This is a genomic window from Williamsia muralis NBRC 105860 (assembly GCF_001598915.1).
Taxonomy (GTDB): domain Bacteria; phylum Actinomycetota; class Actinomycetes; order Mycobacteriales; family Mycobacteriaceae; genus Williamsia; species Williamsia muralis.
Window position 1 is genome coordinate 55209 of the sequence record NZ_BDAP01000004.1, and the last position, 57671, is coordinate 112879.

At 65.7% G+C, this 57671-nt stretch carries 53 protein-coding genes and 1 tRNA gene (2 of these 54 cut by a window edge); 21 read left to right on the plus strand and 33 right to left on the minus strand.

From position 1 onward, the window contains the following. From WIMU1_RS15910 to WIMU1_RS15925, 4 genes are all read right to left on the minus strand, one after another. On the minus strand, positions 1-195 hold the beginning of the coding sequence (locus tag WIMU1_RS15910) for a hypothetical protein (protein ID WP_062798757.1). Its footprint begins 1626 nt before the window's first position; the window shows 195 of its 1821 coding nt (coding positions 1-195); it begins with the start codon at positions 193-195; its stop codon lies beyond the left edge, outside the window. 3 nt (positions 196-198) lie between these two features. Beyond that, positions 199-825, minus strand: coding sequence for a signal peptidase I (locus tag WIMU1_RS15915; protein WP_084248314.1), 627 nt, complete (start codon positions 823-825; stop codon positions 199-201). A gap of 110 nt (positions 826-935) precedes the next feature. Next, positions 936-1541 carry a SipW-dependent-type signal peptide-containing protein gene (locus WIMU1_RS15920; RefSeq protein ID WP_030164413.1) on the minus strand — a complete coding sequence of 202 codons (606 nt, stop codon included), beginning with the start codon at positions 1539-1541 and terminating at the stop codon, positions 936-938. Between the two features lie 467 nt (positions 1542-2008). Further along, positions 2009-3241 carry an ammonium transporter gene (locus tag WIMU1_RS15925; RefSeq protein ID WP_062798759.1) on the minus strand — a complete coding sequence of 411 codons (1233 nt, stop codon included), beginning with the start codon at positions 3239-3241 and terminating at the stop codon, positions 2009-2011. 210 nt (positions 3242-3451) lie between these two features. On the opposite strand from WIMU1_RS15925, the gene WIMU1_RS15930 reads away from it, so the two are divergent. The 4 genes from WIMU1_RS15930 (at position 3452) to WIMU1_RS15945 (ending at position 5703) form a co-directional block, all read left to right on the plus strand. Beyond that, entirely contained in the window at positions 3452-4612 is a 1161-nt protein-coding gene (locus WIMU1_RS15930) for a TerD family protein (RefSeq protein WP_211339019.1), read from the plus strand. A gap of 133 nt (positions 4613-4745) precedes the next feature. Further along, a complete protein-coding gene (locus WIMU1_RS15935; RefSeq protein ID WP_062798761.1) occupies positions 4746-5141 on the plus strand; it encodes a phage holin family protein in 396 nt (131 codons plus the stop codon). Then, positions 5141-5437 carry a DUF3618 domain-containing protein gene (locus WIMU1_RS15940; RefSeq protein ID WP_062798762.1) on the plus strand — a complete coding sequence of 99 codons (297 nt, stop codon included), beginning with the start codon at positions 5141-5143 and terminating at the stop codon, positions 5435-5437. Before WIMU1_RS15935 ends, WIMU1_RS15940 begins: the two co-directional genes overlap by 1 nt. Next, positions 5434-5703 (plus strand): DUF4235 domain-containing protein, encoded by a 270-nt coding sequence (locus tag WIMU1_RS15945; protein ID WP_023955720.1) that lies wholly within the window; start codon positions 5434-5436, stop codon positions 5701-5703. The genes WIMU1_RS15940 and WIMU1_RS15945 overlap by 4 nt, the downstream gene beginning before the upstream one ends. Positions 5704-5794: 91 nt before the next feature. Here the strand turns inward: WIMU1_RS15945 and WIMU1_RS15950 are convergent. Beyond that, positions 5795-5868 (minus strand) — tRNA-Met (locus WIMU1_RS15950). Positions 5869-5955: 87 nt separating this feature from the next. After that, entirely contained in the window at positions 5956-8937 is a 2982-nt protein-coding gene (locus WIMU1_RS15955; protein ID WP_062798764.1) for a UPF0182 family protein, read from the minus strand. 310 nt (positions 8938-9247) lie between these two features. Here WIMU1_RS15955 and WIMU1_RS15960 point away from each other — a divergent pair, with 310 nt between their 5' ends. Beyond that, positions 9248-9853: a PPA1309 family protein gene (locus WIMU1_RS15960; protein ID WP_030164432.1), complete on the plus strand. Its 606-nt coding sequence runs from the start codon at positions 9248-9250 to the stop codon at positions 9851-9853. Between the two features lie 37 nt (positions 9854-9890). Here WIMU1_RS15960 and WIMU1_RS15965 read toward each other — a convergent pair whose 3' ends face one another. Then, a complete protein-coding gene (locus WIMU1_RS15965) occupies positions 9891-10958 on the minus strand; it encodes a YlbL family protein (protein WP_062798765.1) in 1068 nt (355 codons plus the stop codon). A 91-nt stretch (positions 10959-11049) separates the two neighbouring features. Between WIMU1_RS15965 and WIMU1_RS15970 the strand changes: the two genes are divergently transcribed. The 3 genes from WIMU1_RS15970 (at position 11050) to WIMU1_RS15980 (ending at position 14781) form a co-directional block, all read left to right on the plus strand. After that, positions 11050-12420, plus strand: coding sequence for a zinc-dependent metalloprotease (locus WIMU1_RS15970; RefSeq protein WP_033335711.1), 1371 nt, complete (start codon positions 11050-11052; stop codon positions 12418-12420). Between the two features lie 103 nt (positions 12421-12523). Then, a complete protein-coding gene (locus tag WIMU1_RS15975) occupies positions 12524-13429 on the plus strand; it encodes a hypothetical protein (RefSeq protein WP_084248317.1) in 906 nt (301 codons plus the stop codon). Between the two features lie 35 nt (positions 13430-13464). Continuing rightward, positions 13465-14781 carry an ABC1 kinase family protein gene (locus WIMU1_RS15980; RefSeq protein ID WP_062798767.1) on the plus strand — a complete coding sequence of 439 codons (1317 nt, stop codon included), beginning with the start codon at positions 13465-13467 and terminating at the stop codon, positions 14779-14781. An 83-nt stretch (positions 14782-14864) separates the two neighbouring features. Here WIMU1_RS15980 and WIMU1_RS15985 read toward each other — a convergent pair whose 3' ends face one another. Both WIMU1_RS15985 and WIMU1_RS15995 read right to left on the minus strand, forming a co-directional pair. Beyond that, positions 14865-15158 carry a WhiB family transcriptional regulator gene (locus tag WIMU1_RS15985; protein WP_051406386.1) on the minus strand — a complete coding sequence of 98 codons (294 nt, stop codon included), beginning with the start codon at positions 15156-15158 and terminating at the stop codon, positions 14865-14867. 525 nt (positions 15159-15683) lie between these two features. Continuing rightward, positions 15684-17756 carry an ATP-dependent DNA helicase UvrD2 gene (locus tag WIMU1_RS15995; RefSeq protein WP_030164449.1) on the minus strand — a complete coding sequence of 691 codons (2073 nt, stop codon included), beginning with the start codon at positions 17754-17756 and terminating at the stop codon, positions 15684-15686. Between the two features lie 117 nt (positions 17757-17873). Between WIMU1_RS15995 and WIMU1_RS16000 the strand changes: the two genes are divergently transcribed. Next, complete coding sequence (locus WIMU1_RS16000; protein ID WP_038252428.1) at positions 17874-18098, plus strand: mycoredoxin; 225 nt, start codon at positions 17874-17876, stop codon at positions 18096-18098. On the opposite strand, the gene nudC is transcribed toward WIMU1_RS16000, so the two are convergent. Together nudC and WIMU1_RS16010 are read right to left on the minus strand one after the other, a co-directional pair. Continuing rightward, complete coding sequence (gene nudC, locus WIMU1_RS16005; protein WP_120802673.1) at positions 18095-19117, minus strand: NAD(+) diphosphatase; 1023 nt, start codon at positions 19115-19117, stop codon at positions 18095-18097. The two genes, WIMU1_RS16000 and nudC, sit on opposite strands and share 4 nt — an antisense overlap. Positions 19118-19168: 51 nt before the next feature. Next, positions 19169-20236 (minus strand): potassium channel family protein, encoded by a 1068-nt coding sequence (locus tag WIMU1_RS16010; RefSeq protein WP_030164459.1) that lies wholly within the window; start codon positions 20234-20236, stop codon positions 19169-19171. A 128-nt stretch (positions 20237-20364) separates the two neighbouring features. On the opposite strand from WIMU1_RS16010, the gene WIMU1_RS16015 reads away from it, so the two are divergent. Beyond that, positions 20365-20778: a DoxX family protein gene (locus WIMU1_RS16015; RefSeq protein WP_030164462.1), complete on the plus strand. Its 414-nt coding sequence runs from the start codon at positions 20365-20367 to the stop codon at positions 20776-20778. A 5-nt stretch (positions 20779-20783) separates the two neighbouring features. Here the strand turns inward: WIMU1_RS16015 and WIMU1_RS16020 are convergent, their stop codons facing one another. Together WIMU1_RS16020 and WIMU1_RS16025 are read right to left on the minus strand one after the other, a co-directional pair. Beyond that, a complete protein-coding gene (locus tag WIMU1_RS16020; protein WP_062798771.1) occupies positions 20784-24155 on the minus strand; it encodes an ATP-dependent helicase in 3372 nt (1123 codons plus the stop codon). After that, on the minus strand, positions 24148-27459 hold the full coding sequence (locus tag WIMU1_RS16025) for an ATP-dependent helicase (protein WP_174548748.1): 3312 nt from the start codon (positions 27457-27459) through the stop codon (positions 24148-24150). Before WIMU1_RS16025 ends, WIMU1_RS16020 begins: the two co-directional genes overlap by 8 nt. A gap of 137 nt (positions 27460-27596) precedes the next feature. Here WIMU1_RS16025 and WIMU1_RS16030 point away from each other — a divergent pair, with 137 nt between their 5' ends. Next, complete coding sequence (locus WIMU1_RS16030; protein WP_062798773.1) at positions 27597-28388, plus strand: alpha/beta fold hydrolase; 792 nt, start codon at positions 27597-27599, stop codon at positions 28386-28388. Beyond that, positions 28388-28687: an MGMT family protein gene (locus tag WIMU1_RS16035; RefSeq protein ID WP_023958878.1), complete on the plus strand. Its 300-nt coding sequence runs from the start codon at positions 28388-28390 to the stop codon at positions 28685-28687. Before WIMU1_RS16030 ends, WIMU1_RS16035 begins: the two co-directional genes overlap by 1 nt. Before the next feature lie 104 nt (positions 28688-28791). On the opposite strand, the gene WIMU1_RS16040 is transcribed toward WIMU1_RS16035, so the two are convergent. The 10 genes from WIMU1_RS16040 to WIMU1_RS16085 all read right to left on the minus strand — a co-directional run bounded on the left by WIMU1_RS16040 (position 28792) and on the right by WIMU1_RS16085 (position 42451). Next, complete coding sequence (locus tag WIMU1_RS16040) at positions 28792-29496, minus strand: sirohydrochlorin chelatase (RefSeq protein ID WP_062798775.1); 705 nt, start codon at positions 29494-29496, stop codon at positions 28792-28794. Then, entirely contained in the window at positions 29493-30662 is a 1170-nt protein-coding gene (locus tag WIMU1_RS16045) for a uroporphyrinogen-III synthase (protein ID WP_023958874.1), read from the minus strand. The genes WIMU1_RS16040 and WIMU1_RS16045 overlap by 4 nt, the downstream gene beginning before the upstream one ends. A 14-nt stretch (positions 30663-30676) precedes the next feature. Continuing rightward, positions 30677-31063, minus strand: a complete 387-nt coding sequence (gene nirD, locus WIMU1_RS16050) for a nitrite reductase small subunit NirD (RefSeq protein WP_023958872.1) — start codon at positions 31061-31063, stop codon at positions 30677-30679. Between the two features lie 2 nt (positions 31064-31065). After that, positions 31066-33636: a nitrite reductase large subunit NirB gene (nirB, locus tag WIMU1_RS16055; RefSeq protein ID WP_084248318.1), complete on the minus strand. Its 2571-nt coding sequence runs from the start codon at positions 33634-33636 to the stop codon at positions 31066-31068. Further along, positions 33629-35080, minus strand: coding sequence for an FAD-dependent oxidoreductase (locus tag WIMU1_RS16060; protein WP_062798778.1), 1452 nt, complete (start codon positions 35078-35080; stop codon positions 33629-33631). Before WIMU1_RS16060 ends, nirB begins: the two co-directional genes overlap by 8 nt. Next, positions 35077-37383 (minus strand): molybdopterin oxidoreductase family protein, encoded by a 2307-nt coding sequence (locus WIMU1_RS16065; protein ID WP_084248319.1) that lies wholly within the window; start codon positions 37381-37383, stop codon positions 35077-35079. The genes WIMU1_RS16060 and WIMU1_RS16065 overlap by 4 nt, the downstream gene beginning before the upstream one ends. A 2-nt stretch (positions 37384-37385) precedes the next feature. Beyond that, positions 37386-38807 carry a nitrate/nitrite transporter gene (locus tag WIMU1_RS16070; RefSeq protein ID WP_062798779.1) on the minus strand — a complete coding sequence of 474 codons (1422 nt, stop codon included), beginning with the start codon at positions 38805-38807 and terminating at the stop codon, positions 37386-37388. A gap of 202 nt (positions 38808-39009) precedes the next feature. After that, positions 39010-39864, minus strand: coding sequence for a TIGR02569 family protein (locus WIMU1_RS16075; RefSeq protein WP_030164497.1), 855 nt, complete (start codon positions 39862-39864; stop codon positions 39010-39012). A gap of 106 nt (positions 39865-39970) precedes the next feature. Further along, positions 39971-41146, minus strand: coding sequence for an adenylyltransferase/sulfurtransferase MoeZ (gene moeZ / locus WIMU1_RS16080; protein WP_062798781.1), 1176 nt, complete (start codon positions 41144-41146; stop codon positions 39971-39973). Between the two features lie 120 nt (positions 41147-41266). Further along, a complete protein-coding gene (locus tag WIMU1_RS16085) occupies positions 41267-42451 on the minus strand; it encodes a DUF3152 domain-containing protein (protein ID WP_062798783.1) in 1185 nt (394 codons plus the stop codon). 84 nt (positions 42452-42535) lie between these two features. Between WIMU1_RS16085 and fasR the strand changes: the two genes are divergently transcribed. Beyond that, positions 42536-43207, plus strand: coding sequence for an HTH-type transcriptional activator FasR (gene fasR / locus WIMU1_RS16090; RefSeq protein WP_030164506.1), 672 nt, complete (start codon positions 42536-42538; stop codon positions 43205-43207). Between the two features lie 20 nt (positions 43208-43227). Here the strand turns inward: fasR and WIMU1_RS16095 are convergent, their stop codons facing one another. Next, the gene (locus WIMU1_RS16095; protein WP_062799186.1) at positions 43228-43461 is read right to left on the minus strand and encodes a DUF3107 domain-containing protein; all 234 of its coding nucleotides are present in this window, start codon (positions 43459-43461) and stop codon (positions 43228-43230) included. Positions 43462-43584: 123 nt separating this feature from the next. Beyond that, the gene (locus WIMU1_RS16100; RefSeq protein ID WP_062798784.1) at positions 43585-44280 is read right to left on the minus strand and encodes a ferritin-like fold-containing protein; all 696 of its coding nucleotides are present in this window, start codon (positions 44278-44280) and stop codon (positions 43585-43587) included. Between the two features lie 363 nt (positions 44281-44643). Between WIMU1_RS16100 and WIMU1_RS16105 the strand changes: the two genes are divergently transcribed. Both WIMU1_RS16105 and WIMU1_RS16110 read left to right on the plus strand, forming a co-directional pair. After that, the gene (locus tag WIMU1_RS16105; RefSeq protein ID WP_062799188.1) at positions 44644-46326 is read left to right on the plus strand and encodes a DEAD/DEAH box helicase; all 1683 of its coding nucleotides are present in this window, start codon (positions 44644-44646) and stop codon (positions 46324-46326) included. A 6-nt stretch (positions 46327-46332) separates the two neighbouring features. Then, the gene (locus WIMU1_RS16110) at positions 46333-47562 is read left to right on the plus strand and encodes an Rv3212 family protein (RefSeq protein WP_307715070.1); all 1230 of its coding nucleotides are present in this window, start codon (positions 46333-46335) and stop codon (positions 47560-47562) included. Positions 47563-47574: 12 nt separating this feature from the next. Here WIMU1_RS16110 and WIMU1_RS16115 read toward each other — a convergent pair whose 3' ends face one another. Beyond that, positions 47575-48366 (minus strand): ParA family protein, encoded by a 792-nt coding sequence (locus tag WIMU1_RS16115; protein ID WP_062798788.1) that lies wholly within the window; start codon positions 48364-48366, stop codon positions 47575-47577. A gap of 151 nt (positions 48367-48517) precedes the next feature. Between WIMU1_RS16115 and WIMU1_RS16120 the strand changes: the two genes are divergently transcribed. Then, complete coding sequence (locus tag WIMU1_RS16120; RefSeq protein WP_062798790.1) at positions 48518-49198, plus strand: acid phosphatase; 681 nt, start codon at positions 48518-48520, stop codon at positions 49196-49198. A gap of 69 nt (positions 49199-49267) precedes the next feature. Here the strand turns inward: WIMU1_RS16120 and WIMU1_RS16125 are convergent, their stop codons facing one another. After that, positions 49268-49753 (minus strand): hypothetical protein, encoded by a 486-nt coding sequence (locus WIMU1_RS16125; protein ID WP_062798792.1) that lies wholly within the window; start codon positions 49751-49753, stop codon positions 49268-49270. A gap of 95 nt (positions 49754-49848) precedes the next feature. Here WIMU1_RS16125 and WIMU1_RS16130 point away from each other — a divergent pair, with 95 nt between their 5' ends. Both WIMU1_RS16130 and WIMU1_RS25795 read left to right on the plus strand, forming a co-directional pair. After that, positions 49849-50817 carry a diacylglycerol/lipid kinase family protein gene (locus tag WIMU1_RS16130; RefSeq protein ID WP_174548752.1) on the plus strand — a complete coding sequence of 323 codons (969 nt, stop codon included), beginning with the start codon at positions 49849-49851 and terminating at the stop codon, positions 50815-50817. 291 nt (positions 50818-51108) lie between these two features. Next, positions 51109-51363, plus strand: coding sequence for a WhiB family transcriptional regulator (locus tag WIMU1_RS25795; RefSeq protein ID WP_023955875.1), 255 nt, complete (start codon positions 51109-51111; stop codon positions 51361-51363). 118 nt (positions 51364-51481) lie between these two features. On the opposite strand, the gene WIMU1_RS16135 is transcribed toward WIMU1_RS25795, so the two are convergent. Together WIMU1_RS16135 and WIMU1_RS16140 are read right to left on the minus strand one after the other, a co-directional pair. Beyond that, entirely contained in the window at positions 51482-52987 is a 1506-nt protein-coding gene (locus WIMU1_RS16135) for a sensor histidine kinase (RefSeq protein ID WP_062798793.1), read from the minus strand. A gap of 79 nt (positions 52988-53066) precedes the next feature. Further along, positions 53067-53285 carry a biotin/lipoyl-binding carrier protein gene (locus WIMU1_RS16140; RefSeq protein ID WP_023955877.1) on the minus strand — a complete coding sequence of 73 codons (219 nt, stop codon included), beginning with the start codon at positions 53283-53285 and terminating at the stop codon, positions 53067-53069. A gap of 115 nt (positions 53286-53400) precedes the next feature. On the opposite strand from WIMU1_RS16140, the gene WIMU1_RS26900 reads away from it, so the two are divergent. Next, positions 53401-53475 (plus strand): 50S ribosomal protein bL37, encoded by a 75-nt coding sequence (locus WIMU1_RS26900; RefSeq protein ID WP_369758845.1) that lies wholly within the window; start codon positions 53401-53403, stop codon positions 53473-53475. 128 nt (positions 53476-53603) lie between these two features. Here WIMU1_RS26900 and rsrA read toward each other — a convergent pair whose 3' ends face one another. Both rsrA and WIMU1_RS16150 read right to left on the minus strand, forming a co-directional pair. Further along, positions 53604-53927, minus strand: coding sequence for a mycothiol system anti-sigma-R factor (gene rsrA, locus WIMU1_RS16145; protein WP_023955878.1), 324 nt, complete (start codon positions 53925-53927; stop codon positions 53604-53606). Next, positions 53924-54583 (minus strand): sigma-70 family RNA polymerase sigma factor, encoded by a 660-nt coding sequence (locus tag WIMU1_RS16150; protein WP_165842425.1) that lies wholly within the window; start codon positions 54581-54583, stop codon positions 53924-53926. The genes rsrA and WIMU1_RS16150 overlap by 4 nt, the downstream gene beginning before the upstream one ends. A gap of 239 nt (positions 54584-54822) precedes the next feature. Between WIMU1_RS16150 and WIMU1_RS16155 the strand changes: the two genes are divergently transcribed. Then, positions 54823-55305 carry a YbaK/EbsC family protein gene (locus WIMU1_RS16155; RefSeq protein WP_062798795.1) on the plus strand — a complete coding sequence of 161 codons (483 nt, stop codon included), beginning with the start codon at positions 54823-54825 and terminating at the stop codon, positions 55303-55305. Positions 55306-55352: 47 nt separating this feature from the next. Here WIMU1_RS16155 and WIMU1_RS16160 read toward each other — a convergent pair whose 3' ends face one another. Together WIMU1_RS16160 and WIMU1_RS16165 are read right to left on the minus strand one after the other, a co-directional pair. After that, entirely contained in the window at positions 55353-56120 is a 768-nt protein-coding gene (locus WIMU1_RS16160) for an SOS response-associated peptidase (RefSeq protein ID WP_062799191.1), read from the minus strand. Positions 56121-56238: 118 nt separating this feature from the next. Continuing rightward, complete coding sequence (locus WIMU1_RS16165) at positions 56239-56988, minus strand: hypothetical protein (protein ID WP_116915011.1); 750 nt, start codon at positions 56986-56988, stop codon at positions 56239-56241. Between the two features lie 133 nt (positions 56989-57121). On the opposite strand from WIMU1_RS16165, the gene aroA reads away from it, so the two are divergent. Next, on the plus strand, positions 57122-57671 hold the start of the coding sequence (gene aroA / locus WIMU1_RS16170; protein WP_062798796.1) for a 3-phosphoshikimate 1-carboxyvinyltransferase. 713 nt of this gene lie beyond the right edge of the window; only the first 550 of its 1263 coding nucleotides appear in the window; its start codon is at positions 57122-57124; its stop codon lies beyond the right edge, outside the window.

Sequence of the window (57671 nt, forward strand, 5' to 3'; positions counted from 1 at the left end):
CGGGTCGACACCGAATGTGCTTGCCCCCCAGACCTTGTCTCCCCAGGCGGCCAGTGTCCGATCGGCGAACGCCCCGGTCAACGCGGATGCGCCAACGACCGCCAGGATTGCCAGTGCCGCCGCCCCGATGAGACGCCGGCGGTGCCGCTGCCCAGCGTCTCTGTTGCCGAGTGCCTTGCTGTGATGGCCACCCACTGTTCAGGCCTCGATCCGAGAATGGGTGCCTGCACCACGTTCGGGCACTGCTATTCGGCCGTCGGGAACGCCGTCATCGGGATCGACGTCGTCCTCGCTCTGTCGGGGCCAGAAGGCCCAGAGCACCAGCAACGCAGCGCCAATTGTGATCGCCAGTAGGACGATCGGATTCGACAGCCAGATGACACCCTTGGCAAGACCCGGTACCGACCACAGGACCTTGCGTACCTCCTTGACCTGATAGCCACCCGGGTCGTCGAATGAGTTGGCATCACCACGCATTTCGAGCATCGTTGTGCCGTCGGCGCCCGGCGAGGTCTTGATCACCCGGTGCGTGATCGGCAACTGGCCAGGTCGTTTGACGGTGACCACGTCGCCCACGTCCACAGACGCCGCCGGCACCGTCTGCACGACGGCCAGCGATCCCGCCGGGATGGATGGGGCCATCGACCCGGTCTTGAACATGATGAGCGAGACGTTGAACACCACGGCCAGGACAACCATCACGATGCACGCGAGCCCGCCCACCGCGAGGAGGTTCATGATCACGCTGCTGACGACCGACAGCGCGGATCGCCGTCTCGGGGCCGAGGGAGGTTCGGCGTGGGTGACCGGATCAGCATGAAACATCAAAGACTCCTATAAATTTCCGGACTTCACGACGCGGACGCGCAAGAGATCAGGGCTACCGGGCCGCCGGGGCTCTGCAATGAACCACTGGCCCGGCGGCCGGCAGATGCCTACGGTTCGACGCTGGTTGCCTTGAACTCCCAGAGAACCTGCCCTGTTGTCGACGTATTGAGCAGCGCCGCGTCGGCCGGCAGCGTCACAGTGAAACAGAAGTGCCGCGGGGTCATGTCGCCGTTGAGGATGATCGGGGTGCTTCCGCCGGCCGTCGCCACGCTTCCACCTGCCGGCCAGCCTGCGGGCGTGGTACCCGCGACGCTGCAGCTGGCGGCCTCGGTGACGGTGAGTTCGAGTTCGCCGGCCAACGCGGACGTGTTGCCGGACGGAGCGAGGGTCACCGATGCATTCAATGCCGATGCCGCCGGCCCGACCCGCAGCGACACCGGGGCTTTGACCGATTCACCGGGCGTGAGGCTCGTGGCATCGGCCAGCGGGAATGTGAAGGTGCCGGCCGTCGGTCCCGTTGCGAACTCACCCCAGCTGGTGCCACCGTTGAAACTGCCCTGAACGTTCCACTTGTCGGTGGCGAACTCGCTCTGGCCCCAGACAGAATCACTCCAGGCCGCAAGTGTCACCGCCGCTCCCACACCGAGCACCAAACCCGCCGCAAGAATCGCTCGGATCTTGCGGCGATTACGTTTTGTGACCGTCAAACTCATAATTGAACCTCGCCTACACAAAAGGGCCAGCCAGTCCGACCCGCTTGCCCCGAGTATGAAAGTAAGGCACCAAAAAGTTTCGCGGAATGCGATTTTTATCTTCGATTTTCGAAAGCATCGCGCGCATTCTTTCAGCGCCATTACCCGAACACATCAATTGGAAAGTGTGCGAGTCCATTAAAAGCCATGGCGTCAATTGGGCCAGTGCAGCTGCGACTGACATGCAGTTATCGGAGCGCCGGCGAAGTCAGTCGCGCATCTCAGACAAACAATGGGCGGACTTGGACCACTAACGCTCAGGCTCAGGCATAAAGGCGGCGACCGTTCGCCCGAAGGTTCACCGCAACAAGTTCAGCGGCAATTCCTGAACGTGACGATCATATCGACCGGTCTACGAATTACCCGACACGGCTGATCGACAATGACCGAATAGCCATTTGTGTCGATCCCATCCTCAGAGGTGGCGATCAGCGCTCGAGGTCGGCGTAGGCCGTCTCGGCGTGCTCGGAGAAGTCGACCCCTTCTCGTTCATCTTTCGCCGACACCCTGAACCCGATGGTCCAATCGATGACCTTTCCGATTCCGAATGACACCAAGAATGTGTAAAGAGCTACCGCAAAGATGGCGACCACTTGCTTACCCAGCAGCGCCAGTCCGCCGCCGTAGAAAAGTCCTTCGGCATCGGACGTCATCATCGAAGTCGCGAAGAGCCCGATGAGGAAGGTGCCGACCACACCACCGGTGAAGTGCACGCCGACGACATCCAGTGAATCGTCGTAGCCGAACTTGAACTTCCACAACACCACGTAGGCACACACGATTCCGGCTGCGAGGCCGACAACGGCCGCGCCGAGGGGACCCACCGATCCACACGACGGCGTGATCGCCACCAGCCCGGCGACAATGCCCGACGCGGCGCCGAAACTGGTCGGGTGCCCATCACGATTGGTCTCGACCACAAGCCAGCCGACCATTCCCAGGCCGCCCGCGATCAAGGTGTTGAGCAGGACGGCTGCGGCCATGCCGTCGGCCGCGAGCGCGGAGCCGGCATTGAAGCCGAACCATCCGAACCACAACAGTCCCGCGCCGAGCAGCACAAAAGGCAGATTGTGCGGGCGCATCGTGTCGTGGCGGAATCCCAGGCGCGGCCCCAAGACGAGTGCAAGTGCCAGCGCCGAGGCACCCGAGGTCACCTCCACCACCAGACCGCCCGCGAAGTCAAGCGCCCCGAGCTCTGCGATCCAGCCGCCGGGACCCCAGACCCAGTGCGCCACAGGCGCATAGACCAGTAGTGTCCAGATCGGTACGAACACGATCCAGGCGACGAAGCGGGCACGGTCGGCGATGGCCCCACTGATCAGTGCCGCGGTGATCACAGCGAACGTCAGCTGAAACGTCACGAACAACAAGGTCGGGATGGACCCGTGCAACGACTCCGGACCGATCCCGGCCAGCCCGAACGACTCCACGCCACCGATGAGGCCGAACCCCGCGTCGTCGGAGAACGCAAGGCTGTAGCCGGCGACCAGCCACGCGACCGCGACCAACGGGATCGCGATGAAGCTCATCATCATCATGTTCAGCACGCTGAAGCTGCGCACCATGCCGCCGTAGAACAGCGCCAGCGCCGGAGTCATCAGAAGAACCATCGCGGTCGAGACAAGTACCAGCGCAGTGGCAGCACCATCGAGCTCGGGCACAGGAGCCCTCCGTGTTCTGTGAAGAGGTGAGTGGTTGTGCTCGAAGGACAATAACCGGCACCCGATTCGTCCCGACGGGCCGTGGCGAATCTGCCCGGAGGTATCGAATCGACAACACGCCCACACCGATCGCCGGACTTCGGTAGCTTCGTTGCGACAGTCCTTTCCCGGGCCCACAGGCCACGAGTCGAACAAGGGCGGACCGCGACAATGAGCATCCCGATGACTGCGGGCGCCAACACTGCGTTGCAGTCCGCCGAAGTCCGCATCGAGGTCGGGGTGAGCGGACGGCAGCTCGACGTGTCGGCGCTGTTGGTGGCCCCGTCGGGCAAAGTGCGCAGCGACGCCGACCTGATCTTCTTCAACGCGCCCGTCGGGCCGGGGCTGCGTCACATGCCCGGTACTGCGCACGGTCCCGATGCAGTCTGCATCACCCTGGCCGCCGTTCCGTCGGCCATCGACAAGGTGGTGATCACGGCCAGCCTCGATCCCCCGGCCACCACGTTCGCCGGGACGAATCCACATGCCCGCGTCATCGATGCGGCGAACGGTGACCTGCTCGCCACGTTCGACCCGGCAAATCTCTCCGGCGAGACCGCCCTGATCGTCTTCGAGGTCTATCGGCGCGGCGGGGGGTGGAAGCTACGTGCGGTCGGGCAGGGCTACGCAGACGGATTGGCCGGGATCGCAACAGATTTCGGTATCAGCGTGGACGACCCGGACGAGACTGCGGCGACGGTGGAGCCGGTGGCGGTTCCCGCCGTCCCGGCGGCGACCCCCACCAACTCGGCGAACCATCGGCCGAACCTCGACAAAGGTCACGTGGTCCTCGAAAAACGCCAGTCGGTGGTGCTGACGAAGTTCGGCAAGCCGCTGCTGAGCAAGGTCTGGATGGGACTCGGGTGGGATCCGGTCGCCGGCAAGGGCCGGATCGATCTCGACGCGTCGTGCATCGCCTTCGATGCCAACCGAAAGGTCGTGGCGACCTGCTGGTTCTTGAAGTTGTCGATACTCGATGGCGCGGTGGCACATTCGGGTGACAACCTGACCGGCGCAGGTGAGGGCGACGACGAGGTGATCTCCGTGGACCTGGGGCGGTTGCCCCATTCGGTCACCGGCCTGGTGTTCACCGTGAACTCCTTCTCGGGCCAGCGATTCACCGACGTCGGGCGGGCCTTCTGCAGGCTCGTCGATCACGGGAGCGGCCAGGAGATGGTCCGATTCGAACTCTCCGACTCAGGCCCCACCACCGGCGTACTGATGTGCAAGATGGTTCGTGAACCATCTGGCTGGGTGATGACCGCGCTGGGCGAATACGCCGACGGGAAAACCGTGCGCAAGATGAAAAAGCCCGCAGCCGCGGCACTCTGAAGGGTCACATCGTCTTTTGTTCTTCGGTTTGCTCACATGTTGCCCGGGGTAACCACCGTCTGTCCGTGACTCGCGGCTCGGTAGGTCGGCTGAGCTGATCACTGCGTCGCAGCCCGCAGTCAAAGGAGGAACGATGAATCAGCCCCCACCGACAGATCTCTCGACCGTCCAGTTGATCGAACGCCTCTCCGAGCAGACCTCCACCCTCGTCAAGACCGAAGTGCGGAACGCACTCGATGAGGTGAAGACGAAAGGTACAAAACTCGGCATCGGCGTCGGCATCTCCGGAGCAGGTGCCCTGTTGCTGCTGTTCGGATTCGGAACACTCATCGCAGCGGCCGTCCTGGGGTTGGCCACCGCGGTGGAACCATGGCTCGCCGCACTCATCGTCGCGGCCGTGCTGGTCGTCATCGGAGCCATCGCTGCCGCGATCGGCGCGTCTCGGGCCAAGAAGGCCGTGCCGCCGGCACCGCAGGCAACCGTGCACAGCATCCAGAGGGACATCAACACCGTGAGGGAGCATCTCTGATGAGCGAACCGACGTCGTCGGGCGCAACACCCGAACCCGGAGCCACTGCGCCCACCGATGTGCCTCCGGTCGAGGAACAGCGCGCCGAGTTGGCCCAGACCGTGGACGCGCTGGCGCAGAAGTTCGACGTACCCACCCGCGTCAAGACGGCTGCCGCAGACACCGCCCACACCGCGCAGATCAAAGCCAAAGACAACCAGCAGGTCCTGGCGACCTCCGGCGCGATCGGGGCAGTGCTGCTCGTCCTGCTCATTGTTGTCCGTCGTCGCCGTTCGAAGAAGAGGGAGATCGTATGAGCGCCGTGTCCAAAGCCGCCTACAAGCCGCTGTCGATAGCCACCAGCGTCCTCGGTGGTGTCGTGGCGTCAGCCGCATTCGCTCAGGTCTGGAAGCGTCTGGGCAACGACGCCAAGGCGCCTGATCCCAAAGACCTCCAGAGGAGCAACACCGAAGTCCTGGTCGCCGCTGCACTGCAGGGCCTGATCTTCGGCCTCGTGAAAGCTGCGGTCGATCGGGCTGGTGCACGCGGCTACAAGGCGGTCACCCACGAAGACCCATCCTGATCGGGGCCCCTTCGCCACCGACTGGAACACCACCCCGGATATAGCAAGAACCCGCGTTCTGCGTGATGCAGAACGCGGGTTCTTGTCTTCGTAGCGGGGACAGGATTTGAACCTGCGACCTCTGGGTTATGAGCCCAGCGAGCTACCGAGCTGCTCCACCCCGCGGCGGTAAACACAACGTTACAGGCGGGCACCTGCGAAGTGCAAATCGCCCGCCTGTAACGCCGGTCACGCTTCTGAACTGGGCAAACGCTAGCCCGTCGGCAAAGCTTCGTAATCGCCGACGGCAGCCTGCAGATCCGTCTGAGCCTGACCGTAGGCGGTGAAGTTGCCCGACCTCAGCGCTTCCTGCATGGCGTTCAGGGCATCGTCCATCCGCTTGACGATCGCGTCTCGCTGGGGCGACGGCGGAACCACTGCCTGACCGTCGGCCGGCGGCGGCGTCGGGGTCTGTCCCTGTTGCGGTTGAGTACCGGGCTGCACCACAGGAGCGTTTTCAGCCCCCGGGATCTGCGTCACTGAGGACGGATCGATCCCGACACCTGCGAGCGCTGCCGCGACGGTGGGCGCATAACCCACCCGAGGCGGCTGGCCACTGCTGTCGTCGTACCGCACGATCACACGGACCAGACGCGGGAACGTACCCGCTGTCGACTTCGCCTGCGCGTACATCGGCACCACGTTCAGGACCCCGTTGTCACCGACCGGCAACGTCAGCAGATTGCCGAAGGTGACATCCGCTGTGTTCTCGAGGTTCTTGCGGCTCTCTGCCACGCGGGTGTCGGTCTCCATCGCACTGAAGACCTGTTTGGGACCTTCACGCTGCGTGTTCGGCGGAAGATTCTTGATGGTGATCTGACCGTAGTTCTCCGGGTCGGAGGACACGGTCACGTACGCCGCCAAGAACTCCTGCTTCAGGACGTTGAACACCGACGTCAACTGGAACGAGGACCTCTTCGTCTCAGGATCGGAGGCGACAAAGTAGTACGGCGGCTGATCGAGTCCCCGGGTGACCGCAGCGCTGTCCGTCGGATCGGCAGGCACCGACCAGAAGGCGTCTCCCTGGAAGAACGTCTGCGGGTTGGTCACGTGGTACTTCGTCAGCAGCTGACGCTGGATCTTGAACAGATCCTCCGGGTAGCGCACGTGGTCACGCAGGTCTGCGTTCTCCGCGTTGTCGAACTCCGCGCGCGACTTCACCGAATCAGGGAACACCTTCATCCAGGTCTTCAGGACGGGGTCCTTGTCGTCGAACTGGTAGAGCGTGACCTCGCCCGAGTAGGCGTCCACGGTGGCCTTCACCGAGTTGCGGACGTACGAGACCTGCCGGTTGACCTGAGTGCGTCCGGTCTGGCCCTGATTGAGCTGCTGCGCATCGGTGGTCGCATCTTCGAGCGACGTCTTCTGCGCGTAGGGGAATGCGTCGAGAGTCGTGTACCCGTCGACGATCCACTTGACCGAGCCGTCGGACATCACGGCCGGATAGGTCTTCGAGTCGACGGTCAGCCAAGGTGCGGCCTTCTTGACACGGTCACGAGGATCACGATTGTAGATGATCTTCGACTCTTCGTTGATGGCCCCCGAGAGCAGCAGGTTGCGCTCGGTGTACTTGACCGCGTAGGCAAATCGGTTGAACCAGTTGGACAACGGCACGCCGGCGTCGCCCTGGTAGGTGTACTTGGGTGTGTCCGCGGTGTCGAACTCCCGCGGCGCACCGGTGTTGCCGACGATGGCGTAGTCGGGATTCACCTTGGAGATCAGCTCACCGAAGTAGATGCGGGGCTGCGTCACCTTGATGGGCGCGTTCGCCTTGTAGTCGTCGGTCTGATAATTGCTCAGGTCACTGACGTTGAAGACGGGCTCACCGCCACCGTTGACGTCGCTCTCACTGGAGACGGCTTCGTTCACGGTGTTGGCAGGAGCGGCGATGAAGCCGTTGCCGTGGGTGTAGACGGTGTGCTTGTTCAGCCAGTTCTGCTGGTTCGCCTCGAACCTGGTGGGGTCGAGTTCCCTTGCGGCGACCACGAAGTCACGCATCTCGCCGTCGACTGTGTAACGGTCGAGGGCAAGTTGGGACGGGAAGCCGTAGAAGTTCTGCTGCCGCTTGAGCTGAGCGAAGGCCGGCGACACGATGTTGGGATCGAGGAGCCGGATGTTCGACAACGTCGGCGCGTCGGCGTCGACCTGATCGGCATCGGCCGGTTCACCGGTCCAGTTCGCCTGGGTCTTCACCCTGTCGTCACCGATTCCGTAGGCCGCCTTGGTGGCCTCGATGTTCCGGTTGATGAACTCGGCTTCCTTCTCGGCCGCGTTGGGCTTCACCGAGAACTGCTCCATGGCAGCGGGCCAGCCCACGCCGATGACCAGCGCCGACAACAACATCATGGCGGTGGCCAGGGCAGGGATACGAAGGTCGCGAAGGACCACACCGGCGAAGAACGCCAAAGCACAGATGACGGCGATCGCCATGAGGATCAACTTCGACGGCAGCACCGCGTTGATGTCGGTGTAGCTGGCGCCGTTGAAGATCTCTTGCTTACGGGTGCTGCTCAGCAGCGTGTACCGGTCGAGCCAGTACGCGATGGCCTTGAGCAACAGGAAGGTACCGGCGATGACCGCCAACTGGATTCGCGCCGCGTTGGTCAGCGTTCCGCCGCGTCCGGCGAGTCGGATCCCGCCGAAGATGTAGTGGGTCACCAAGCTGACGACAAACGCGATCACCACGACGACGAACAGGTAGTTCAGCACGAAGCGGTAGAACGGTAGATCAAACGCGTAGAAGCCGACATCGAGGCCGAACTCCGGATCCTTGCTGCCAAAGCTCTCACCGTTGAGGAACATCTGCACGGTGGACCACGAGCCCTGCGCGACCAGGCCCGCGAGAAGGCCGACCAGCAACGTCGGGATGATGGCAAACCACCGGATGCGGCTCATCACCACGGTGCGGTAGCGCGCGATCGGATCGCCTGGCCCACTCGTCGGAACGAACACCGGCCGACTGCGATAGGCGAGCCACAACGCACCGAAGATGATCAGTCCGGCAATGGCGCCGCAGATGCCGAACAGCGCGATGCGCGTCCAGATGATCTTGCTGAAGACCGAGCTGTAGCCGATGTCCTTGAACCACAACCAGTCGGTGTAGATGGTGATGAGCCTCGGCCCCACCAGCAACACCACCAGAACGATGACGGCAGTGGCGATGAGCGCCTTGCTTCGCCGCGACAACGTCGGCATTGCTGCCGGACCCCGGATTCCCACGTGTTCTACTCCAACTTTTATGCCGGGGGCACCGCACCCGGTCTTGACCAACACTTTACTTTGCGGCGCCCCGCTGCCTCGCTGAGCGTTGAAAGCCGAGAGAGCGGCCGGTATCGGCCCCTCCACTCCGCATTACTTAGAACAGTACCGATCGCAGCTGTGAACCGTCCTGTGCGTGTATGGCGTTGCTCACCGGCGGGTGAAAACGGGGGTCCCGGCCCCGCTGACAGGTGTGTTCGACCAGATCATTCGCCGCATACGGAGCCGTAGATGTCACTATTGTCCGGTGACCGATCCGCAGCCGCCCGTCCTCTCCCCCGACGCCCTGGGAAGCGCGATCCGAGAAGTCTTGGAGTTCGTCGATGCCGCCGGCTGGGGTCAGCCGCCGCAGCTGTTCGCGCTCGTGCCCACGGCGTTGCTGGCAGACACCCAACCGGACTGGGTCGACGACCACGACACATCCGAGCTCACGCTCATCGAGCAGGCCCCGCTGCCCGTGTCGCCCGACAGTGGCATGGCAGAACTCGAGCATGTTCTGGCCACCACCAGCTGGCCACTGGAAGTCGAGGGGTGCGCCCTGGTCCAGGAGATCATCGTGTTGCCACCGGAGGCCGAGAGCGATCTGGACGAGGCACTGGGCCCGCTGCTCTCCGATCCCGACGCTGCCGACCACGCTGCGCGCAGCGCCGCCGAAGCGCATCCGGAGAGTCGCGGGGCGCGTCTGGCCGCAGCGGTACTGCGTGACGGACGGGCACTGAGCCTCCTGCAGCTTGCCCCGGGCACAGAGGATGATCCCGACGCCCCGATCGAATTGCTGCAACACCCCGAGTTGGCGCCCAACCTCCTGGCCGCTCTCGCCGGGACACTGGAGAACACCCCGCCAGAGGAATAGTCGGACGAACAGTGCTCAGGGCGGGCCGCGTTTGAGGTCAGCAACCCGGTGGCGTGCGACCCGCTTCGAGTTCCTTCAATCCGTCGACGGCGTTCTGCAAGGTGTCGACCTTGACCAGGGTCAGCCCGTCAGGTGTGTCCGATTTCGCCTCGGCACAATTGCCGGACGGGACCAGAAATGCTTCGGCGCCCGCATCTTTCGCGGCCCGCATCTTGTGCGTGATGCCGCCGATCTCGCCCACGTCCCCGTCCGGGGTGATCGTCCCGGTGCCGGCGATGAAGTCGCCTCCGGTGAGCTCTCCGGGACTCAGCTTGTCGATCACGGCCAGAGTCAGCATCAACCCGGCCGACGGTCCGCCGATGTCACCGACGTTGAAATCCACGTCGAGTCCGGGGTCGCCGTTCTCCTCGGCGAGCGTGACGCCGAGGATCCCCTTCGACTCGTCGTCGGGATTGGCACCCAGGGTCACCCGCACCGTGACCGGGTTTCCGTCGCGAAGGACGTCGAGCGTCACCTCGGTGCCGGGGGCAAACCGGCCGAGCGCGGCCCGAAGGGCGTTCGGGTCTTCGACGGCCACGCCGTCGACCGCGACGATGTCGTCGCCCGGTTCGAGCTTGCCCGCCGACGGTCCGTTGTCGTCGACACCACCGACCACCTGTTCCACCGGCCGCCCCAGATAGTTCAGTGCGGCAAGCGTCGCGGAGTTCTCCGAGCCGGTCATCTGCTGCTTGTTCTCTGCGTCCACCTCGTCGTTGGACTTGCCCGGCGGGTACACCCGGTCGCGCGGCTGCAGCTCATCGTCACCGGAGAACCAGAATCCCATCGCCTGGAACAGCGTCAGGTTGTCGGTCACCGAGACGGTGGTCAGGTTGAGGTTGCCCGTCGTCGGGTCGGTCTGCGTCCCACCGATCGCGACGACATCGATCATCTCGCCGTTCGATCCGTCTTTCAGCTGGCCCAGCGTGTTGACCGTCGGACCCGGCCCCAGTGCCACGTAGGGCACCTTCACCAGCGTTCCCAGCAAGACGAACGCGACCAGGAACGCCAACGCCACCAGCAACGTGGTGACCCGCCGGTATTCCGGGGCAATTCTGAGGGACTGCATTTTCACCAGGCCCAGCGTAGAGGGTGACCGTTCGCCGAGAGCGGATGGATTAGCAGGAGGATCCGGGCTGATGCGCCGGTACCGTAGAGGTATGAATGACTTGCCTTTCGGTTTCTCTCCTTCGTCCGGCGACGACGGGGACGGTGACGAGCGCGGCAAGAAACCCGGCGATTTCGATCCCAATCAGCTCGGGCAGATGCTCTCGCAGCTCGGTCAGATGTTGTCCGGCATGGGAGCCGGTATGGGCACGGGCGGCGGTGGTGAGCCGGTCAACTATCAGGTGGCGACCTCGCTGGCCCGCCAGCAGATCGGCAAACACACCCCGGTCAGCGACCGGGAGAAGTCTGCGGTCACCGATTCGGTCCGGTTGGCCGAGGTGTGGCTCGACGCCGTGACCACACTGCCCGCGGGAGTCACCACCACCGAGGCATGGACGCCGGTGGACTGGCTTGAGAAGACGCTGCCGGTGTGGAAGACGTTGTGCAACCCGGTCGCCGAGCAGATGGCGACCACCTGGTCCAAGAACCTGCCGGAAGAAGCTCGAGATTTTGCCGGCCCCATGCTCGGCATGGTCACCCAGATGGGTGGGATGGCCTTCGGAACCCAGCTCGGGCAGGGCCTGGGCCAGCTCGCGAAAGAAGTACTGACGTCCAGCGATGTCGGCTTGCCGCTGGCTCCCACCGGAACGGCTGTGCTGCTCCCCGAAGCGATCGCCGCGTTCAGCGAGGGCCTGGAACAGCCCAGCCAGGAGATCATCGTGTTCTTGGCGGCGCGCGAGGCCGCCCATGTGCGGTTGTTCTCGCACGTGCCGTGGCTCCGCCAGCGCCTGCTCGCGACCGTCGAGGAGTACGCACGCGGGATCTCCATCGACTTCTCCGGCATCCAAGACGCCGCGGCGGGCATCGATCCGGCCCAGCTCCTGTCCGATCCGAGCAAGCTTCAGGACCTCCTCGGCGGCGGCGCGGCGTTCGAACCGAAGACCAGCCCCGCTCAGGAACACGCACTTGCCCGCCTGGAGACGCTGTTGGCGCTCATCGAGGGCTGGGTCGAAACCGTTGTCTCCCAAGCTCTCCACGACCGGATTCCGTCGGTGGGCGCACTCACCGAGACGATGCGCAGGCGACGGGCCACCGGTGGACCGGCCGAGGAGACCTTTGCCACCCTCATCGGACTCGAACTACGCCCGCGCAAGTTGCGCGAAGCCGCCGACCTCTGGCGCAAGCTGCTGGAGTCGTCGGACGTGACCACGCGCGATGGCGTGTGGGCGCACCCCGACCTGGTTCCCGACGCCGACGATCTCGACCATCCGGCGGCATTCATCGACCGGGTGATCGGTGGCGGAGTCGACGCCTTCGACGACCCGATCGCCCAACTCGAGAAGACCATCGCGGACGAGGCCAAACGAGCCGAGAAACGCCCACCCACCGACGACGAGGGCGATCAGAAGTCGCCGGGCGCCTGAGTTCTACCGGGCCGCATACGTCCTGCTCGAGCCGCATTTCGGCCTGTGGATAACTGACGTCAGCAGGCGTCGGTCACCACGTCGCGGTGGTTGAGTGGCGGCCATGGCTGTTGTGATGTCTTTGCCCCGGTTACGGCCGGAGACGGTGATCGTGTTGCGTCCCGGCGGCCGGGTGCAGGTCGGATGCGACCCGGAGACCGCCGTTGTGCTCGAACCGCCGGTCCACGTTTCCGCCGCCCGTCTGATCGGACTGCTGCGGTGGATGACCGGGCCCCGGTCGGTCACCGAGGTGACGGCCGCGGCGGCGGACATCGGGCTCGACCTCGACGAGGTCCGGGGCATTCTCGACCGTTTGGTTGCGGTCGGGATCGGACACCACTTACCGCACACGGGCGCCCAGCGCCCACTGACCATCCGTGTGCACGGCTCGGGACCACTGGCAAGCGCAGTCGCCAGAGCGGTCGCGGCAGGGGGCCACCGCGTTCGGCAATCGGTTCGGCGACCTCGACTCGCACCTGACCACCCGGACACGGAGAAGGCCTTCGCGACCTGGTCGGCCGATCTTGTGGTGCTGACCGACTTCCTCACGCACGACCCCTGGCTGATAGCGGATCTGATGAAGTCGCGGGTCCCGCACCTGACCGTCCGGCTGCGCGACGGATCCGGAGTGATCGGGCCGCTGGTGTTGCCGGGACTCACGAGCTGCCTCGTGTGCGCTGACCACCACCGGCGCGACCGCGACGCCGAGTGGCCCATCATCAGCGCCCAGCTGTTCGGTCAACGCGGGTGGGCCAGTCCGGCGACCATCGCGGGCACCGTGGCCTTGACCGTGGCGCAGATCGAACACATCACTGCTGTCACCAGCGCTGCAGCGTCGGCATCGGCATCGCCGGACCGCGATCCACCCACCACGGTGAACGCGACGATCGAGTTGCGACCGAATGCATCATCTCTGCAGATCAGACAGTGGACGCCGCACCCGCTATGCGGTTGCGGCGTGCCGGCGTGATCTAAGCTCGAAGAATCGGGAAAGGGGAACACTCAATGGCTGAGATCACACGAGGTGGAGCACGGCGCAATGCCAAGCTCGCCTCGCTTCCGCTCGGGGTGGCAGGACGGGCGGCGACGGGGTTCGGCAGACGGTTGGCAGGTGGGGACCGTGATGAGATCGCCGCAGACATGCTCGAGAAGACCGCCGAGCAGCTGTTCGCCGTCTTGGGCGAGCTGAAGGGCGGCGCCATGAAGGTGGGTCAGGCGCTGTCGATCATGGAGGCGGCTATCCCCGAGGAGTTCGGCGAACCCTTCCGTGACGCCCTCACCAAGCTCCAGGCAGAAGCGCCACCACTGCCCGCAGCCAAGGTGCACGGCGTGCTCGACAACCAATTGGGCACCAAGTGGCGTGACCGATTCCAGGAGTTCTCCGATGAGCCGGCGGCCTCGGCGTCCATCGGCCAGGTGCACAAAGCGGTGTGGCACGACGGCCGCGACGTCGCGGTGAAGGTGCAGTACCCCGGCGCCGACCACGCCCTCAAGGCCGATCTCAAGACCATGTCGCGGATGACCGGACTGCTCAAGCGCCTGTCCCCCGGCACCGACGTCAAGTCGATGATGGACGAGCTCATCGAGCGCACCGAAGACGAACTGAACTACACGAAGGAAGCCAACAACCAGCGGGCCTTCGCCAAGGGATTCGCCGACGACCCCAATTTCGTGGTGCCCCGGGTGGTCGCTTCGGCCCCCAAAGTTGTTGTGTCGGAGTGGATCACCGGAACACCCATGTCGAAGGTGATCAAGAACGGCACACAGGAGGAGCGAAACGACGCCGCGGCGAAGATGACCGAGTTCGAGGTCAGCTCACCGAAGCGGGTAGGACTGGTCCATGGCGATCCTCATCCGGGGAACTTCCAGTTCCTCGCCGATGGCCGGATGGCGATTCTCGACTTCGGCGCCGTGGGCATCTACCCGAACGGTCTGCCTGCGGCGACCGGACCGATCCTCCGGCTGTGCCGCGACAACAAATACGACGAGCTGAAAGAAGAAATGGTGCGAGCCAACTTCATTCAGCGCTCTCATCAGGACAAGGTCACCCCGAGTGACCTCGAGGCGTACCTGCGTCCGTACGTCGATCCGCTCTACAGCGAGTCTTTCCACTTCACCCGCAAATGGCTGCAGCGGGCGGCGGGCGCAGCCTCGGATCCGCGTGGCGACGTCTACCGCACATCACGAAACCTGAACTGTCCCAAGGAATATGTGATGGTGTTCCGGGTTCTCGGCGGCTGTGTGGGTATCGCAGCCCAACTCGACGCAGAGGCCCCCTATCGGGCGATCATGGAGAAATGGGTCGACGGGCTGGCTGAGTAGAAGGCACCAGCTGATTCAGACACACGAGCGGGCGGTCTGTGTATTTCTCACAGACCGCCCGCTCTGTCGTCGCGCCGACGGGCTCATGCCGCCGTCTGGTTCTTACGTGGCCGTCCGCGGGGACGCTTACGGGCGATCACCACACCCTGATCGAAGATCTCTCCACCCCACACGCCCCACGGCTCACCGCGTTCGAGTGCCTCGGCCAGGCATTCCCGTCGTAGTGGGCAATCGGCGCACAACGCCTTCGCCTGCTCGAGCTGACTCGGGTTCTCGGAAAACCACAGGTCCGCGTCGGCGTACTGGCATGGCAACTCGGTCTTGGATATGTCCAGTGCGAGCCCGCCGCCTATATATGACTCGAGTAACTCGGTCATCAGTTCCTCCACTGTCGAATGTGCTCTCGGATTTGTCTTGAAAACCCGGGCTCACAGTGGGGGAACTACAGATGTTCCACTTCACACAAGTGAGGCCACGGGTTCGCTGTTGCGACTCGCCGTGGCCTCGAATGAATTGATCTGTGTCAGATCGTCGTTCGTCGGGGTCGCACGGGAAGCGCTGAGCGGTTTACCGCCGGAATCGCTGCTTTCAGAGCCAGGAGTTCCGGCTTCATGGCGGCGATTGCGGGGGTATGTCCGGGTCGCGGACGCAGGCCTTGGACAGGCAGATGCCACGACTCGCACACGCCGGCGGCGCTGATGAAATCGTTCACGGTTCCTGTCCTTTCCTGCTCGTTCGAGATGCACATTCGGTGCGATGTGGTGGCTCGGTGATCACTCGAACACATCGAGTAGCCCCTCGCCTTGGTGATGTGGATCAGCCTAAACGTCGACGCCGAGATTGCACAACCTATTTTTGACCTGCAGTTTTTCCGAGATCTCAGGCGAAGGATCGTCCACCGGTCAGCCCCCGCCGTTGTCGCGGACCAGAGCGAGCAAATCCTCGCCGTACTGGTCCAGCTTCTTGGCGCCGATCCCCGGTATGGCAACGAGCGCAGGCACATCCCCGGGTTGCTGCTCGGCGATCGCGATCAGCGTGTTGTCGGAGAAGACCACGTAGGCGGGAACCTTCTGTTCCTTGGCCCTGCCGCTACGCCACTCCTTGAGAGCGACCAGCAAACCCTCGTCGAGGTCGGACGGACAACTCTCGCATCGACCCAACAGCGAGGCGGTCTTGCCGAGAAGCGCTTTCCCGCAGACTCGGCAGCGCGGCCCCGATCGCTTCCGTTTCGGTTCGGCGATCCGGGAGGCGGGCGAGTCGTCCGGGACGAGATCGGCAAGAAATCTCGAACGCCGTCGCGAACGCCTGCCACCCTCATTGCGCGCGAGTGCCCACGACAGCTGCAGGTGTTCGCGCGCCCGGGTGATTCCGACGTACAGCAGCCGCCTTTCCTCTTCGATTGCCACATCGCCGGCGTTGATGGCCTGGCTGATCGGCACGGAGCCATCCACCATGCCCACCAGGAACACGGCGTCCCATTCGAGCCCCTTGGCGGCGTGTAGCGATGACAGCGTGACACCCTGCACGGTCGGTGGATGCCGCGCTTCAGCACGGGCTGCCAGTTCGCGGGACAACTCGGTCAGGGTGAGGTGCTCGTTCTCGTGCACCATCTCCTCGGTCAGATTCAGCAAGGCCCGCAGAGACTCCCAACGCTCTCGCGCCTGGGCGCCGGCCGGCGGGTCGTCGCTCAGACCAAGCGGAACGAGGATGGCCCGCAGCAGGGTGACCACATCTGCCTCGGCCGGCAGGTCGTCACGGCCGGCGGTCTGCTGCACGGCCCGCATCGCCTGCCGGATCTCTGATCGGGCGAAGAACGCCTCGCCTCCGCGTACCTGGTACGGGATGCCGGCCGCGGTCAGCGCCTGCTCATGGGCTTCGGACTGGGCGTTGATGCGATACAGGATCGCGATCTCGGATCCGGGAACACCTTGGGCCATCAACCGTTTGATCGCCTTCGCGACGGCGGCGGCTTCAGCCGGCTCGTCGTCGTACTCGGCGAAATCCGGCGCGGGCCCGGGCGGTCGTTGCCCGATGAGCTGCAGGCGGGTACCCGCGATGCGACCGCGGGCGGCTCCGATCACGCGGTTGGCCAGACCGACCACCTGCGGGGTGGATCGGTAATCGCGCTCGAGGCGGACCACCATCGCCTCCGGGAAGCGCCGGGAGAAGTCGAGAAGGTAACTCGGGGTCGCGCCGGTGAACGAGTAGATCGTCTGGTTGGCGTCGCCCACCACCGTGAGGTCGTCACGCTCACCCAGCCAGGCATTGAGCAGCGCCTGCTGCGCGGGCGTCACGTCCTGATACTCATCGACAACAAAACAGCGATACCGGTCGCGGAACTCCTCGGCGACCACTGGATGGTCGTCGAGGATCGCCCGGGTCATCAGCAGCAGGTCGTCGAAGTCGAGGAGCTGATCTCCCGAGGGCGATACCTTGAGCTGTTCGTAACGCTCGTAGACCAGCGCGACCTGTTCCGCCGGCATAGGCGCCTCTCGCCGCGACTTGGACACCTCCACCGCGTACTGATCCGGACCGATCAACGAGCCTTTTGCCCATTCGATCTCCGAGATCAGGTCACGAAGAGAGTCGGTGGTGGTGGGCGCCCCCGCCGACCGGGCCGCGCGGGAGACCACGGGAAACTTGTTGTCGAGCAGTTCCCACTGGTTGTCGCCGATCGCCTGCGGCCAGAAGTACCTGAGTTGCCGCATGGCCGCGGCGTGGAATGTCAACGCCTGCACCGCGTTACCCGACCCGGCGATTCCCAGTGAACGGAGCCGGGTCCGCATCTCTCCGGCAGCGCGCGCCGTGAATGTGACCGCCAGCACCTGACTGCCCCGCACATGACCGTCGCCGACCAGGTGCGCGATCCGCCGGGTGATCGTGCGCGTCTTGCCGGTGCCGGCGCCTGCGAGCACACACACCGGGCCGCGAGGGGCGAGCACCGCCGCCTGCTGTTCGGGGTCCAGTGAGTCCATGTGCCCAGTATTCCAACGAGGGCCGACACCACTACGTCCGCCCGCCGCAGCGGACGGGAACAGCTGTGGCAGTCGTGGTGTTATGTAGGCGTGACTACCGAGAACGCGACTTTGACCATGTACACCACCACCTGGTGCGGGTACTGCAAGCGCCTGAAGATGGGCCTGCGCAGTCAGGGCATCGAGTGGGTGGAAATCGACATCGAGCAGGATCCCAGCGCCGCTGACTTCGTCGGCAGTGTGAACGGCGGCAACCACGTGGTTCCCACCGTGAAGTTCGCCGATGGCAGCACCGCGACGAACCCGACGGTCGCCGACGTCCGCAAGAAGCTCGGGGTCTAGGCCCCGCCAGATGTATCGGGCGGTGGCACCAACCGCCCCGGCTCCGACTGCCCGGCTCCCCCGACGCGGGACGCCGGGCGGTCTGTGTCTGCGGGGGTATGCGCCCAGGCGCGGATGAGCGCACTCGCGATCGAGATCGATCCCGGCAATCTCAGCCGGGCATCGTCGATGATCGGCTTGCCGTCGGCTCCCAGCCAATCCTGCTGCGCTTCGAGCGCTTCGAGCACCTCTGAGCGGCTGAACCACTCGGCGTCCGCGATCTCTCCGTCGATGAAATCGAGAGCCTGATCCGGGTCTGCCGTGACCTCGAATCCCACCATCAGGGACCGGGGAAAGGGCCACGGTTGCGACCCGACGTACTGCGGGTCCCAGCAGTCCAGACCCACCTCTTCGTGCACCTCGCGCACCACACATTGCTCCAGCGATTCACCGGGCTCGACGAATCCGGCCAGCGTCGAGAACCAGCGCTCGGGCCACTGCGACTGTCTGCCCAGCAGTATCCGGTCGGCGCCGTCGTGGACCACCGTGATGATCGCCGGGTCCGTTCGGGGGAACTCCTCGCGGCCACTGATGGTGTTACGGCGGACCCAGCCGCCTTTCGCAGGCTCGGTCGGATTGCCGTCGACCGGTGAAAAACGGGCTGAGTCATGCCAATTGAGCACTCCCAGCGCGGTGGACAGGATTCCGGCCTCGTCGGCGCCGAGGAGCTGCGCTCCACGCCTCGGGTCGTCTTTCGGCCCGTCGATGACGTCGAACCGCATGGCCCACATGTCGGTGCCCTCTTCGGGATGCAGGCCGAGGAACACCGCCTCCGGCGGGGGTTCGTCACCGACGTCCACCGCCATGATCCAGCCAAGACCGTCCTCGCCCACCGGATACCGGCCCGACGGGTCAATCTGCAGGAGTAGGGCGTGCGGCCATCCTTCTGTCAGTCGTTGCTTGTCGTGCCTGATCTCGTCCGCACGGTTGTACACCGCACGCGACAACATCGGTGGCTTGTCGAACTCAAATCGCCGCAAGCGAATTCACCTCTCGCCTCGGATCGATCTCGTCTCGGCCGGGTAGTTCGGTCATCCCTGGCCCTGCCGCACATAGAGCAGTCGATCACCGTGCTCGATCGCGTCGACCTTGCTGTCGTCGATGCGGTGCAGCGTGCCGCCCCGCACCACGCCGAGGACGATCTCGGACAGATGCCGGGGCGACCCACCCACCTCGTCCGGTTCCACGTCCCGCTCCGCGATCGCAAATCCCTCGTCAGGAGTCAGGAGGTCCTCGATCACCTGGACGACGGTGGGAGTGCTGGTGGCCAACCCCAGCAGGCGGCCGGCGGTCTCTGAACTCACCACCACCGAGTCGGCGCCCGATTGACGGATCAGGTGGGTGTTCTCCGCTTCGCGGATGGACGCGACGATCTTCGCGTTCGGCGCGAGTTCGCGTGCGGTCAACGTCGCCAGGACTGCTGTGTCGTCGCGGTTCGCGGCCACGATGATGGAGGACGCATGTTGGGCGCCCGCAAGTCGCAGCACATCGGATCGGGTCGCGTCGCCGCGCACGGTCACCAGCCCCTTGGCGGCAGCGTTGTCGAGCACGGTCTGGTCACCGTCCACCACAACGATTTCCGAAGGCTTCTGGCCGTCGGCGATCATCGCCTTGACTGCTGTTTTGCCCTTGGTCCCGTACCCGATCACCACGGTGTGATTACGCACCTTGTTCCTCCAACGCTGAATTTTGAGAGCTTGACGGGATCGCTCGGTCAGCACTTCCAACGTGGTGCCGACCAACACGATCAGGAACATGACGCGTAGCGGCGTGATCACCAGCACGTTGATCAGTCGTGCCTCCGGGGTGAACGGGGTGATGTCGCCGTAGCCAGTGGTCGAGAGCGACACAGTGGCGTAGTACAGACAGTCGAGGAACGAGAGTTCGCTGTCCTGGACGTCTCGATAACCGTCGCGGTCGAGGTAGACGATGAAGACGGCGGCGAAGAGGGCGACCAGGGCGAAGATGACCCGACGAGAGATCGCCCGACCCGGGCTGGACTGCATCTCGGGGATACGGACGACACCGACCAGCGCGTGGTCGGGCATGTCGGTCAGCTCTTCGCTCTTGAACCGCCGGCGGAACCTGCCTGCGGGCATCAATGCCTCCCGACAAAGGCGCCGACACGGCGCCGGGAAAATTGCGTACGCACAAGTGGGGACTGTAGTCCTTTTCCGCACCGGTGGTAATCAACACCGATCTCGTCGCCATCAGGCATGGTGGACGCATGAACAGTGGCAAGCACAAGTTGCGGCAGTTGACGTTTCCCGATGATGCGACGCTGGCGAAGCGGATGGGCATCGGCCTGCTGGGAATCGGCGCCCTGCACTTCCTCGCACCCAAACCGTTCGATGACCTGATCCCCGAGGAACTGCCAGGTAATCCGCGTGCCTACACATATGGCTCCGGCGTTGTGGAACTCGCGGTCGGCGGCGCCCTTCTCGCTCCCCGGACCCGTCGCTTCGCCGGACTGTTCTCGGTTCTGCTGTTCATCGGCGTGTACCCCGGGAACATCAACATGGTGCGCATCTACCGCAACAAACCGCTGCCCTACCGGCTGGTCGCGTGGGCCCGCCTGCCCTTCCAGTTCCCCATGGTGTGGGCGGGATGGCGGGTCTGGAAGACCGCACCCAAGGTCTGACCGGATCAGGGGCGTTCTCGCTTCTCACGTCTGATGAGGTCGGCCAGTCCGGTGCGGTCGGGCAGGTTCGCGGGTTCGAGCGTGGTGTTGGACCGTACGTAGTGGAACGCCGCCCGCACCTTCTCCAGGTCGACGCCGGTCAGTTCCGCCCAGGCCACCCGGTAGGCGGCGAGCTGGACGAACACCGACTTCTCCTGTGCCGCAGTGGGTCGGGCACCGGTCTTCCAATCCACCACGGTGAAGCCGCCGTCCGGTTCGGAGAACACCGCATCGATCCGGCCCCGGACGATGGTGTCGGCGATGACCGTCTCGAACGGCACCTCGACCTCGATGGGGTTCCTCGCGGCCCACCGGGACCGGAGGAACTGCTCCCGCAGCACCTCCAGGTCGGCGTCCGAGCCCCCTTCGGCATCGGCCGCTCCCGGCAATTCGTCGATGTCGAGCAGTCGGGTGGCGCCGAACCTGCGTTCCACCCAGGCATGGAAGGCGGTGCCGCGGCGGGCCAGAGGATTGGGTTTGAACGGCAACGGCCTGCGCAGGCGCCGGGCAAAGGTCTCCTCGTCCTTGTCCAGTTCGACGAGCTGGCTGACCGACAGATGTTGCGGCATCGTCACCTCGATGTCGGTGCCGAGGCCACTTTCCCGTTCGGTGAGCAGCACCGCGAGGTCGTTGGCCCAATCGCGGACCTGCGGGTCGTCGGCCGACAGGTCGGGTTCGGGTTCGGCGCCCATGTCGAAGAGGGCCGGCTCGCCGCGGGATCGCAACGCGGCGCGCACGAGGTCGGCGCCACGTTCGACACCAGGACGGCGGGAACCGAGCGGATCAGCGGGCCACGGCACTCCGGCGGTCAACGCCGCCAAGGGATTGTCGGCGTTCTCTTGGGGAGTCGCCGCCCAGCCCGCGATGGTCAATCCCGGTGCGCCGTCGCTCGAGGTCTCGATCAGCCGAGAAGCGATGTCGTGCAACTCGGTCAAGAAGATCGAGGGTCCACGAGGTTTGTCACCGCCGTCGGACCAGTGATGCCCCGAGATGACCAATGCCCTCTTGGTCCGCGTCAAGGCCACGTACAGCAGTCGCCGATCCTCTTCGAGCTTGCGGTTGCGCAAAGCGTCCTTGTGAGCCTCGATTGCGTCCTCGAGTTCTTTGCGGTTCTCGAGTTCGGCCAGCTCTAGCGGTGGGAAGCCCTCGGCGCCCAGTGTCTCGGCGAGGTCGCCCCGCAGCTCCGCGGGTAGTTCCCGCGCACTACCGAGCCAGGTCCCGTCGGCCTTTCCACCCGGGAAGATGTTCGTGCACAGATGTGCGATCACCACAACGTCCCATTCGAGGCCCTTGGCCGCGTGCACGGTGAGGATCTGGACGCGGTCTTCGGCGATCTCGACCTTGCCCGGTTCCAGACCCTTCTCGATGTCGGCGGCAGACTCGAGAAAGGCGAGCAGTCCAGGCAGGGTGGCGGCCGACCGCTCGGTGTAGTCGGCCACGTACTCGGCAAAGGCGTCGAGATGTTCGCGCCCGGTGATGTTGCCTCGCAGACCCCGTGCCCGGATCTGCGCCTCGACATCGACGCCGATGACCCTCTCCACCTCGGCGACCAACTCGGGTAACGGTTGCCCCATCCGGGCCCGCAGGATGGTCAGCTGGTGACCGAATGATTTGATCCTGCGGTACCCGTCGGGTGAATACCGTTGCGCCGGACCCGGGTCGGCCAGTGCATCACCGAGACCGGCTTGATCCACCACCTCGGTCGGCACCGCGGAATCGAGCGCGCTGTCGAGTTCTTCCAGACTCGTCATCGTGCCGGTGACGATGTTGGTACCGGCGGCGAGGTCGCGCGCACGCGCCCACAGGGCAGCGATGTCACGCGCCCCGAGCCGCCACCGCGGTCCGGTGAGGAGTCGCACGGCAGCCGTCCCCGCCATGGGATCAGCCATGAGACGGAGCATCGCCACCACGTCCTGGACCTCCGGTACACCCAGCAGGCCGCCGATGCCGACCACTTCCGCCGCGATGCCACGATCGGTGAGTTCGGCCGCGAGCGGCGCCGAATCCTCGTTGCGGCGCACCAGGATCGCCACCGTCGGCGGTGGACCCTCGGCACGGTTGTACTCGTCTTCGATCTGGTCGACGATCCACTCACGCTCCTGCACCACGGTCTCGGTCAGAGCCATGGTGATGGTCCCGGTCGGAGCATCGTCACGCGGCCGCAAGATGCTCACCGGCACACCCCGCCGTCGCAGCTCCTCGGACGCGGCGTTGGCCATGTCGAGAGCGTGGCGGGCGTTGCGCCAGCTGGTCAGCAGTTCCAGGCGTTGCGCGGGAGTTCCGTCGCTGCAACGGAAATCGGTGGTGAAGCGTGGCAGATTGGCTGCCGACGCGCCGCGCCAGCCATAGATCGACTGGATCGGGTCACCGACCGCGGTCACCGCAATCCCGGCGCCCCGCGGCACCCCGGGCGGCGTTCCGAACAGCTCCGACAGCAGCACGCGCTGGGAATGTCCGGTGTCCTGGTATTCGTCGAGCAACACCGCGCCGATGGCGGCGCGTTCGGACTCGCCCACCTCCGGGTGACGCGCGACGAGTTGGGCAGCCAGCGACATCTGACTACCGAAGTCGAGCACGTTCGCCTCGCGCATCGCAGCGCCCAACGCGGCCACCAGCGGCATCAACGCCCGCCGCTCATCGATGACGGACTGGATGGACCGGAGCTTCTGAGGCGGCTCAGGGCGTTGCCTACCGGTCGGGGGCAGGGTGTCGATGAGCTCGTAGAGCGAGTCGCCCGCGGTGGCGAGCTGGTCGAGGTCCACCAGGTGCTCGGCGAGCTCGCTGTAGAGCTTCAGTACCGATTCGGTCACGCCGCCAGGGGTTTTGGTGGTCTCGAGGTCATCGGTCCACCCCGCCACCACCGAGAACGCCAGTTGCCACAGTTCGGTTTCGCTGAGCAAGGTGGCCGAGGGTTCGACGGGCAGGAGCAATCCGTAGTCGGCGATCAGCCTGCCGGCGTAGGCGTGGTAGGTACTCACCTGCGGATCTGCCGACCGAAGCCGGCCACGCAACGTGCCGTCGGGGTCCCAGTTCTGCATCGCCGGCGATCCCGCGAGCATCGACAACCGCCGGCGGATGCGCGCGGCGAGTTCTTGGGCGGCCTTTCGGGTGAAGGTCAGGCCCAACACCGCGTCCGGCTCGACCAGACGGTTGGCCACCAGCCACACCACCCGGGAAGCCATGGTCTCGGTTTTGCCTGCACCCGCCCCCGCGACCACCAGCACGGGCTCCATCGGCGCCTCGATCACCTCGACCTGCTCATCGGTGGGCGAGGGCAGACCAAGCGCCGCCGACAGGACCCGGGCGGAGATCCTCGTCATCGTTCCGGTGTCAGCCATCGGTCACGGTCCTGCCGTCGAGTTGGGCCGGGCAGCTCGCGGTGAGTGGACAGTGCCCGCATCCGTCGTTCACGGTGGCCACGAACTGCGGCCCGATACTGCGGTGGGCGGCCGCCCGCACCACGGCGAGCCACTGCTCCACCTGCTCTTCCGACAGGGGCGGCTGATCGCGTTGCGCCGCACCGGTTTTGTTGTTCGAGTTGTTGACGTAGACGAGCGATCCCCCACCTGGGTCGACCGGGCCGACAGCCTGCACACCACCGAGCCGCAAGGCGAGCTGATAGGTGGCCAGCTGCGCGTGCTCCTGGGCGGCCTGCACCGACAACGTGGTCTTGCCGGTCTTCACATCCACCACCACCGGGCGTCCGGCGCTGTCCTGTTCGAGCCGGTCGATGCGCCCGCGTAACCGCACCTCGGGCATGCCGACGGTGTCTCCGTCGGCGTCCTGAACCGTGGCGGGTTCGATACGCGCATCCACGTCCACCTCGACACCCACCTCGGTGAGCGTCTCGCGGGACACCTTCAGCCAGCGCTGGAAGTTGGTGAGCATCTCCTCGGTGCGTTCGAGTTCGCGGCGCGAGAACCATGGCGCCCCGACATCCACCTGGTCCCAGACCCGCCGCAGTGCAGCGGTGACATCGTCGGGTGGGATCTCTCCGGCGACTGCCTGCACAAGTGTGTGGACAAGGGTTCCGGCGACGGCCGGCCGCGAATCGCCGTCGCGGCCGCCGTACCGCTCCAGCATCCAGCGCAGCGAGCAGGTGCCCAACGCCTCCACACTGGAGGGCGAAAGGGTCAGCGGCCCAGCCGACTCCGACCACAGAGGGATCTCCGAGCTGGGAGCAGCAAGGCCGTACCACTGGTCGGGATGCGCACCCGGAACACCGGCGTCGGCGAGCTCGGCGAGCATGTCTGCGGCGGCTTTGGCCCGCTCCGTAGGCGTATCGGTGTCTGCGCACACCTCGGCGCGCAACTCGGCGACCAGCGACGACAGCGACAGCACCCGTCGCAGACCGGGCTCCACCGGGAGCTCCAGTTCGATCTCATCGTCGTCCACGGCCCCCTTCTCGACGATCGCGGCCAATTCGCCGATGAACCGTGAGGGCGCGGCATCTCCGCTCCCGTCGTCGACAGCACTGACCATCAGTCGATCGCGAGCCCGCGTGCACGCCACCAGCAGCAGTCGACGCTCCTCGGCAAGAGCCATCGCGGTGCGCGAGATGGTGTCCAGCGCATCGGCATCCACGCCATCGAGAAGATCGACCAACTGTCCGGTACCGAGAATGCTCCCCCGGCTGCGCAGGCTCGGCCACAAACCGTCCTGAACACCCGCGACCGCCACCACATCCCATTCGCGACCGGTGGCCGCATGGGCGGACAACACCGTGACGGCGTCCGATGACGCCTGCGCCATGCGGGATTCGGTGGGGATCTGCAACGCCCCGAGGTAATCCAGGAACCCACCGAGTGTCGCGGCAGGCAGGCTGTCGGTGAAGCTCGCCGCCGCGTCGAACAGCGCCACCATCGCATCGAGGTCCCGATCGGCCTGCGCACCGCCGGGTCCGTGGTCGCGGCGCATCACCTGATTCGACCATCGCGGGCCGAGTCCGGTGGCCTGCCACGCCTCCCAGAGGATCTCCTCGATACCGCGGCGGTTCTCGTACGCCACGCGAGCTGCGCCGATGACCGCGAGAACCCTTGCCAGCGGCTGCTTCTCGGCGTCGGTCAGCCCATCGAGGTAATGGGCGACATCGATGGGGTCATGCTCGACTCGCACCCGGTGGCCGGTGACCAGTTCGGCGATGACCGACGCGGAGTCGCGGTCTCCGCCGGATTCGGTCTCGATACGACGCAGTCCACGCCGCAGCCGCCGCAGCGCAGCCGGGTCGGCTCCTCCGATGGGTCCCGCGAGCAGTTCGAGCGCTTCGTCCGGCTCCAGCGATTCCGACACCGCACGCAGGGCCAGCAGCATCGCCGCCACCGAGCGTTGACGCGCGAGTGGGATCTCGCTGGCCGGTGTCATCACCGGCACACCGGCTGAGCGCAGCGCGCGTCGCAGCGGCGCCATCGCGCGGGGCACCGATCGGACGATGACCGCCATCTCCGACCACGGGACATCGTCGTAGAGGTGCGCCCGGCGCATCATGTCGGCGATGGCCGTGGCCTCTTTGGCGGCCGATCCGTAGATCTTCACCACGGGCACCGGCCCACCCCGGTCGGCGGCCTCGGCTCGGCGCCGACGGGGACCCGGGAGCCGCGCGGCGATCGCCGCGCCCAGGTCGCTGATGGGCTTGCTCGACCGGAAGTTGTTGTCGAGCAGAATGTCCCGATCCGGGTCGTCGAGTTCGTCGAGAAACCGCGAACTGGCCCCGCGGAAGCCATAGATCGCCTGGTCACCGTCGCCGGCGACCACCGTCTGGTGTGTTCCCGCCCCGATCAGCTCGACGAGGGTGGCGGCCTGCGGATCGAGGTGCTGGGCGTCGTCGACCAGCAGATACCGCACCCGTGCTCGCTCGCGCCGCAGCAGATCGGGGTCGGTTGCGAAAGCTGTGAGAGCAGAGCCCACCAGCTCTGCGGCGTCGACTGCGGGCGCGGTTGCCTGAGGTGCCTCCAGCCCGACCGCCCCCCGCAGCAGACCGCTCTGCTCGTACTGACGGTAGGCCTTGCCGACCGCCTCCCACTCCGGACGCTTGTGCCTGCGGCCCAGCGCCATCAGGTCCTCGGGCCCCACACCGCGTTCGGCGGCCCGCATCATCATGTCCCGCAATGCCTGTGCAAATCCGTTGGTGCCCAGAGCCGGCCGCAATCGCGGCGGCCAATAGCCGGCACCGTCCTCGATGTCACCGGCCAGCAGTTCCCGCAACACCGCATCCTGCTCGGCGCCGGTGATCAGGCGCGGCGGCGGATTGTCGTGTGCGGCCGCCTGCAGGCGAAGCACCGCAAACGCATAGGAGTGCACGGTGCGGACGATCGGCTCGCGGGTGGCCCGCGGAGCGCGGCCCGCTCCCCCGGCGCGCTGAGCCAGCAGTCGCGCGGTGATCTGCTCACGCAACTCGGTGGCTGCCCGTCGCCCGGCGGCCAGGACCAGCAGCGACTCCGGATCGATCGCCGGGTCGGCGAGACGGGCCACCGCGAGGTCGACGATCAGTGACGTCTTTCCCGTGCCCGGGCCTCCGTGAACCCGCAGTGGGTGGAAACCCGGTGACGCGGTGCCGCCGGGACGGTCGATCAACAACTGCACCCGCTCTGGCCAGGTACGCGGTTGCGCCGGAGGGATGGGCGCCGACACCAGTCGCGTCGTCATGGCTGGCACACGGTCTCCTTCCTCTGGTTCCTCCACGATGGTGTCACGGGTGGCCGACATGTCGACCGCACCACCATCGCCCAGCCGCGCCCGGGTCGGTACTGCGTGCCCGACCACGGTCGGGCACGATTGGTCCCATGGCTGGTTTGAACGTGGAACTGTACGGCCCCGCAGACGGCGACCCCGTCCTCGCATTGCATGGCGTCACCGGCCACGGCAAGCGGTGGGCGGACCTCGCCGCAGCGCTGCCCGACGCCAGGATCATCGCCCCGGACCTGCTCGGACACGGATTCTCGACCTGGGAACCGCCGTGGTCCATCGACGCACACGTGGCTGCCCTGGCTGACGCGGTCGAGGCCCACGCGTCGTCCCCTGTGGTCCTGGTGGGTCATTCCTTCGGCGGAGCACTTGCCCTGCATCTGTCACGACTGGTCCCCGATCACATCCGGTCGCTGGTGCTGCTCGATCCGGCCATCGGCCTCGAACCCGCCCGGCTCATGGACATCGCGACCAGCTACATCACCCATCACGACTACCCGGACGAGGCGGCCGCACGTGCGGAGAAGCTGGGCGAGTCGTGGGCCGAACTACCTCCGGACCTGCTGGATCGAGAGGTCGCCGACCACCTGACCACCGCAGGTGAGCGGATGAACTGGCGCGTCCACCCGGGGACCGTGGTCACCACATGGAGCGAATTGGCCCGCCCCTTTGTGCTACCCCCACCGCACATGCCGGTCGATCTGGTTCAGGCCTTGCGCGTGCAACCGCCGTACGTCACCGCCGATCTACTCGAAGCGCTTGCGGCACAACAGGGCGAGCTCTTCTCGCTGTACGAGGAGGACTGCGACCACATGGTTCCCTTCGCCCGCCCCGAACTGACCGCGCGCCTGGTCGCGGAGGCCCTGGCGCGTCCACGATCCGAGAGCTGATGGCGAAGATCACCGACGATCAGGTCGAACGCGTACGCGCGATCGTGGCGTCGGTACCTGCCGGCAAGGTGACCACCTACGGTGACGTGGCAGCGGCTGCGGGCCTGTCGAGCCCCCGCATCGTCGGATGGATCATGCGAACCGACTCGGCTGATCTACCGTGGCACCGGGTGATCAGCGCCGCCGGCACACCGGCTCCGCACCTGCGTGACCGCCAGCTCGAAAACCTACGCGCCGAGGGTGTTCCGGTGTTCGACGGCCGAGTCGACATGAAGATCGCCCGAGCCGACCTGGCCTGACCCGCCCCACCACCCACAGAATTCGCGCCACCTGCCGAGGTTCGCGCCGGTTGTGGCCGGCGCGGATGTCGGGAGGTGGCGCGAATTCTGTGGTGGGAAGGTGCTCAGAGACCGGCGGCGACCACGGGGCGCACCGACCTCATCCGGCGCACGACCAGGTCGACGACACGGGGGTCGGTACCCAGGGGCTGAGCCACACCATCAGCGCCGGCGTCGTGGAGCCGATCGTGGAACAGCCCATGCGCCAACAGATATGAGGCGATGAAGACGCGGCGCCCGGTGCGAGCCCTGGTGTCGGCGACGACGTCCGCGATGCGCGGTTGGGCAGTGGCCACATACCCGACCGGAACCGGCTCACCGATCATCGTGCTTAGCAGGTTGGCGGCACGCCGGACCTGTCCGAGCGCGAACAGATCGGAAGATCCCGCTGCGGCGAGTACAACGGAATCGCCTCGGCGCCAGCCAGTTTCGGACAGACGCAACGCCAAGACCCGCGCCAGCTCGGGATCGGGACCCAGCGACCGCGAGACGGAGACGCCTTGATGGCCGCTGGCCTCGATGTGTTCGGGAAGATCTTTGCGGACGTGATAGCCGGAGGCCAGGAACGCCGGGACGACCACCGCGGGCCCGTCGATCCCGCGCAACACCTCTGAGGGCGAAGGGCCGAGTACGTCGACGAACGCAACGCGCGTACTGCCGATCTGGGCCGAGACCTTGTCCGCGAGGTCCGCGATCATCGATACGCCGTGTTCAGAGCGGGTCCCATGTGCGACCAGGATGGGTTGCGCGTCGATTCCTTTGATTCTCATGCGTTTTCCCCTTCCTCGTACTCGACGTCGACAGAGAGGCGGTAGCCACGTTTGACAACGGTCTGGATCATCCGGGGGTCACCGAGGCCCGCTCGCAGGCGTGCCATGGCGGTCTCCACCGCGTGGGTGTCGCCGCCGCCTCCGGGGAGTTCGGTGAGCAGTGCATGCCGTGACACCACCCTGCCGGGGCGGCGCGCGAGTGCTTTGAGCAGGGTCAGACCTGCCGGCGACAGCGGCCGGAGCTCGCCGTCGACCATCACCGAACGACTGCGGATCGACATGTCGTGACCGGCGACGCGCAGAGTCGGCACCCGGCGGGGCAACTCTTCGGCGATGTGCCGGGCAAGAGCACCGAGGCGAAAGCGATTCGGCCGCGAGGTGGGCACCCGCAACGCCGCGAGCGGGCCGGCGGTGACCGACCCCACACACATGACGTGGACGTCGGTTCGCAGAGCGTCCAGAAGCGCATCGAGCCGCCCCGTGTCCTGGGCCCGACCGAGCATCGATGCGACGGCCGGAGCACTGGTGAACGACACCGCGTCCATCTCACCACCCACGATGGCCGAGATCATCTGGTCCATCGCAGTGGTGTCCTGCGGCGGCAGCCACCGGTAGACCGGGATCGGCAGCACCTCTGCACCCGCCTCGCGCAACACCTCGCAGAAGTCGGGCAGTGGCTCCCACTCGGTGGTGGCGCCGTGCAGCTGCACGCCCACCCGGGTGCCCTCGACACCCTCGTCGAGCAGGTGCTCGAGAACTTCACTCGACGATTCGTTGGGTGGCGACCATTCCTCCCGCAAACCGGCAGCGCGGATCGCGCCCTTTGCTTTCGGCCCGCGCGCCAGCAGCCGGGTGGGTTCGAGCGCGGCGACCAATCGCTCCGCAACACCCCAGTCCTCGGCCGCCTCCATCCACCCGCGGAACCCGATACCGGTTGTGGCGACGACGATTTCCGGCGCGTTGGCGATGATCTGATCGGTGACCGACCGCAACTCTGCGTCGTCGGCCAGCGGGATGATCTCGATCGCCGGGGCGTGCTCCACCTGCGCGCCGCGTCGTTCCAGCAACGCGGCGAACTCGTTGGCACGCCTGGCCGCCGTGATGCCGATCGTGAATCCGGTCAATGGACCGGATTCGCAGTCGGCGATTCGATCACCCGCTTTCACTAGACCTCCATGTCTCACGCGATCGGCGTTTGCACTCGATGGGGCCTGACCTGGACGAGACCGGCCTTGATCCGTACGTCGTACACCGGCAGGACAACGGATTCGTCGCTGAGGCAACGTCCGTCGACCAGCGAGAAAACCTGCTTGAGCAACGGCGAGGCCACGGTGGGCTCACCGGCGCGGTCCCCGACCAGGCCGCGAGACATCACCGCTGCACGTCCGAAGGGGTCGATGTTCCCCACGGCATGAAGGGTGTCGTCGGTGAGGCGGAACAAGGCCACCTGTTCGTCCCCGGGCAGGAGCACGGCCACTCCCCTCCCTGGTACGAGCTGGTCGAACGGGCACGCCGCAGTCCATGTGGCTGCGACTTCATCAACCCGAGTGTCATCAACGAGACTCATGGTCAGCTTCCTCCGTTCGCCGGCGGGCGTACGCCGGGCTGCGGTGTTCCCAAGAGTACCGGTACCTTGCGTCCGCTACCTTCCGAGAACTCGATGGTGGGGTCCGGCTGGGCAGGTGCGTTGACGAACGAGACGAACCGGGAGAGCTTCTCCTCGTCTTCGAGGACTCCGGACCATTCATCCTTGTACCCGGCGACATGCGACTCCATCGCCGTTTCGAGTTCGGCTGCGATTCCCAGGCTGTCATCACACACGACGGCCTTGAGGTGATCGAGACCACCCTCGAGCGAATCGATCCACGGCGCCGTGCGCTGCAGCCGGTCCGCGGTGCGGATGTAGAACATCAGGAAACGGTCGATGTAGGCGACAAGCGTCCTGTCATCGATGCCAGAAGCCAAAAGCTGTGCGTGCGCGGGGCTTTGACCACCGTTGCCGCCCACATACAGGTTCCAGCCGTGTTCGGTGGCGATGACACCCACGTCTTTACCGCGGGCCTCGGCACACTCTCGGGCACAACCGGACACCCCGAACTTGATCTTGTGGGGCGAACGCAGACCGCGGTAACGCTTTTCGAGGTCGACGGCCATGCCCACCGAATCCTGGACGCCGTAGCGGCACCAGCTCGTACCGACACAACTCTTCACCGTGCGCAGGCTCTTGCCGTAGGCCTGCCCGGACTCCATGCCCGCGTCGACGAGCTTGCGCCAGATGAGCGGCAACTGCTCCACCCTGGCCCCGAACATGTCGATCCGCTGGCCGCCGGTCACCTTGATGTAGAGCCCGAACTCCTTGGCCACCTCGCCGATCACGATCAGCTGCTCCGCGGTGACCTCGCCGCCGGGCATCCGTGGCACCACCGAATACGTGCCGTTCTTCTGCATGTTGGCCAAGAAGTGGTCGTTGGTGTCCTGCAGGGCGGCCTGCTCTCCCGACAGGATGTGGTCGCTCGAGGTGGAGGCGAGGATCGAGGCCACGGTCGGCTTGCAGATCTCGCATCCCCCGCCCTTGCCGTACCGTGCCACGAGGTCGGTGAAGGTCCGGATACCGGTCGCCCGGACGATCTCGAAGAGTTCACTGCGCGACTGGTGGAAGTGATCGCACAATGACTTCGACACCGCGACACCGGAATCGGCCAGCAAGCGGTTGATCGACGGGATACAGCCACCGCACGTGGTGCCCGCCTTGGTGCACGTCTTCACCGCGGTGACGTCCTGGGCGCCATGGGCGATCGCACTGCAGATGTCGCCTTTGCTGACCCCGTTGCACGAGCAGATCTCGGCGGAATCCGGGAGGGCCGACAGACCCACACCTTCGCCGGCAGCCGGCGCGATCAGCGCTGCGGGATCGCCGGGCAACGGGCCACCGACCATCGGTTTGAGTAGCGCGTACTGACCGGCATCGCCGACGAGCACCCCACCGAGAAGGGTCTTGGCATCATCGGAGACAACAACTTTGGCGTAGGTACCGGCAACGGGATCGTTGAAGACCACCTCGAGCGCACCTTCGGAGGCACCCATCGCGTCGCCGAAACTCGCAACATCCACGCCGAGCGCCTTGAGCTTGGTGGACAGGTCCGCGCCCGGGAACTCGGATTTGCCACCCAAGAGCCGGTCGGCCACGACCTCGGCGGTGCTGTACCCCGGGGCGACCAACCCGTAGCAGACACCGTTGACCGCGGCGACCTCGCCGATGGCGTAGATGTCGGGATCGGCCGTGCGGCATCCGTCGTCCACCAGGACGCCGCCGCGCTCACCGACGTCGAGCCCCGCATCGCGTGCGAGCTGGTCGCGGGGCCGGATGCCGGCCGAGAACACCAGCAGGGCAGCGTTGTCGATGCTGCTGCCGTCGGAGAGGGTGACGTGGAGAGTGTTGTCGCCGGCCGGTTCGATGGCCGTGGTCCCGACACCGGTGTGCACACTCACCCCGAGTTCGGTGACGAGGCCCGCGAGCAGCGCGCCGCCACCCTCGTCCACCTGCAGCGGCATGAGCCGCGGCGCGAACTCCACCACATGTGGTTTGAGTCCGAGCAGCTTGAGTGCGTTGGCCGCCTCGAGCCCGAGCAGGCCGCCCCCGACAACCACCGCGTTGGCCCCTGCCGGTGCCGCCTCTGCGGTGGCACGGATCTTGTCGAGGTCGTCGAGTGTGCGGTAGACGAAACAGTTCGGCGAATCGGCTCCCTGTACCGGCGGCACAAACGGATACGAACCGGTCGCGATCACCAGCGCGTCGAACACGATGCTCGAGTCGTCGTCGAGGACGGCCGTACGCGCAACCCGGTTGATCGAGGTGACCGACCGGCCCACCAGCAAGGTCACCAGCGGGTCGCCCGGGTAGGTGTTGCCCTCGAGCGCCAACTCGTCGGGATCCCAACTGTTCACATAAGACGAAAGTCCTACGCGGTCGTAGGCGGGGCTGGGTTCGTCACAGACGACCACCACACGCCACTGGTCGGTGACGTCACGTTCGCGGAGTTCCTGAACGAACCGATGGCCGACCATCCCATGGCCTACCACCACAACTGTTTTGCTGGGCACTGGTACCCCTCCTAGTACTTCTGTTGGTCTCTCAGGCATCGGCTGTTGCCAGCCATTCACAAAGTCCCTCGACAACGGATTCACAACTGCCGCAACCTGTTGTGGCCCGTGTGGCATCAGCCATCGCCATGGGGCTGCGCGCACCTTTGCGCCACGCATCGGTCAGGTTCTTCTTGGACACCGAGTTGCACCGGCAGATGATCGCGTCGCCCGGCATCTGGGCCGGACTCGCCGATTCGGTTGCGCCACCGATGAGGTGGCCGAGCAGCAGGCGCATTCGATCGCTGGGCACCGGCGCACCGGAGTCGAACAACTGCGTGATGGTGCCCACCACCTCGGGATTGCCGAGCAGTACCGCACCGACCAGACGGTCCTTACGCACAACCACTTTCGCGTAACGCCCGCGATGAGGGTCGGACAGGGTCAGCACCTCGGCCTCGAGGTCGCCCGGGTCGGTATCGACCTCCCCCATCGACGCGAGATCCACGTCGTGTGCCTTCAGACGCAGGATCTGCTGCGTCCCCTCATAGGCGGTCTGCTGGTCACCGAGCAGGTTCTGTGCCACCGTCTCGGCCATCTCCCAGCCCGGTTGCACCAAGCCGTAGACGATGTCGCGGTGCTGGGCGCATTCGCCGATCGCGTAGATCGACGGATCGTTTGTGCGCAGATGATCATCGACCTTGATGCCGCGCTCGACCGCGAGGTCCGCAGCGGTGGCGAGCTCGACGTTGGGAGCGATGCCGGCGGTGACGATCACGAGATCGGCGCCCAGGGTGGAGCCGTCGGTGAGCACCACTTCCCGGCCTGTTCCCGGCTCGTCCCGAACCGCGGTGACCCGGCTGCCGAGCACCACGTCCATCCCGATCTCACGCAGCACGCGGGTCAGCACTGCGCCGCCGGCGGCGTCCATCTGCTTCTCCATCGGGAAGCTCCGTGGATGGACAACCGTCACCTGGGCCCCGCGCAGCAGCGCGCCGCGCGCGGCCTCGAGTCCGAGAAGTCCGCCACCGACAACAACCACTCGTGTTCCCTCGCGGAGCGACGACACGATCGATTCGCAGTCGGCCAGGTTGCGGAACGCGATCACACCCTCGATCGGGCGACCCGATTCCGCGAGCGCACCGTCGATCGGCGGGATGAAAGCACGGCTGCCGGTGGCGAAGACCAGACTGTCGTAGCCGTGCACCGTGCCGTCGTCGCAGTGCACGGTCTTGGTGTCGCGGTCCACACGCTCGACCCGAACGCCGGTGTGCGTCTGCAGGTTCCGTTCGGAATACCAGTTGTCGGCGCGAAGCCTGGTGTCGGCGGGTGTGATCCGGCCGGCCACCACGTTCGACATCAGGATGCGGTTGTACGCCGATCCGGGCTCGTCGCCGATGACCACGCTGGTGACGCGCTCGCCCGCGGGATCCCGCCGGTGCAGTTCTTCCTGCAATCGGGCGCCGGCCATTCCGTTTCCGATGATCACCACACGCCTGGTCATGGCACCTCTCCAACGATCGGTCGAGCTCCGCTGCGCTGCGTCTCCCCGGCGACTGGTCGAGCTCCGCTGCGCTGCGTCTCCCCGGCGACTGGTCGAGCTCCGCTGCGCTGCGTCTCCCCGACTGACCGAGCCGGCAACTCCAACGGCTCCAACCGCACCGCACACGCCTTGAACTCGGGCATGCGGCTGGTGGGGTCCAACTCGGGATTGGTGAGCAGGTTGGCCCGCTGGTCACCCGCGTAGTGAAAGGGCAGGAACACCGTGTCCGGTCGCAGTGACTCGACGCAGCGTGCCGCGGCGGTCATCGTCCCCCGCCGCGAGGTCACACGCACCTGCTGACCGTCAGCGACCCCGAGTCGTTCTGCGGTGTCGGTGTTCACCTCGACGAACATCGGACCGGCCGCGTCGGCGAGGTCTTTGACGTAGCGGGTCTGCGCACCGGACTGGTAGTGCGTCAGCACCCGGCCCGTGGTGCACACCAGCGGGTATTGCGCGTTCGCAGGTTCCGTCGGTCCGCGGTAGTCGACCGCGATGAACTTCGCGCGGCCGTCGTCGGTGGCGAACCGGTCGAGGAAGATCCTGGGGGTGCCGGGATGGCCGATCTCCGGACACGGCCAGTGGAGCGCCTCGTCATCGTCGAGTCGTTCGTAGGTGATCCCGGTGTAGTCGGCAGCGCCACCCGCCGATGCCGCACGCAGTTCGTCGAACACCTCGCGAGGGTCGGTCTTGAAGCGGTGTGCCGGCTGACCGAGGCGGACCGCGAGTTCGGACAGGACCTCGAGCTCGCTGCGGGGGCCGTCGGGAACGGGGACCGCCTGGCGACGCCGAAGGACCCGGCCCTCCAGGGAGGTCATGGTGCCCTCTTCTTCTGCCCACTGCAGAACCGGCAGCACCACGTCGGCCAATTGCGCTGTCTCCGACAGCAGGAAGTCGTTGACCACCAGCATCTCCAGCGATTCGAGTCGCTCGACCACGTGCCCCGCCCGCGGCGCCGAGACGGCCAGGTTCGCGCCGTGCACCATGAGCATCTTGGGTCCGCCGGGCTGTCCGAGTGATTCGAGCAATTCGTAGGCACTCTTGCCCGGGCCGGGCAGATCGTCCGGGTCGATGCCCCACACCTCGGCCACATGCGCACGGGCGGCGGGATCGGTGATCTTGCGGTAACCCGGCAGTTGATCGGCCTTCTGGCCGTGTTCGCGGCCGCCTTGGCCGTTCCCCTGACCCGTGATGCAGCCGTATCCGCTGCCCTCACGACCGCACAGGCCCAGGACCAGGGACAGACCGATGACGGCACTGACCGTGTCTGTACCGCTCGAATGTTGTTCGGCGCCTCGTGCTGTCAGCACGTACGCACCTTTGCCCGCCGCGCGGGCGCCTGCGAGCATCGCAACCGTGCGACGCAACGCACTCACCGGAACCCCGGTGACACGCTCGGTACGTTCGGGCCACCATTGCGCAGCCGCGCGCCAGAAGTCGTCGAAGCCGTTGGTCCGGTCGGCGACGTAGTCGAGATCGGCATAGCCCTCGGTGACGGCAATGTGCGCGAGCCCCAGTGCCAGAGGCAGATCCGTGCCCGGCGACAGTTGCAGATGTACACCGCCGTCGGCGACCGCCCGTTCCACCGTGGCGGTCCGGCGTGGGTCTGCGACCACCAGCCCGCCTGCTCGTGCGGCCGTCATCAGATGACCGACCATCGGCGGCATGGTCTCGGCGATGTTGCCGCCGAGGATGACGATGCACTCTGCCGAACCGAGGTCGGCGAGCGGGAAAGGCAAACCCCGGTCCAGTCCGAACGACTTGATGCCCGCCGCCGCGGCCGAACTCATGCAGAAGCGGCCGTTGTAGTCGATGTTCGACGTACCCAGTGCCACCCGGGCGAACTTGCCCAGCTGGTAAGCCTTTTCGTTGGTCAGTCCACCGCCACCGAAAATCCCGACCGCGTCGGCGCCGTACTCGCTGCGGGCCCGGGCAAATCCGGACGCGACGACGTCGAGCGCGTCCTCCCACGTGGTGGGCGTCAGGACTCCGTTGCGCCGCACCAACGGAGCGGTCAGGCGGTTGGGGTTGCGCAGCACATCGGCAGCGGTCCAACCCTTCTGGCACAGACCGCCCCGATTGGTGGGGAACTGCCGAGGCGTGACCACGGCATCGGCGGCTCCGTTGCCGCTGATGTTCATCGCACACTGCAGACCGCAATACGGGCAGTGTGTGGCGGTCCCGACCGACCCCGCGGCGAACTCGCCGGCGGAGCGGTTGCCCGGCTCGCCGAGGGGCAGATCGATGGACACGGCTTCAGCAGTCATGATCAGGCGGTGACCGGTGTGGTGGTGGACGAGTCCTCGAGCGCGCGGGTCTTGTCGGTCGATTCGATCGACCGGCGGACGTAGAACCAGTAGGTGATGCCGGCGGCAACCACATAGAAGGCCAGGAAGATCCAGAATGCCTGCGTGGCAGACTGATTCGACTTGTAACTGTCTCGCAGCACCAGGTTGATGGCCACACCGCCGAGTCCACCGAACGCTCCGGCGATACCGATCAGGGCTCCGGACATCGACCGCGACCAGTTGGCCTTGCCGAGCGGATTGAGCGCAGGGTTGACCTTTGCCTTGTGTTCCCAGATCGCGGGGATGATCTTGTACACCGAACCGTTGGCGATACCCGAGATGACGAAGAGCAACACGAAGCCGATGACAAAGGCTGTGAGGGTGCCACCGGTGATCTTCTTGTCGTTGGCATCGGACAGGGCACTGGCAGCCACGAGGATGGATGACGCGGCCACCATCGAGATGAAGCAGTACATCGTGATCTTGCCGCCACCGATCTTGTCGGCGAGCTTGCCACCGTAAGGCCGGCTGATCGACCCGAGAAGTGGTCCGATCCAGGCGATCTGGGCTGCGGCGAGGGCCGGCTTGGTGGCGCCGTTGGCGGTGAACGAGATGTTGAGCACCTGGCTGAAGGCGAATCCGAATCCGATGAACGAACCGAATGTGCCGACGTAGAGCAGCGAGATGATCCAGGTGTCCTTGTACTTCAGCGTCTCGAGCATCGCCTTGCCGCTCGAGGTCTGGTGGTCGAGGTTGTCCATGTAGAGCGCTGCACCCACACCGGCAACCGCGAGCAGCACCAGGTAGATGGCGCAGAGGATCTCGGGCTTGTCCGAGGCCACCCAGATCACGAACAGGCCGACCAGCTGGATCGCGGGGACACCGATGTTGCCGCCACCGGCGTTGAGGCCGAGGGCCCAGCCCTTGAGCCGCTGCGGGTAGAAGGCGTTGATGTTGGTCATCGAGGAGGCGAAGTTGCCGCCACCGAAGCCGGTGAGTGCGGCGACGAAGAGGAACCATCCGAACCCGAAGTCACCGGGGTTCAACACCAGCATCAACGTCAGGCCCGTGGGGATCATCAGGACAACCGCGGAGAAGATCGCCCAGTTGCGGCCGCCGAAGATGGCGGTTGCCTGGGTGTAGGGAATCCGCAGACACGAACCGACGAATGTCGCGGTGGCGCCGATGACGAACTTCTGGTCGAGGCTGATGCCGTATTCCGGTCCGAGGAGCAGCGCGAGAGCCGAGAACATGGACCAGATCGAGAATCCGACGTGTTCGCAGATCACGGACCAGATCAGATTGCGCTTGGCGATGGCAGCGTTGCCGTTGTCCCAAGCCTCTACATCCTCTGGATCCCAGTCGGTGATGTAGTGCTTTCGTTTGGTGCCAGTAACGGTCACTAGGCCCTCCTCAGGGGTCCGGCGCGAATTGGCGGGTGCCTGAGGAGAACCGTAGGAAACGGGTGTTGCCGCAATTTTGCATTCAATGACCGAACAATCACAGTGTTCTCACTCCGGTACGTCACCGAACGTGAGAAGGCGGGAACACAAAAACCCGCCAGCTGCCGGGCCGAACTGAGTATTCCCAGCTCAGAGGGTGCTGTCAGACGAGGAAGCGCACCATGTCGGCTACGCGCTGCAGGCCGGGAAGGGCTCCAGCGGTGGATCGCGGATGTAACGCGTGCACGGCAAGACGGAACATCACGGCCCGCAACATCATCTGCGGCCACTCGGGCAGGTCTTCCCAGCGGTCCACGAGACCATCGTCTGCGCCGCCCCAGGCGAGCGCATCGACCACCACGACGGCGGCCGCCCACGCTGCGGGTCGCCAATACGGCGTGATATCCGTGATCCCGGGGGCCGCTGCGCCCGCGAACAGAACCGTGCCGAACAGGTCACCGTGGACCAGCTGGGACGGCGACGACACCTTGGTGCGCAGCTTTGCAAGCGTGTGCAGGATCTCCAGACTGGTGACCCCGTCGGGTGACGTGGGGTCGCCCATGCCCGCGGCCTTTGCCGAACGCAACGGCACATCGTCCCAGGCCGCGCGGTCGGCGGCGGTGAACACGTCGACGTCGTTGTAGGGCGGCGCGGGAGGCTGCATCAGGAATCTCGGGCGTTCGAGTTCGGCCGTCGCCTCGTGCAGCCGGTCGGCCAGCGAGACGACTTCGTCGTAGCGCGGTTCCGGAGTTCCGGCGATGTAGGTGTCCGCTCGCCAGCCCGACACCACGTACCGGCCGTCGGACGATCGCACAGGGCGCGCGATGCGGACGCCTTCGACGTACAGGGTTTCTCTGACCTTGGCCGACCAGGCAGCCCGGGCGTGGTCGGGAACCAGCGACAACACCGTCTCGCCGATCCGCCAACCACCTTCCCAGCCCTCACCGAGAGCCACCACGGGATGTTGCGTCAGCCCGAAGGTCTGCAGCACATGCTCCGGAGGCTCGACGGAGGTCAAGTCAGAGGTCACCCGTCAAACGTTACCGGCGTGACCGCGAGATTCAGAGCAGGCAGCGCAGGTGTCGTCGCACCAGCGTCCGTGCCTGCCGCAGGTGGTAGCTACGTCAGTAGACCGGCAACGCCGGATCGACCTGCTTGGCCCACGCGGTGATCCCGCCCTGCAGATGGGTGGCGTCGGAGAAACCGGCCTTCTTGACCGCGGCCAGCGCCTCTGCGGACCGGATCCCGGTCTTGCAATAGAGCACCGCCGGCCGGTCCTGCGGCAGCTGGGCCAACCCCTCGCCCGACTCGATGTCGCCCTTGGGGATCAGGGTGGCGCCGTCGATCCGGACGATGTCCCACTCCACCGGCTCACGCACGTCGATCAGGGCGATCTTCTCGCCGGAGTCCAGCCGTTGCTTGAGTTCGACGGCGGTCAGGGTCGAGTCGGCCGCAGCCGAGACACCCTCATCCGACACGACACCGCAGAATGCGTCGTAGTCGATCAGTTCGGTGATCTTCGGCGCCTCCGGATCCTTCCGGAGCTTGATGGTGCGGTACCGCATGTCCAGCGCGTCGTACACCATCAGCCGGCCGAGCAGCGTCTCGCCGATACCGGTGATGAGCTTGATCGCCTCGGTCCCCATGATCGACCCGATCGATGCGCACAGGATTCCGAGCACGCCGCCCTCGGCGCACGACGGCACCATCCCGGGCGGCGGGGCTTCGGGGTAGAGATCGCGGTAGTTCAGACCGAGGCCGTCCGGCGCATCTTCCCAGAACACCGAGGCCTGGCCCTCGAACCGATAGATCGAACCCCACACATAAGGTTTGCCGGCGAGGACAGCCGCATCGTTCACCAGGTAACGCGTCGCGAAGTTGTCGGTACCGTCCACGATCAGGTCGTAGGCGCTGAACAGTTCGATCGCGTTGTCGTTGTCCAGTCGCACCTTGTGGGTGTTCACCGTGACGAGCGGATTGATCTCAAGGATGGAGTCGCGCGCGGAATCGGCTTTCGGCCGGCCGACATCGGACTGCCCGTGGATCACCTGCCGCTGGAGATTCGATTCGTCCACCTCGTCGAACTCGACGATGCCGATCGTTCCGACCCCGGCGGCCGCGAGGTAGAGCAACGCCGGGGAACCGAGTCCGCCCGCGCCGATCACCAGCACCTTGGCGTTCTTCAGACGTTTCTGCCCGTCGACACCGAGGTCGGGGATGATCAGGTGCCTGCTGTATCTGGCGACCTCGTCGCGGGTCAGCTCGGCAGCGGGTTCGACCAGTGGCGGCAACGTTGACATCTCGGGCTCCTCACGAAGTGCGCGTGACGGTGATGGTCGTCGGTCCGGCCACCCCACGTAGGTGCAACGAGCATTTGCCCGGGAAGATTCCGGCAGCCCCGGCCTGTGCGGTGGCCGAGCTCAGCGTTCCGGGAAAGGCCAGGGGTTGGGGTTGCAGACGTAGTCGCGGTTGGCCTTCATGTCCGGATCGAGCGCCATGATCTCGCTGTTCGCGGTGCCGAATGTCTGCTGCATCATGATCGGCGCCAGAGAGCCGTTCATCTTGCAGGGCTCATGCGCCTCGAACCCGATCGCATGCCCGATCTCGTGATTGATCAGATATTGCCGATAGCCGAGATCGTCACCCTGATACGACGTCGCGCCGCGGACCCATCGCGCCTCGTTGAGCGTGACCCGGGATTCCGGCGGGTAGTAGCACGAGGTCTCGAGCTTGATCTCGTATCCGCACAGCTGTCGCGTGGTGTCGGGGGACGTGAGCGTCACCCGGAAATCGGGGTCGCCGTTGTCGATCCGACGGAATGACACGGTGCCGTCGCCGATCCAGCTCTTCGGGTTGGCGAGTGTCGTGTCGATCAACTTGGCGAACGTGGGGTCGCCGCCGAAGTCGCCCGACGCCAGGCCGTTCTCGACCTCGACGGTGTAGGTGTACTCCTGGCCCCCGGTGCCCACGCGAGTCGTGGTCCCGGGCACCACGTGATAGCCGGCCGCGCCCTTCTCCGTGAAAGGACCGCCGGCGGGCAGGACACCGGCAGGCAGTTGCTCCAGGGGCACAGACTTCGGGGGTGCCCCGATGGCGGTGGTCTGATCCCGCACGTTGGTGTTGCGAACGGCATCGGGATCGGAGTCGACAACGCGGTCGGAACCGCCGTCCTGGTGGGATTGGACGGTGAGCACGATCATCACGATCGTCAGCACGACGAGGACCGGGATGGCGTACGCCCGCCAACCGTAGGTGGTGACGAATCGACCAACCGCCGATTGCTTCTTACGGTCTTTCGCGCGGTCCGCACGCGGCCTGCCCGGTTCGTCGATGGGATCCCAGCGGGCACGTAACGGCTGGTCAGGGGCGGGCCGGCCGGAGACGGGACGGTGTACGTCGGTTTCCTGGTTCGCGAGGTGGGCGTCGGCCTCTGCCGCACGCCTCGCGGCGCGGCGCGCCCGATCGACTGTCCTGCTGGTCTGATCGGGGTCGGTACTTCGCCGCGTCCGGTCGGAGCCGGCGGTCCGACGGGTCCGTTCGGGATCGGCGGTGTCGCGCGGTGTACGCCGCGTTTCCGTCGGTCCCGAGCCGCCAGCACCAGTCACCGTTAAACCTTCTCACAGGCATCCACGATTCATCTGTAGGCAACCACCGGTGGCGCACATCGCGGGCGGATATACCCTCAGACCATGACTGAATCGGCTGCCGCAGGCACCGGAACGAACTCGACCACCGCCGGTGGCGGACGTCGAAGCGTCCGGATGCCGCGCAGCGCGCGGCGACTACAACTGCTGGACGCCGCCAGCGAGATCTTCGTCGAGCGCGGCTACCACTCGGCGGGGATGGACGAGATCGCCGTACACGCCGGGGTCAGCAAACCTGTTCTCTATCAACACTTTCCGAGCAAGCTCGACCTATACCTCGCGGTACTCGATTCCCATGCCGAGTCGATGGTGAACCGTGTCACCGGGGCCCTGCTCAGTTCCACCGACAACCGTCATCGGGTACGTGCCGCAGTGCAGGCGTTCTTCGATTTCATCGACGAGGACAGCCAGGGATACCGGCTCATCTTCCGCTCGGACGCTCTCGATCCGGCCGCGATCAGGCGTGTCGAAGGCGCAACCGAAGCGTGCGTCGACGCCGTCTACGGACTGGTGATGCACGACTCGGGGCTCGATCCGCACCGGTCGAGGATGCTGGCGGCCGGACTGGTGGGGACCAGCCAGGTCAACGCCCGGCACTGGCTGGACGCCAAGCGTCCGGTGACCAAGGAAGAGGCCGTGGACATCACGGTGACCATGCTCTGGGGCGGGCTGTCCCGAGTGCCGCTTCAGCAGTCCTCCGGCATCCTCGAGAACTAGCCCGGCCCCCCGGCCGAGCGTCAGATGGCGCCGAAACCGACCTTGCGTGCATCGGAGATGCCGACCTCGACGTAGGCGATCTTGGTGACCGGGATCAGGAAACGTGCGCCCTTGTCGTCCCGCAGACGCAGCAGCTGATCGCCGCCGGCCAGCGCGGACTCCACCGCGGCATGGGCGTCATCACTGCTCTGATCGGTGTGCACCACGATCTCGCGTGCACTGTCGGTGATCCCGATCTTCACATCAACGGCCACAGAATCCTCCACAGGTCTTCACGATTGGATCTCACAGGTCGAGCTCGGTGAACAGGTCCCGACTCTCGTTCCAAGGCTAGTCGCACTCACGAGTGCCGACGACGCCAGCCCGGAGGCAGCGGCTCAGCCCAGGCCCATGTCGGCCATCCGGCGAGCGTGCCGCTCCTGGATGGAATCGAAGAACGTCACGATCCGGTTCAGATCGGACTGGACCGAGAACAGCAGCTCGGTCAATTCCTCCTGGCCGGCGAGCACGTACTGCGTCTGGGTGATCGCCTCCCCGAGAAGCCTGCGTCCCCAGAGGGTGAGGGGCGACTTCAGGTCGGGGTCTGCGGCGACCGCGTCACGGACGGCGGTGGCGGCGAAGTCCGAGTGCCCCGTCTCCGACATCACCTTGCGGACCACGGCCTCGGCCTCAGGCGGCAGGGTGCCGGCGATCTCGAGATAGAAATCCGCGGCCAGACCATCGCCGACGTAGGCCTTGACCAGCGACTCCTGCCAACTGCTCGGCACGGTCGACGCGTGGTAGCGCTCGAGTACGGCCTCGTACTTCTCGATCGCGTCGTACACGTCCACCCCGCGCGCACGCAGTTCCTCCTGCAGGATCTCGAAGTGGGCCATCTCCGCGGCGGCCATGCTGGCCATCGCCACGCGTCCCCGGATTCCCGGGGCCATCACGGCCTCGGAGGTCAGGCGGTAGAACGCGGCCAGTTCACCGCACGCCAGGACCCCGAAGAGTTCGGTGATTCCAGGGTGATCGAAGGGGACCGAGGTGGCGACATCCGACACCGGCGGTTCGGTTTGTGAACCAGACGACATGGTCTCCAGTGTAGTCAGCAGCTCACCGTCCGCGACGACTGAGCACGCGCGCAGGCCGGATGGACATCCGGCGGGTCGCCGACTCGATGTTGGCAATATGCCGAGGACACGTACACTGCGAGGAGTAAGCCAAGCGCCTTAGCTGGCTCACACGGACATTGTGCGCGCACCGACGGCAGCCCGATTGAACAAAATCGGCCCGATTCGCCCGATACCGGTCATGCGAGTCCTCGGCAGATCGAGGATCCAGAGCTGACCTGTTGGTTGATTCTTGCAGTGCGCGCGGGAAAGCACTTTGCGGAAGGCAATCAACTGAACACCGACAATCACACCTCAGATACGAACACCGAGACTGCAGTCTCCCTGGACGACGTCGTCGAGGCCGAAGAGCACGTCATCGTCGCCGAGGACCACGTCTCCCCCACCTTCGCCGAGCTCGGCGTCCGGCAGGAGATCGTCGACGCCCTCGCCGCCGACGGCATCACGAACACCTTCGCGATCCAGGAGCTCACGCTTCCCCTGGCCATGGCGGGCGACGATCTCATCGGCCAGGCACGGACCGGCATGGGCAAGACCCTCGGCTTCGGCGTCCCCCTGTTGCAGCGGGTGTCGCAGGCCACCGCGGACGCCGGCGAGCCCGGCATCCGCAAGCTCGACGGCACTCCCCGCGCACTGATCATCGTGCCCACGCGCGAGCTGTGCATCCAGGTGACCGACGACCTCGAGGTCGCGGCCAAGGGCCTGCACGTCGACACCGCGGACGGGCAGAACCGGCCCATCCGCCTGCTCTCGATCTTCGGCGGCCGGCCGTTCGAGCATCAGATCAGCGAGCTGAAGATCGGTATCGACGTCGTGGTGGGTACTCCCGGGCGTCTGCTCGACCTCGCCCGCCAGGGCCACCTGATCCTGGGCAAGGTGCAGGTCCTGGTTCTCGACGAGGCCGACGAGATGCTCGACCTGGGATTCCTCCCCGACATCGAACGAATCATGAGCTCGCTGCCGGATGCCCGTCAGACCATGCTCTTCTCGGCCACGATGCCCGGGCCGATCGTGACCCTGGCCCGCACATTCTTGACCAAGCCGACGCACATCCGCGCCGAGCACGCCAACGATTCGGCGATCCACGAGCGCACCACGCAGTACGTGTACCGCGCGCACGCCCTCGACAAGGCCGAGCTCGTCGCCCGCATCCTTCAGGCCGAGGGTCGCGGCGCCACAATGGTTTTCACCCGGACCAAGCGCACAGCCCAGAAGGTCGCCGATGACCTCGCCGAGCGCGGGTTCGCCGTCGGTGCCGTTCACGGAGACCTCGGACAGGTCGCGCGCGAGAAGGCCCTGACTGCCTTCCGCGAGGGGCGCATCAACGTACTCGTCGCCACCGATGTCGCCGCCCGAGGAATCGACATCGACGACGTCACCCACGTCATCAACTACCAGTGCCCCGACGACGAGAAGACCTACGTGCACCGCATCGGCCGCACGGGGCGCGCCGGACGGACCGGTATCGCCGTGACGCTGGTCGACTGGGACGAGCTGCACCGCTGGGAGATGATCAGCAAGGCGCTCGACCTGGCCAAGGACGAGCCTGCCGAAACCTATTCCAGCTCACCGCATCTGCGTTCGGACCTCAACATCCCGGAGTCGGCCAATGGCCGGATCGGATCGGGCGGCGCGGCACGCGAAGACCGCAAAGAACGTGAACCCCGCTCGGGTGGACGTTCCTCGGGGTCGGGTCGCCGCGAATCCGGAAGCCGAGAAACCGCAGGCCGCGAGTCCGGCCAGCGCGAGGGGGGCCAACGCCCGTCTCGTCAGCGTCGTCGCACCCGCGGCGGCACACCGGGCGAAGGCGCCGGCGTGGCCGGCGAGGCGACCACCACCACCGAGTCCGCGAGCACCGGGTCGGCCGCCTCGACCGCACCGTCGGAGACGTCCGGACCCGGCACCGAGGGCGGCGACCGTCCGCGGCGTCGTCGACGTCGCCGTGGCGGGCAGACCTCGGGCGGCGCCGAAGGTAACGGCGAGACCGTGAGCAGCACCTCGGAGTAACTGACGGTGCCAAAGCCTGAGCGGCGAACACGGGTCGATCTCGCGGTGGCCGCGGTCATCGTTGTGGTGATCGTCGTTGCAGGCGTTGCCATCTGGTCCACCAGCGCCGTGCGCGGGACCAGCTCGGACCCCGCTCAGAACTCAGCACCTCTTCCGACCTCGGCATCGTCGGTGCCGTCGGGTCTCACCGAGGCCTGGCGCGCTGCCAGCAATGCGACCACAGTGCCCGTTGTGATCGGCCCGGTGGTGGTCACCGGCGACGGTGGGACCGTCATCGGACACGACCCGTCGACGGGACGTGAACTCTGGTCCTATCGCCGCGACCTGCCGCTGTGCGGGGTTGCCGGCTGGCCCGGCGCGGGACGCGATTACGTCATCGCGGTCTATCGCAATGCCCGCGGCTGCAGCGAGGTGACAGCTCTCTACTCCGCCACCGGACAGCGCGCGGCGTCCCGTAGTAGCGACGCCGACAGCACTCTCGACTTCAGCGTCGAGAAGGACTATTTCCTGGCACAGGGCGACACCCGGTTGGAGACGTGGCGCAGCGATCTGGTGCGCACCATCGAATACGGCCGCGTGGACGCACCCGTGAACCCAGGCGCACAACCGCGGTCCGGCTGCGAGTTGCTCTCCAGCGCAATCGGTTCCGGCCGAGTGGCAGTCGTCGAGCGGTGCGGGATCGAACCGGGGTACCGATTGACGGTTCTCGGTGCGACGCTGGACAAAGACGAGAAGCTGGACGAGCAGGGGTCGACGTTGATCACCGCTGATCTCGGCTCACCACCCCGCGTGGTGGCAGTCGGTGCGAACGGCGTGGCCGTCTACGTCTCGTCCCCGAGCCCCATGCTCGAGACCTACGCACTCGACGGCACCCTGCGGGGCCGCACCACCCTGCTGGGGCGCGCGGTGGGTGTCGAGAGCAAGCCGGTCAGTAGCGGCGGGCTCATCACCTTCTGGACCGGCGAGGCCACGCTGGTCCTGGACGCGAGCACGTTGCAAGCCCGATTCCAGGTACCTGCGACACTGGGGCCCGGCGTGGTGATGGCAGGTTCTCTGCTGCTGCCCAGTGCGTCGGGCATCAGCGAACACAACATCGTCGACGGCCGGCCGATTCGGTCGATTCCGGTGCCGCGCAGCGGCTACGGCGGCGGCATCATCACACTCGGCCTGATCGGCGACAACGTCGTCCAGCAATGGGGACCGACGATCTCGGTACTGAAACCCTCCGCGGCCTAGGCCGAGTGGAGATCACTCTGCGTCGATCGTCACCAGGTCGGCTCCCACCAGCCAGTGCTTCCACAGGTTCTCCGCGAGTTCCCGGTAGGCCTCCGACCCCTTGTTCTTGCGACCCCCGAGCACACTGACCCCGGTCGCCGACGCCTCGGCAAAGCGCACCGTGCGCGGGATCGCGGGAGCCAGCACGGGGAGGTCGTACCGATCGGAGACGTCGGCGAGCACATCGCGACTGTGGGTGGTGCGGGCGTCGTACAGGGTCGGCAACGCGCCGAGCAGCGCAAGATCAGGGTTCGTTATCTGCTGGATCTCGGTGACCGTGCGCAGCAGCTGACCGACACCCCGATGCGCAAGCGTCTCGCACTGCAGGGGCACGATCACCTCGTCCGCCGCGGTGAGTCCGTTCAACGTGAGCACACCGAGGGACGGCGGGCAGTCGATGATGATCACGTCGTAGTCGTCGGCCACCTTTGCCAGCACCCGTTTGAGCGCGTACTCGCGCCCCGGCCGCATCAGCAACAGGGCCTCGGCGCCGGCGAGGTCGATGGTCGCCGGCAGCAACGTCATCTTGTCTTCGGTGTCGAGCAGTACGTCGGCGATCTCCGCTTCGCCGAGCAGCACGTCGTGCACCGAGACGGGCAACTTGTCAGGGTCGTGACCCAACGAAAACGTAAGGCTGCCTTGAGGATCGAGGTCCACGACCAAGACCGACACATCCATCCCCGCCAACGCCGCCCCCAGCGAGATCACGGTTGTCGTCTTGGCGACGCCACCCTTTTGATTCGCCACGGCAAGTACCTTGCTCATTGCTTGACTCCCTCCGGCCACGCATTTGGAAGAGCTGATCGAGCTTCGCCCTGCTCTGTCTCCGACAGCGCCCACAATTACATGTTCTGTCCGCCGGTCAGGAACAGAAGATGGCTTGCGGTGCCGTCGCAGCCTGTGTTCCCTTGACCCTATGCGCCCACCGAGCAATTTGTCCGCAGAGAACACTGCGGTTTCGGCAATCCATCGCCTCATCCTCATCCGCCACGGCGAGACGGAGTGGTCGAAGGTGGGAAAGCACACCGGGTCGAGCGATATCGCTCTGACAAAGCTCGGTGAACAGCAGGCCGAGAGCCTGCGTGCGCCACTCGACGAGCTGCTCCTGACCGATCCGCTGGTGCTGTCGTCGCCGAGGCTGCGCGCCCGCCACACCGCCGAACTGGCCGGATTGACCATCACCCGTACGGGCGAGGAGTTCGCCGAGTGGGACTACGGCCGATACGAAGGACTCACCACACCGGAGATCCGCGAGACCGACCCCGGTTGGACGGTGTGGAATCGCGGCGGACCCGATGGTGAGTCACCGCAGCAGATGAGTGACCGTATGGACGGTGTGATCGCCGATCTCGTGCAGTACCTGCGCGATCGATCGGTGGTGGTCATCGGCCACGGACACTTCTCGCGGTCGCTGCTCGCACGGTGGATCGGCGCACCGGTCCGATTCGGCGCTCATTTCGCGATGCTGCCCGCATCGCTGGCGGTTCTCGGCTTCGACGGCGAGACCCATCAGATCCAGTCGCTCGGGATCACCGGCTATCGCAGCGCCGATTACGTGGATGCCGGCCGCCCGGCCCATGTGCGAACCGTCACGTGACCGGCCCGGGCGTGTCCTGACCAACCGCCACCCCGTATCGATCTCGGGGAGGGACCGAGCGCGGCGCCGCTACCGGCGACGCTTCTTCTTGCGTGACTGCGCGCGTTTTGTCGCCGACTCTTTGTCTGCCACAGCATCTTCCGCGCCGTCGTCCGGACCGTCGATCGCGTATGCGGCAGCGAACCACGTCATCGACGACGGACTGAAGAGGAATACCAGTGCCGCCACCAGAGCGATCAGGATCGGCGTACCGAGAACCGGCAGGTCGCTGTCGGTGATCAGCGCAAAGGCGAACGGCAGCAGCAGGACCTGGGCGATGACGGCGATCGCCCTCCCCCATCGCCGGCCCATCAGCAGCGCGAGCCCGCCTGCGAAGATGCCGCCGCCGAGGATTGCGAACCACGCTGCGGTGCCGTACCCACTGATCGCCTCCTCTTCGTGGCCCATCAGGCCGCGGACAACGGCGACAATCGCATAGACGATGAAGGCGGCGCCCTCGAGCGCCACGATGGCGCCTGCCCGGCGAACGTTGATCGGAGGAGTTGAGTCCGGCACCGGACCAGCCTAGTGGTCCGCGATCGGCCGGACGGTGGAGGATCGCGTCGGCGGTGGATCCACACATCCCGCTAGGCTCACTTCTCGTGCGCGCGATGCTGATCGTCAACCCCTTCGCCACCTCGACCACCGAGGCGGGGCGGGATGCGCTGGTGGGCACCCTGACTGCGTCACTGCGCCGGCCCGGGGACCACCGGACCCCATTTGTCGAGATCACCGTCGAACACACCACCCACCGAGGACATGCCGGCGAACTGGCGTCGAAGGCTCGGCTCGAGGGTTACGACGTCGTTGTGGTCCACGGCGGCGACGGCAGCGTGAACGAGGTGGTCAACGGCGTCATCGACCCACCCGGATCAGCTCAGTCGAGCGGCCTGCCCTCACCTGCCGTGGCGGTGGTGCCGGGAGGCAGCGCAAACGTTTTCGCCAGGGCGTTGGGTATCGACCCCGATCCGCTCAAGGCCACCGGGCAACTCGTGGACCTGCTCGCCGGCGGGGCACGGCGCCGGGTCAGTCTCGGCCACACCGATGACCGCTGGTTTCTGTTCAACGCGGGCCTGGGACTCGACGCCCAGGTGGTGAAGTCGATCGACGAACAGCGCGTGGCCGGTCACCGGGCCTCCGCCACGAGATATCTGTGGACCGCAGTACGTACTTTCATCGGGGCCGCGGGCCAGCAGCCGACCCTGACCGTCACCCTTCCCGATGCCGAACCTGTAGACGGCGTCCACTATCTGTTCGTCTCCAACTCCCGGCCCTGGACCTATCTGGGCGCGCGGCCCATCGAGACCAATCCGGACACCAGCTTCGATGGGCAACTGGGCGTGTTCGCGTCGAGATCGATGAGTCCGCTACGCAACCTGCCGCTCGCCCGCCAGCTGCTCTCGCGCACGGCGCAGCCGAGCGCACGCCACCTGCTCAGAGCCGACGACGTCCCGTCCGTGGTGGTCAGCAGTACTGCACCGATAGACATGCAGATGGACGGCGAATACCTGGGGACGCGTACCGCCCTGACGTTCGGCTGCAGGCCCGGCGCATTGGAAGTGGTCGCTCCGCCCGAGTGATGTGCCTCTCGTCCGCGTGTTAGCTGATCGTTGGACATCTGTAAAGAGTCCGAGGTCACACCATGTTTGCCTGATAAATCACAGGCAAAACCGTCTGCACAGTAGTACAACGGGAGGTGGACCAATGAAGGCACCCCCTACACAGTGATATTGCACACGTGTTAACGCAACACCATTGACTTCATCTGGATTCGTGAAAGTATTCACAAGCAACAGTGCGGAAACAATAACTACGCACGCATGAACTGACGGTTACGAGCGGCGCGAAGAAGCGCCTGAAGGAGCAGAGGGATGGACTGGCGTCACAACGCAATTTGTCGCGACGAGGACCCGGAGCTGTTCTTCCCGGTGGGAAACAGTGGCCCGGCCATCGCGCAGATTGCTGATGCGAAGCTCGTCTGCAACCGCTGCCCGGTTACAGCTGATTGCCTCACTTGGGCATTGGAGTCCGGACAGGACGCAGGCGTTTGGGGCGGAATGAGCGAAGACGAGCGGCGTGCGCTCAAGCGGCGCAACGCACGCAGTCGCACACGCAGTTCCGTATAGCCCGACCTGGGTGATCACAGCCCATTGATCACCCGACAACAGACAACCCAACCCGGTGGCACACCAGCCACCGGGTTTGTGTTGTTTCAGGCTCAAAGGTGAAGAGCGTCAGCGCTTTTCAGCGCAACGGAACGGTGAGCACGGCATCGGTACCACCATCGGTTCCGCTGCGCAGCTCCAACGTGCCGGACAGCTCGATCTGCACCAGCGTGTGCACGATCTGCAACCCCAGGCGATCGGACTTCTGCGGATCGAAGTCCGGCGGCAACCCGATCCCGTTGTCGTGCACCGTGATCACGAGTTCGCGGGTGGTGCGGGAGGTCTCGATCAAGACCAGGCCCGATTGTTCGGGCGCGAATCCGTGCTCGACCGCATTCTGGATCAGCTCGGTGAGCACCATCACCATCGGCATCGCGAGGTCACTCTTCACCACACCGATCTTTCCGACCCGGCGCACGACAACGTCACTGCCACCGGACGCCACATCCGCCATCACCGGGACGAGCTGGTCGATGGCGACGTCGAGATCGACCTCCTCATCCACGCTGCCCGAGAGCAATTCGTGAACCAGCGCGATCGAGGCAACCCGGCGCACGGCCTCGCCGAGCGCTTGCCGGGCCTCTTCGTTGGGGGTACGGCGGGCCTGCAGACGCAGCAGTGCCGACACACTTTGTAGGTTGTTCTTCACCCGGTGGTGGATCTCGCGGATGGTCGCGTCTTTACTGATCAAGGCCAGGTCCCGGCGTTTGACCTCGGTGACGTCGCGCACGAGGATCACGGCGCCGACCAGTTCGCCGCGCGGCCGGAGTGGGACGGCGCGGATCAGCACCGTGGCACGGTGCGCGTCCGCCTCGATCCGCATGCCGGCGTGCCCTTCGGCGGCGGCGCGCAACATCGCAGCGGCTTCTTCGGATTCGAACGGATCGGTCAGCAGTGACACGGTCACATCGGCGAGGTTGTTGCCGCCGAGCTCGGACGTCCACCCCATCCGGTGATACGCGGACAGCGCGTTGGGACTGGCGTACTGCACGGCGCAGTGTTCGTCGACGCGGATGAAACCGTCGCCGGCGCGCGGCGTGGACAACCCCCGCGGGTTGCCCTCATTCTGCGGGAACGTGCCTTCAGACACCATCTGGCACAAGTCATTTGCGCAGTCCTGGTAGGAGAGCTCGAGCGGTGACGGCAGCCTCGGCTGCGTCAGATTGATGGCCCGGGCGAGCACTCCGACAACCGATCCCTCGAACCTGACGGGCACCGCTTCACGCCGGATCGCCACCGATCCCACCCACGTCGGATCTTCTTCACGCAAGATACGGCCACTGACCAGTGCACCGAACACCTGAGGATTCTCGTCGACGGTGATCGATGTGCCGACCACGTCGGACGGAAAGACGGTGGGCGCCGTGTTGGGACGGCACTGGGCGACACAGACCATATGGGTGGTGTCGCCGGACGTACCGTCGTCTGAGGTGTCGTGAGTCCGCTGCGAGTGAACCCACATCTGCAGGTCCGCGAACGACAGGTCCGCCAGCAACTGCCACTCGGCGACCACACGCTGGAGATGGCCACCTGCTGCGCCGGAGAGCTCGGTGTGTTCGGCGAGCAGCTCGGACAGCGTCGACATCAGGACAGACCCCGCTTGTTCAGAGTGCGAGCGGCGCGCACGTCAGTGTTGGTCGACATCACGACCGCGAGATCGGCGGTCAGTTGTCGATGACCGCGATGAGGTGCCCGGCCTGGATCACGTCGCCGACATTGACCTTGACCTCGGTCACCGTGCCCGCCTCTTCGGCGAGTACCGGGATCTCCATCTTCATCGACTCCAAGAGGACGATGGTGTCACCGGCTTCCACCACCTGACCAGGGGTGACGACCACTTCGAGAACGCTCGCCACAATCTCTGCCACGACCTCTTCTGCCATGCCGTCCTCCCAAGTTGATGTTCTGCGGTATCAACCTATCGCACGAAGACCGTCCGCGATTCTCGGCGGCGACCCCCTTCGTGTCACAATGGAGCGCTGTCGAAAGGAGACTGTCATGGGAAAACGTGGACGTAAGAAGCGGGCCCGCAAGAAGAACGCGGCCAACCACGGTAAGCGCCCCAACGCCTGAGCGTTGGGCGCTTCATCGAAGAGTGCCCGAAAAAACAATCGATCCACTTATCCGAGGACGATCCGCTTGCACGGCGGACTGTCTTCAGATAAGTGGATCGTTTGCTTGCGGGACCGTGCGTGGAGGAACTACCCGCGGGTCTCGCGGACGATGACCGTCTTGCGGATCTCCAGGGTCAGGCGTTCGCGCAGCCCTTCAGGCGCCTGATCCCCACCGCATTTGCGGCTCACCAGACTCTTGAGCTGCTTCTCGATCCCGTAGTGCTCGAGGCATGGCGCGCACGAATCGATGTGCGTCTGCAGCCGCGCCCGCGCGTTCTGGTCGCACTCGTTGTCGAGCAGCAGCCAGACATCGGCGATCACCGCCGAACAGTCGAGCCGGTCGTTTTCGTCGATGGCCTCGTCGGCACGCGCGTCGTGTCCCACTCCATCGCCTGCATTCCCGGTACTCATCCGGCAACCTCCTGTTCGTGACCCTTGCGGCCACCGGCCGATCGGCCACCAGTTCCTCTGTTGAATCCTCGCTCGCGAGCGACGTCGCCGAGCAGGTCGCGCAATTGCTTACGACCCCGGTGCAATCGCGACATCACGGTCCCGATCGGGGTGTCCATGATCTCGGCGATCTCCTTGTAGGGCAGGCCTTCGACGTCCGCGTAGTACACGGCCATCCGGAAATCCTCGGGCAGCTCCTGCAGAGCTGCCTTGATGTCGTCGTCCGGGAGGGCGTCCAGCGCCTCGATCTCGGCCGACCGCAGACCTGCCGACGTGTGCTCGGCGGTGGCCGCCAGCTGCCAGTCGGTGATCTCGTCGGTCGGGTACTGCGCGGGCTGTCGCTGCTTCTTGCGATAGCCGTTGATGTACGTGTTGGTGAGAATCCGGTACAGCCACGCCTTCAGGTTGGTCCCGGCACGGAACGACTTGAAGGCGGTGAACGCCTTCACATACGTTTCCTGCACCAGATCTTCGGCATCGGCCGGATTACGGGTCATCCGCAGCGCGGCCCCGTACATCTGATCGAGCAACGGCAGAGCGTCGCGCTCGAATCGCGCATACTGCTCTTCCGGGGTCTCTGGGTGCTCTTCCGGTGTTTCGGCTTCGGTCACGACAATCCCTTCGAGACCTGCGGGAAAATCAGGTCTGTCGAGCAAGCCTACCGACCCGGTATCTGCTGAGTTGCTGTGCACACCACACCTCCTTCGCAGTAAAGAACACCATCACCGCGCACCTTGTTCCGGAAGACGTCAGGTTTCGCCCACCCTGGGCTTTATCAGTGGCTCTCGGGGCACTCTCGTCACGACAACGGGGTGGCCGGACCGAACACCCATCTCGGGCAGGACAATGGATCCCCATGGCAGCGACTTCGGCATTGCTGGCCCTGCAGACCGCAGGCATCGACCACCGCGTTCACAAATATTCGGCGAGTTCGGACGGGGCCTGGGGTCCTGAGGCCGTCACGTTCATGACCGACGCGGTGGGCGCCGAACCCGACCAGATATTCAAGACGCTGGTGTTCGATGTGGCCGGCACGCTGGCCGTGGCGGTCATCCCCGTTCCCACGCGGCTCTCGCTCAAGGCCGCCGCTGCCGCCTTGGGGCTGGGCGGCAAAGCAGCGATGGCCGAGCCGAAGGACGTCATGCGGGTCACCGGCTACGTCCTGGGCGGGGTGTCACCGATCGGTCAGCGCAGGCCGCTGCCCACCGTCGTCGACGAGACTGCCGAGCTGTGGCCCGTGGTGTTCTGCAGTGGGGGCAAACGCGGCCTCGAGATCGAGCTGTCCCCCGCCGACCTGATCGCCGTCACCGACGCCGTCGTCGCAGACATCACTTCCTGAAGGCGCCGGGACTGCCGAAGCGCCGAGGAACCGTGCTGCGCCGACCCTCAGAGCGGCTGGATCAGATCCGCGCGATTGTTGCGGACGTTGTTCACGTCGGTGGACACCCGGTACGGCACTAGATGCGGCTCGGGCAGGGCCGCCAGCAGGTCTCGGGCCACATCGACCTTGCCGCTCGAGCAATCCAGCCAGTCGTCGCGCATGTCCGGGGTCACGATGACCGGCGTGCGGTCGTGGATGTGGCCCAGCGCATCCGCCGCGGGACGGGTGATCACCGTGGTGGTCCACAACCAGCGGTCCGGATCATCCTTGGCCTTGCCCGGGTCGGGCCACAGTTCGTAGAGACCCGCGAAACCGAGGATGGGGGTGTCGGGGTCGTGCATGAAGAACGGCAGCTTCTTGCCGTCCTCCCCCTTGGTCCACTCGAAGAAGCCGGCCGCCGGCAAGATGCAACGGCGTTTCGCGGCGGCCCGTTTGAACGAGGGCTTCTCGGTCAGCGTCTCCGATCGCGCGTTGATCATCCGATTGCCGATGGACGGGTCCTTGGCCCAACTCGGCACCAGTCCCCAGCGCAGTGCCCGCAACTGCCGCTGCACGGCAGGCTCGCCATCGGTGACATGGACCGACTCCGACCGTCGGAGCGACTGGTCGGACTCAGATCGCTCGGCCCGTTCGAGAACGGTCGGGACCGTCGTCGTCGGGGCCACGTTGTAGGACGGATTGTCGAGTTTGGCCGCGTCCTCGGCGGCCAGAGCAGCGTCGAATGCGGCAACCAGATCTGATGTACTCGCCGTCGTGGCGTATCGCCCACACATGCGGCCCATTATCCCCCAGCGCGAGCGCCGACCGCGGCACTGACGCATGTCCCGGTACGGGCGCACAAAAACACCAGCGCCCCCTCGACAGGTCGAGAGGGCGCCGGTTCGGTCGGTATCAGGCGTTGGCCGCGTCCTGGACGATGGCGATCTGCTTGTTGAGGAGGTCCACCACTGCCGCCTCGTCGGCGCTGCCCCAACTGCCGGCGTCCTCTCCGATGAGCGTCACGTCGACGCTCACGGTGACGCCGTCGACGTAGGCCCCGGTTGACCGGATGGTCAGCGGCAAGGCGTCGGCACCCACGGTTGCGGTGCCGGTGCTCACGACGGTCTTTGCCGGGACGGTGGTGCCCTGAGGGTCTTCGAGCGAGTTCTCCATCTCGGCGACCAACTGCGAACCATCCGGGAGGTCGTCGCGCATGGTCATCGCAGGACAGGACGCGATGTCGTTCTCGAGCTCCTCGAAGGAACCGTCCTGCCCGAGGATGACCTGGGTTTCGATGGTGCTGCCGTCCTCGAGGTCGTACTTGACCTTCGCCCGGTCGAATTGCTTGCTGGCGTCGGTCTCATCGGCGATGTTCGCGCAGCCCGTCGGCGTGACCTCGGGATCGGACTCGTTGTCGGCTTCGATCGCGGCTTTGTCCATGACCACATACGTCCCGCCGCCAGGGAACTCCGACTCGGGGAGCATCAGGTCTTCGGCACGGGCGTCGAGTTCGGCGGCCGTGGGCTCCGAACTCGAGGACGTTTGCGCGCTCGCGGACGGATCCGCACTGTCCGACGAATCGTCGGAGCACGCCGAGAGGGTCAAAACGGCTGCGGCACATAGTGCGACGAGCGCGGCGGGGCGAGTTGGGCGAAGGTTCATGGAAAGAACATAGCGGGCAAACGGCCACAAATTCCCGTCTTGTCAGCTATTCGGCAGACCACCCTCGCCCGACGGCGCCCCGAGGCCGCCTCGGACCATCGGACCTGCTGCGAAGGCATGAAAGACTGTCTGGGTGAATGCATGGAACGCCCCCCACGCTCCCGCGCCCGTCGACGCCGTTGTCAGCCTCCCCGGCAGCAAGTCGATCACCAACCGGGCACTGGTGCTGGCGGCGCAGGCCGACGGTCCGTCGACACTGACCGGCACACTCCGCAGCCGTGACAGCGACCTGATGCTCGACGCGCTGGCCGAGCTCGGTGTCGGGGTCGACGTCGATCCCGACGATCCCGCCACCGTCACCATCACCCCCGCACCCATGCACAGCGGAAAGGTCGATTGTGGGTTGGCCGGCACGGTCATGCGGTTTGTTCCTCCACTGGCTGCCCAGGCGGACGGCGTCGTGGAGTTCGACGGTGACGCACAGGCCCGCAGCCGGCCGCTGCACACCATCCTCGGGGCACTACGCGACATCGGTGTCCAGGTCGCGGGCGATTCCCTCCCGTTCACCATCACCGGGACCGGTTCGGTCCGCGGGGGCGAGGTGACCATCGACGCCTCGGCCTCATCGCAGTTCGTCTCGGGCCTGCTGCTCAGTGCGGCCCGCTTCGACAACGGGCTCACGA

Bases quoted from the DNA above. Each gene is read 5' to 3' on its own strand.
- WIMU1_RS15915 (WP_084248314.1), bottom strand. From the start codon at position 825: ATGTTTCATGCTGATCCGGTCACCCACGCCGAACCTCCCTCGGCCCCG.
- WIMU1_RS15920 (WP_030164413.1), bottom strand. From the start codon at position 1,541: ATGAGTTTGACGGTCACAAAACGTAATCGCCGCAAGATCCGAGCGATT.
- WIMU1_RS15930 (WP_211339019.1), top strand. From the start codon at position 3,452: ATGAGCATCCCGATGACTGCGGGCGCCAACACTGCGTTGCAGTCCGCC.
- WIMU1_RS15935 (WP_062798761.1), top strand. From the start codon at position 4,746: ATGAATCAGCCCCCACCGACAGATCTCTCGACCGTCCAGTTGATCGAA.
- WIMU1_RS15940 (WP_062798762.1), top strand. From the start codon at position 5,141: ATGAGCGAACCGACGTCGTCGGGCGCAACACCCGAACCCGGAGCCACT.
- WIMU1_RS15945 (WP_023955720.1), top strand. From the start codon at position 5,434: ATGAGCGCCGTGTCCAAAGCCGCCTACAAGCCGCTGTCGATAGCCACC.
- WIMU1_RS15955 (WP_062798764.1), bottom strand. From the start codon at position 8,937: ATGCCGACGTTGTCGCGGCGAAGCAAGGCGCTCATCGCCACTGCCGTC.
- WIMU1_RS15965 (WP_062798765.1), bottom strand. From the start codon at position 10,958: ATGCAGTCCCTCAGAATTGCCCCGGAATACCGGCGGGTCACCACGTTG.
- WIMU1_RS15970 (WP_033335711.1), top strand. From the start codon at position 11,050: ATGAATGACTTGCCTTTCGGTTTCTCTCCTTCGTCCGGCGACGACGGG.
- WIMU1_RS15975 (WP_084248317.1), top strand. From the start codon at position 12,524: ATGGCTGTTGTGATGTCTTTGCCCCGGTTACGGCCGGAGACGGTGATC.
- WIMU1_RS15980 (WP_062798767.1), top strand. From the start codon at position 13,465: ATGGCTGAGATCACACGAGGTGGAGCACGGCGCAATGCCAAGCTCGCC.
- WIMU1_RS15985 (WP_051406386.1), bottom strand. From the start codon at position 15,158: ATGACCGAGTTACTCGAGTCATATATAGGCGGCGGGCTCGCACTGGAC.
- WIMU1_RS15995 (WP_030164449.1), bottom strand. From the start codon at position 17,756: ATGGACTCACTGGACCCCGAACAGCAGGCGGCGGTGCTCGCCCCTCGC.
- WIMU1_RS16000 (WP_038252428.1), top strand. From the start codon at position 17,874: ATGTACACCACCACCTGGTGCGGGTACTGCAAGCGCCTGAAGATGGGC.
- WIMU1_RS16010 (WP_030164459.1), bottom strand. From the start codon at position 20,236: ATGCCCGCAGGCAGGTTCCGCCGGCGGTTCAAGAGCGAAGAGCTGACC.
- WIMU1_RS16015 (WP_030164462.1), top strand. From the start codon at position 20,365: ATGAACAGTGGCAAGCACAAGTTGCGGCAGTTGACGTTTCCCGATGAT.
- WIMU1_RS16020 (WP_062798771.1), bottom strand. From the start codon at position 24,155: ATGGCTGACACCGGAACGATGACGAGGATCTCCGCCCGGGTCCTGTCG.
- WIMU1_RS16025 (WP_174548748.1), bottom strand. From the start codon at position 27,459: ATGACGACGCGACTGGTGTCGGCGCCCATCCCTCCGGCGCAACCGCGT.
- WIMU1_RS16030 (WP_062798773.1), top strand. From the start codon at position 27,597: ATGGCTGGTTTGAACGTGGAACTGTACGGCCCCGCAGACGGCGACCCC.
- WIMU1_RS16035 (WP_023958878.1), top strand. From the start codon at position 28,388: ATGGCGAAGATCACCGACGATCAGGTCGAACGCGTACGCGCGATCGTG.
- WIMU1_RS16040 (WP_062798775.1), bottom strand. From the start codon at position 29,496: ATGAGAATCAAAGGAATCGACGCGCAACCCATCCTGGTCGCACATGGG.
- nirD (WP_023958872.1), bottom strand. From the start codon at position 31,063: ATGAGTCTCGTTGATGACACTCGGGTTGATGAAGTCGCAGCCACATGG.
- nirB (WP_084248318.1), bottom strand. From the start codon at position 33,636: ATGCCTGAGAGACCAACAGAAGTACTAGGAGGGGTACCAGTGCCCAGC.
- WIMU1_RS16060 (WP_062798778.1), bottom strand. From the start codon at position 35,080: ATGACCAGGCGTGTGGTGATCATCGGAAACGGAATGGCCGGCGCCCGA.
- WIMU1_RS16065 (WP_084248319.1), bottom strand. From the start codon at position 37,383: ATGACTGCTGAAGCCGTGTCCATCGATCTGCCCCTCGGCGAGCCGGGC.
- moeZ (WP_062798781.1), bottom strand. From the start codon at position 41,146: ATGTCAACGTTGCCGCCACTGGTCGAACCCGCTGCCGAGCTGACCCGC.
- fasR (WP_030164506.1), top strand. From the start codon at position 42,536: ATGACTGAATCGGCTGCCGCAGGCACCGGAACGAACTCGACCACCGCC.
- WIMU1_RS16100 (WP_062798784.1), bottom strand. From the start codon at position 44,280: ATGTCGTCTGGTTCACAAACCGAACCGCCGGTGTCGGATGTCGCCACC.
- WIMU1_RS16115 (WP_062798788.1), bottom strand. From the start codon at position 48,366: ATGAGCAAGGTACTTGCCGTGGCGAATCAAAAGGGTGGCGTCGCCAAG.
- WIMU1_RS16120 (WP_062798790.1), top strand. From the start codon at position 48,518: ATGCGCCCACCGAGCAATTTGTCCGCAGAGAACACTGCGGTTTCGGCA.
- WIMU1_RS16130 (WP_174548752.1), top strand. From the start codon at position 49,849: ATGCTGATCGTCAACCCCTTCGCCACCTCGACCACCGAGGCGGGGCGG.
- WIMU1_RS25795 (WP_023955875.1), top strand. From the start codon at position 51,109: ATGGACTGGCGTCACAACGCAATTTGTCGCGACGAGGACCCGGAGCTG.
- WIMU1_RS16135 (WP_062798793.1), bottom strand. From the start codon at position 52,987: ATGTCGACGCTGTCCGAGCTGCTCGCCGAACACACCGAGCTCTCCGGC.
- WIMU1_RS16140 (WP_023955877.1), bottom strand. From the start codon at position 53,285: ATGGCAGAAGAGGTCGTGGCAGAGATTGTGGCGAGCGTTCTCGAAGTG.
- rsrA (WP_023955878.1), bottom strand. From the start codon at position 53,927: ATGAGTACCGGGAATGCAGGCGATGGAGTGGGACACGACGCGCGTGCC.
- WIMU1_RS16155 (WP_062798795.1), top strand. From the start codon at position 54,823: ATGGCAGCGACTTCGGCATTGCTGGCCCTGCAGACCGCAGGCATCGAC.
- WIMU1_RS16160 (WP_062799191.1), bottom strand. From the start codon at position 56,120: ATGTGTGGGCGATACGCCACGACGGCGAGTACATCAGATCTGGTTGCC.
- WIMU1_RS16165 (WP_116915011.1), bottom strand. From the start codon at position 56,988: ATGAACCTTCGCCCAACTCGCCCCGCCGCGCTCGTCGCACTATGTGCC.